General features: G+C 56.7%; 58 protein-coding genes (1 of these 58 running past the window's edge). 39 read left to right on the top strand and 19 right to left on the bottom strand.

The window, feature by feature from the left end:
• Positions 1 to 40, bottom strand: partial view of a DUF1127 domain-containing protein gene (locus CMO10_RS11080; protein ID WP_044829706.1) — the start only. Its footprint begins 170 nt before the window's first position; only the first 40 of its 210 coding nucleotides appear in the window; it begins with the start codon at positions 38 to 40; its stop codon lies beyond the left edge, outside the window.
• A gap of 156 nt (positions 41 to 196) precedes the next feature.
• On the opposite strand from CMO10_RS11080, the gene gcvA reads away from it, so the two are divergent.
• The 7 genes from gcvA to CMO10_RS11045 all read left to right on the top strand — a co-directional run bounded on the left by gcvA (position 197) and on the right by CMO10_RS11045 (position 8715).
• Complete coding sequence (gene gcvA / locus CMO10_RS11075; protein ID WP_297021930.1) at positions 197 to 1132, top strand: transcriptional regulator GcvA; 936 nt, start codon at positions 197 to 199, stop codon at positions 1130 to 1132.
• Between the two features lie 174 nt (positions 1133 to 1306).
• On the top strand, positions 1307 to 3259 hold the full coding sequence (locus tag CMO10_RS11070) for an extracellular solute-binding protein (protein ID WP_297021927.1): 1953 nt from the start codon (positions 1307 to 1309) through the stop codon (positions 3257 to 3259).
• Between the two features lie 3 nt (positions 3260 to 3262).
• A complete protein-coding gene (locus CMO10_RS11065) occupies positions 3263 to 4390 on the top strand; it encodes a microcin C ABC transporter permease YejB (RefSeq protein WP_297021926.1) in 1128 nt (375 codons plus the stop codon).
• Between the two features lie 2 nt (positions 4391 to 4392).
• A complete protein-coding gene (locus CMO10_RS11060; RefSeq protein WP_297021924.1) occupies positions 4393 to 5424 on the top strand; it encodes an ABC transporter permease in 1032 nt (343 codons plus the stop codon).
• A gap of 9 nt (positions 5425 to 5433) precedes the next feature.
• Positions 5434 to 7068 (top strand): ABC transporter ATP-binding protein, encoded by a 1635-nt coding sequence (locus CMO10_RS11055; protein ID WP_297021922.1) that lies wholly within the window; start codon positions 5434 to 5436, stop codon positions 7066 to 7068.
• 162 nt (positions 7069 to 7230) lie between these two features.
• Positions 7231 to 7842, top strand: a complete 612-nt coding sequence (locus CMO10_RS11050; RefSeq protein WP_297021920.1) for a hypothetical protein — start codon at positions 7231 to 7233, stop codon at positions 7840 to 7842.
• Positions 7843 to 8007: 165 nt separating this feature from the next.
• Entirely contained in the window at positions 8008 to 8715 is a 708-nt protein-coding gene (locus CMO10_RS11045; protein WP_297021918.1) for a LysE family translocator, read from the top strand.
• Between the two features lie 272 nt (positions 8716 to 8987).
• On the opposite strand, the gene CMO10_RS11040 is transcribed toward CMO10_RS11045, so the two are convergent.
• The gene (locus CMO10_RS11040) at positions 8988 to 9335 is read right to left on the bottom strand and encodes a MarR family transcriptional regulator (protein ID WP_044829699.1); all 348 of its coding nucleotides are present in this window, start codon (positions 9333 to 9335) and stop codon (positions 8988 to 8990) included.
• Positions 9336 to 9425: 90 nt separating this feature from the next.
• A complete protein-coding gene (locus tag CMO10_RS11035) occupies positions 9426 to 10838 on the bottom strand; it encodes a leucyl aminopeptidase family protein (RefSeq protein WP_297021914.1) in 1413 nt (470 codons plus the stop codon).
• A gap of 248 nt (positions 10839 to 11086) precedes the next feature.
• Between CMO10_RS11035 and CMO10_RS11030 the strand changes: the two genes are divergently transcribed.
• The 3 genes from CMO10_RS11030 to CMO10_RS11020 all read left to right on the top strand — a co-directional run bounded on the left by CMO10_RS11030 (position 11087) and on the right by CMO10_RS11020 (position 12739).
• Positions 11087 to 11746, top strand: a complete 660-nt coding sequence (locus tag CMO10_RS11030; RefSeq protein WP_297021911.1) for a glutathione S-transferase family protein — start codon at positions 11087 to 11089, stop codon at positions 11744 to 11746.
• Positions 11747 to 11749: 3 nt separating this feature from the next.
• A complete protein-coding gene (locus CMO10_RS11025) occupies positions 11750 to 12385 on the top strand; it encodes a uracil-DNA glycosylase family protein (protein WP_297021908.1) in 636 nt (211 codons plus the stop codon).
• A gap of 66 nt (positions 12386 to 12451) precedes the next feature.
• Positions 12452 to 12739, top strand: a complete 288-nt coding sequence (locus CMO10_RS11020) for a 4a-hydroxytetrahydrobiopterin dehydratase (protein ID WP_297021905.1) — start codon at positions 12452 to 12454, stop codon at positions 12737 to 12739.
• Between the two features lie 84 nt (positions 12740 to 12823).
• On the opposite strand, the gene CMO10_RS11015 is transcribed toward CMO10_RS11020, so the two are convergent.
• The 4 genes from CMO10_RS11015 to CMO10_RS11000 all read right to left on the bottom strand — a co-directional run bounded on the left by CMO10_RS11015 (position 12824) and on the right by CMO10_RS11000 (position 16475).
• Positions 12824 to 13585, bottom strand: coding sequence for an SDR family NAD(P)-dependent oxidoreductase (locus CMO10_RS11015; RefSeq protein ID WP_297021903.1), 762 nt, complete (start codon positions 13583 to 13585; stop codon positions 12824 to 12826).
• Between the two features lie 112 nt (positions 13586 to 13697).
• Positions 13698 to 14582: a DMT family transporter gene (locus CMO10_RS11010; RefSeq protein WP_297021900.1), complete on the bottom strand. Its 885-nt coding sequence runs from the start codon at positions 14580 to 14582 to the stop codon at positions 13698 to 13700.
• Positions 14579 to 15535, bottom strand: a complete 957-nt coding sequence (locus CMO10_RS11005) for a DMT family transporter (protein ID WP_297021898.1) — start codon at positions 15533 to 15535, stop codon at positions 14579 to 14581. Before CMO10_RS11005 ends, CMO10_RS11010 begins: the two co-directional genes overlap by 4 nt.
• Positions 15528 to 16475, bottom strand: a complete 948-nt coding sequence (locus CMO10_RS11000) for a DMT family transporter (RefSeq protein ID WP_297021895.1) — start codon at positions 16473 to 16475, stop codon at positions 15528 to 15530. The genes CMO10_RS11005 and CMO10_RS11000 overlap by 8 nt, the downstream gene beginning before the upstream one ends.
• A 203-nt stretch (positions 16476 to 16678) precedes the next feature.
• Between CMO10_RS11000 and CMO10_RS10995 the strand changes: the two genes are divergently transcribed.
• From CMO10_RS10995 to CMO10_RS10975, 5 genes are all read left to right on the top strand, one after another.
• The gene (locus tag CMO10_RS10995) at positions 16679 to 17140 is read left to right on the top strand and encodes an Lrp/AsnC family transcriptional regulator (RefSeq protein WP_167721330.1); all 462 of its coding nucleotides are present in this window, start codon (positions 16679 to 16681) and stop codon (positions 17138 to 17140) included.
• Positions 17141 to 17293: 153 nt separating this feature from the next.
• Entirely contained in the window at positions 17294 to 19261 is a 1968-nt protein-coding gene (locus CMO10_RS10990; protein WP_297021887.1) for a potassium/proton antiporter, read from the top strand.
• Positions 19262 to 19386: 125 nt separating this feature from the next.
• Positions 19387 to 20340, top strand: coding sequence for a DMT family transporter (locus CMO10_RS10985; RefSeq protein WP_297021884.1), 954 nt, complete (start codon positions 19387 to 19389; stop codon positions 20338 to 20340).
• A gap of 42 nt (positions 20341 to 20382) precedes the next feature.
• The gene (locus CMO10_RS10980; RefSeq protein WP_297021881.1) at positions 20383 to 20883 is read left to right on the top strand and encodes a DinB family protein; all 501 of its coding nucleotides are present in this window, start codon (positions 20383 to 20385) and stop codon (positions 20881 to 20883) included.
• The gene (locus CMO10_RS10975) at positions 20880 to 21539 is read left to right on the top strand and encodes a LysE family translocator (RefSeq protein WP_297021879.1); all 660 of its coding nucleotides are present in this window, start codon (positions 20880 to 20882) and stop codon (positions 21537 to 21539) included. Before CMO10_RS10980 ends, CMO10_RS10975 begins: the two co-directional genes overlap by 4 nt.
• Before the next feature lie 62 nt (positions 21540 to 21601).
• Here the strand turns inward: CMO10_RS10975 and CMO10_RS10970 are convergent, their stop codons facing one another.
• The 5 genes from CMO10_RS10970 to CMO10_RS10950 form a co-directional block, all read right to left on the bottom strand.
• Positions 21602 to 22462 (bottom strand): cation:proton antiporter, encoded by an 861-nt coding sequence (locus tag CMO10_RS10970; RefSeq protein ID WP_297021989.1) that lies wholly within the window; start codon positions 22460 to 22462, stop codon positions 21602 to 21604.
• 27 nt (positions 22463 to 22489) lie between these two features.
• Positions 22490 to 22819, bottom strand: coding sequence for a hypothetical protein (locus CMO10_RS10965; RefSeq protein ID WP_297021877.1), 330 nt, complete (start codon positions 22817 to 22819; stop codon positions 22490 to 22492).
• 84 nt (positions 22820 to 22903) lie between these two features.
• A complete protein-coding gene (gene hisN / locus CMO10_RS10960; RefSeq protein ID WP_297021874.1) occupies positions 22904 to 23689 on the bottom strand; it encodes a histidinol-phosphatase in 786 nt (261 codons plus the stop codon).
• 69 nt (positions 23690 to 23758) lie between these two features.
• Positions 23759 to 24541: a histidinol-phosphatase gene (gene hisN / locus CMO10_RS10955; RefSeq protein WP_297021872.1), complete on the bottom strand. Its 783-nt coding sequence runs from the start codon at positions 24539 to 24541 to the stop codon at positions 23759 to 23761.
• Positions 24542 to 24725: 184 nt separating this feature from the next.
• Complete coding sequence (locus CMO10_RS10950; protein ID WP_297021870.1) at positions 24726 to 25409, bottom strand: c-type cytochrome; 684 nt, start codon at positions 25407 to 25409, stop codon at positions 24726 to 24728.
• A 352-nt stretch (positions 25410 to 25761) separates the two neighbouring features.
• Here CMO10_RS10950 and CMO10_RS10945 point away from each other — a divergent pair, with 352 nt between their 5' ends.
• Both CMO10_RS10945 and CMO10_RS10940 read left to right on the top strand, forming a co-directional pair.
• Positions 25762 to 26502 carry a 3-deoxy-manno-octulosonate cytidylyltransferase gene (locus tag CMO10_RS10945; RefSeq protein WP_297021864.1) on the top strand — a complete coding sequence of 247 codons (741 nt, stop codon included), beginning with the start codon at positions 25762 to 25764 and terminating at the stop codon, positions 26500 to 26502.
• A gap of 69 nt (positions 26503 to 26571) precedes the next feature.
• The gene (locus CMO10_RS10940) at positions 26572 to 27432 is read left to right on the top strand and encodes a prephenate dehydratase (protein ID WP_297021861.1); all 861 of its coding nucleotides are present in this window, start codon (positions 26572 to 26574) and stop codon (positions 27430 to 27432) included.
• A 73-nt stretch (positions 27433 to 27505) separates the two neighbouring features.
• Here CMO10_RS10940 and CMO10_RS10935 read toward each other — a convergent pair whose 3' ends face one another.
• From CMO10_RS10935 to CMO10_RS10925, 3 genes are all read right to left on the bottom strand, one after another.
• The gene (locus CMO10_RS10935) at positions 27506 to 28648 is read right to left on the bottom strand and encodes a methyl-accepting chemotaxis protein (protein WP_297021856.1); all 1143 of its coding nucleotides are present in this window, start codon (positions 28646 to 28648) and stop codon (positions 27506 to 27508) included.
• Between the two features lie 285 nt (positions 28649 to 28933).
• Positions 28934 to 29959, bottom strand: a complete 1026-nt coding sequence (locus CMO10_RS10930; RefSeq protein ID WP_114090866.1) for an IS110 family RNA-guided transposase — start codon at positions 29957 to 29959, stop codon at positions 28934 to 28936.
• 35 nt (positions 29960 to 29994) lie between these two features.
• The gene (locus CMO10_RS10925) at positions 29995 to 30552 is read right to left on the bottom strand and encodes a cache domain-containing protein (protein ID WP_297021848.1); all 558 of its coding nucleotides are present in this window, start codon (positions 30550 to 30552) and stop codon (positions 29995 to 29997) included.
• Between the two features lie 381 nt (positions 30553 to 30933).
• On the opposite strand from CMO10_RS10925, the gene CMO10_RS10920 reads away from it, so the two are divergent.
• From CMO10_RS10920 to CMO10_RS10880, 9 genes are all read left to right on the top strand, one after another.
• Entirely contained in the window at positions 30934 to 32715 is a 1782-nt protein-coding gene (locus CMO10_RS10920; protein ID WP_297021846.1) for a DEAD/DEAH box helicase, read from the top strand.
• 292 nt (positions 32716 to 33007) lie between these two features.
• Positions 33008 to 33841, top strand: coding sequence for a substrate-binding periplasmic protein (locus CMO10_RS10915; protein ID WP_297021844.1), 834 nt, complete (start codon positions 33008 to 33010; stop codon positions 33839 to 33841).
• A 729-nt stretch (positions 33842 to 34570) separates the two neighbouring features.
• Positions 34571 to 35035, top strand: a complete 465-nt coding sequence (locus CMO10_RS10910) for a PaaI family thioesterase (protein ID WP_297021842.1) — start codon at positions 34571 to 34573, stop codon at positions 35033 to 35035.
• 125 nt (positions 35036 to 35160) lie between these two features.
• Positions 35161 to 36333, top strand: a complete 1173-nt coding sequence (locus tag CMO10_RS10905; protein ID WP_297021839.1) for an isovaleryl-CoA dehydrogenase — start codon at positions 35161 to 35163, stop codon at positions 36331 to 36333.
• Positions 36334 to 36408: 75 nt separating this feature from the next.
• Entirely contained in the window at positions 36409 to 37596 is a 1188-nt protein-coding gene (locus tag CMO10_RS10900; protein WP_297021837.1) for an acetyl-CoA C-acyltransferase, read from the top strand.
• 171 nt (positions 37597 to 37767) lie between these two features.
• Positions 37768 to 38742 carry a sodium-dependent bicarbonate transport family permease gene (locus CMO10_RS10895; protein WP_297021835.1) on the top strand — a complete coding sequence of 325 codons (975 nt, stop codon included), beginning with the start codon at positions 37768 to 37770 and terminating at the stop codon, positions 38740 to 38742.
• A 4-nt stretch (positions 38743 to 38746) separates the two neighbouring features.
• Positions 38747 to 39058 carry a P-II family nitrogen regulator gene (locus CMO10_RS10890; protein WP_044829673.1) on the top strand — a complete coding sequence of 104 codons (312 nt, stop codon included), beginning with the start codon at positions 38747 to 38749 and terminating at the stop codon, positions 39056 to 39058.
• Positions 39059 to 39199: 141 nt separating this feature from the next.
• Positions 39200 to 39820: a carbonic anhydrase gene (locus CMO10_RS10885; RefSeq protein ID WP_297021832.1), complete on the top strand. Its 621-nt coding sequence runs from the start codon at positions 39200 to 39202 to the stop codon at positions 39818 to 39820.
• Between the two features lie 78 nt (positions 39821 to 39898).
• Positions 39899 to 41032, top strand: a complete 1134-nt coding sequence (locus CMO10_RS10880) for an acyl-CoA dehydrogenase (protein ID WP_297021827.1) — start codon at positions 39899 to 39901, stop codon at positions 41030 to 41032.
• Here CMO10_RS10880 and CMO10_RS10875 read toward each other — a convergent pair.
• The 4 genes from CMO10_RS10875 to pspF form a co-directional block, all read right to left on the bottom strand.
• Positions 41029 to 42195: a 2-methylaconitate cis-trans isomerase PrpF family protein gene (locus CMO10_RS10875; protein WP_297021824.1), complete on the bottom strand. Its 1167-nt coding sequence runs from the start codon at positions 42193 to 42195 to the stop codon at positions 41029 to 41031. The genes CMO10_RS10880 and CMO10_RS10875 overlap by 4 nt on opposite strands.
• Positions 42110 to 42670: a hypothetical protein gene (locus tag CMO10_RS10870; protein WP_297021823.1), complete on the bottom strand. Its 561-nt coding sequence runs from the start codon at positions 42668 to 42670 to the stop codon at positions 42110 to 42112. The genes CMO10_RS10875 and CMO10_RS10870 overlap by 86 nt, the downstream gene beginning before the upstream one ends.
• A 118-nt stretch (positions 42671 to 42788) precedes the next feature.
• A complete protein-coding gene (locus tag CMO10_RS10865) occupies positions 42789 to 43559 on the bottom strand; it encodes an outer membrane protein (protein ID WP_297021822.1) in 771 nt (256 codons plus the stop codon).
• A gap of 121 nt (positions 43560 to 43680) precedes the next feature.
• Entirely contained in the window at positions 43681 to 44694 is a 1014-nt protein-coding gene (gene pspF / locus CMO10_RS10860; protein ID WP_297021821.1) for a phage shock protein operon transcriptional activator, read from the bottom strand.
• Between the two features lie 169 nt (positions 44695 to 44863).
• On the opposite strand from pspF, the gene pspA reads away from it, so the two are divergent.
• From pspA to CMO10_RS10795, 13 genes are all read left to right on the top strand, one after another.
• Entirely contained in the window at positions 44864 to 45541 is a 678-nt protein-coding gene (gene pspA / locus CMO10_RS10855) for a phage shock protein PspA (RefSeq protein ID WP_297021820.1), read from the top strand.
• 48 nt (positions 45542 to 45589) lie between these two features.
• Positions 45590 to 45847 carry an envelope stress response membrane protein PspB gene (gene pspB / locus CMO10_RS10850; protein ID WP_235285114.1) on the top strand — a complete coding sequence of 86 codons (258 nt, stop codon included), beginning with the start codon at positions 45590 to 45592 and terminating at the stop codon, positions 45845 to 45847.
• On the top strand, positions 45844 to 46416 hold the full coding sequence (locus tag CMO10_RS10845) for a hypothetical protein (RefSeq protein WP_297021818.1): 573 nt from the start codon (positions 45844 to 45846) through the stop codon (positions 46414 to 46416). The genes pspB and CMO10_RS10845 overlap by 4 nt, the downstream gene beginning before the upstream one ends.
• A gap of 274 nt (positions 46417 to 46690) precedes the next feature.
• On the top strand, positions 46691 to 48067 hold the full coding sequence (locus CMO10_RS10840; RefSeq protein WP_297021816.1) for an ATP-binding protein: 1377 nt from the start codon (positions 46691 to 46693) through the stop codon (positions 48065 to 48067).
• A 114-nt stretch (positions 48068 to 48181) separates the two neighbouring features.
• Positions 48182 to 48751: an EndoU domain-containing protein gene (locus CMO10_RS10835; protein ID WP_297021814.1), complete on the top strand. Its 570-nt coding sequence runs from the start codon at positions 48182 to 48184 to the stop codon at positions 48749 to 48751.
• Positions 48752 to 48772: 21 nt separating this feature from the next.
• The gene (locus CMO10_RS10830; protein WP_297021812.1) at positions 48773 to 49105 is read left to right on the top strand and encodes a hypothetical protein; all 333 of its coding nucleotides are present in this window, start codon (positions 48773 to 48775) and stop codon (positions 49103 to 49105) included.
• A gap of 59 nt (positions 49106 to 49164) precedes the next feature.
• On the top strand, positions 49165 to 50316 hold the full coding sequence (locus tag CMO10_RS10825; RefSeq protein WP_297021810.1) for a serine hydrolase domain-containing protein: 1152 nt from the start codon (positions 49165 to 49167) through the stop codon (positions 50314 to 50316).
• Positions 50317 to 50461: 145 nt separating this feature from the next.
• The gene (locus CMO10_RS10820) at positions 50462 to 50920 is read left to right on the top strand and encodes a MarR family winged helix-turn-helix transcriptional regulator (protein ID WP_297021807.1); all 459 of its coding nucleotides are present in this window, start codon (positions 50462 to 50464) and stop codon (positions 50918 to 50920) included.
• A gap of 15 nt (positions 50921 to 50935) precedes the next feature.
• Complete coding sequence (locus tag CMO10_RS10815) at positions 50936 to 53029, top strand: FUSC family protein (protein WP_297021804.1); 2094 nt, start codon at positions 50936 to 50938, stop codon at positions 53027 to 53029.
• Complete coding sequence (locus CMO10_RS10810; RefSeq protein WP_297021801.1) at positions 53026 to 53229, top strand: DUF1656 domain-containing protein; 204 nt, start codon at positions 53026 to 53028, stop codon at positions 53227 to 53229. The genes CMO10_RS10815 and CMO10_RS10810 overlap by 4 nt, the downstream gene beginning before the upstream one ends.
• Before the next feature lie 8 nt (positions 53230 to 53237).
• A complete protein-coding gene (locus tag CMO10_RS10805; RefSeq protein WP_297021798.1) occupies positions 53238 to 54152 on the top strand; it encodes an efflux RND transporter periplasmic adaptor subunit in 915 nt (304 codons plus the stop codon).
• A gap of 137 nt (positions 54153 to 54289) precedes the next feature.
• On the top strand, positions 54290 to 55168 hold the full coding sequence (locus tag CMO10_RS10800; protein ID WP_297021795.1) for an HpcH/HpaI aldolase/citrate lyase family protein: 879 nt from the start codon (positions 54290 to 54292) through the stop codon (positions 55166 to 55168).
• A 129-nt stretch (positions 55169 to 55297) separates the two neighbouring features.
• Positions 55298 to 56347 carry a MaoC family dehydratase gene (locus tag CMO10_RS10795; RefSeq protein WP_297021792.1) on the top strand — a complete coding sequence of 350 codons (1050 nt, stop codon included), beginning with the start codon at positions 55298 to 55300 and terminating at the stop codon, positions 56345 to 56347.
• Positions 56348 to 56765 lie beyond the last annotated feature (418 nt).

The raw sequence follows: 56765 nt of genomic DNA, 5'->3' as shown, positions 1-56765 counted from the left end.
TGGCGGTGAATGCGCCAACTTCTTTGGTGATAGCAACCATTGCTCTAATCCTTTTAAAACTAGGCCTGCTCTCAACAATTCAGCGGCCCTGCATCGATAATCTCTGTGTTAAACTCAGGGTTACCGGAAAAAATGCTTGCGCTCAAACCACCTTTTGTCATCATTGCATGACTAAAACTCATGCAAAGTGTCTGTCATGAAACGCCGTCCATTGCCGCTAAATGCGCTTCGGGCCTTTGAAGTAGCCGGAAGACTCGAAAGTTTCACCAAAGCGTCACATGAGCTTAACGTGACCCAAGGGGCTGTCAGTCGACAGGTGCAGCATCTCGAAGAGGTGCTCGGTCGTCAGCTGTTTGAGCGCCACCACAGAAGCCTGCGGTTGACCCGTGCGGGTCAGAACCTGTTGGAATCCCTGACACCCGCCTTTGATGCCATCGAAGATGCGGTGGCCAAGGTCGAGGATCGTGCAGATGACACCTTGCTGTCTGTGTCCGCCCCGCTGACATTTTCCATGCGCTGGATCGTGCCACGGCTTGGCCGCTTTCAGATGGAATATCCCGATTTTCAGGTCCAGCTGGGCACCTATAACGATGATCTGGCCTCGGTCGATTTTAACGAGGTCGATATCGCCATCCGCTTTGCCGATCACGCGAACGAACAGCTCGTCCATGAATTCCTGACCGGGGAACGCCTGCTGCCGGTGTGTCACCCAAGCCTTGCCAAGCAACTCAAAACCCCCGAAGACCTCGCGGGTGTTACGCTTCTGCATTGCTCGGCCCAACGTGAAGACTGGCGCATCTGGCTTGAAGGTACGGGCATTCAGGGCGTCGATGGCACCAAGGGGCCGGTATTTGCCACCCTCGATATGGCGATGGAGGCCGCGGCAAGCGGCTTTGGCGTGGTGATTTCCGATCCGGCGATGATCGGGGAATATGTTGTGACTAACCGTTTGACGGTGCCGTTTGATCTGCCGGTCGACAGTCCCTATGCCTATTCGCTGGTCTATCCGCGCGGCCGTCTGGAGCGCCGAAAGGTCAAGGCATTTCGCGATTGGTTGATGGCCGAGATCAAGCTTGAAACCTCCCGGCGAAAACTGAACCAAAAAGACTCGTCCTACGGCAAAGTCACGTGATGGTGCCTTGAAATTGAACGATTTAGTAGTGACTATCAGATACTTCTAGTGTGGTGATATTCACAGGGGCATCATCGCAGGCCCAACTGCTTGCGGACCACCGATTGCACCGCACAGATTAAGTCCACATAATGAAGCAGTGATCAGCTTGCATCAGGGGAAGACGACAATCACATGATTTCGTATGCAGCCAGCATGAAAATGCCGGGCAGGGAACGTCTGGCCATGACCATGACATCCATCCTGTTTGCCGGTGCACTCACCCTGTCTACGGCCATGGTGCCGATAAATCCCGCGAACGCGCAAGGCGGCGAAACACCGGTGATTAACCCGGCACCGACTGTCCCGGTGGATGAGGCCGATCTCGCCCCGCTGACCACCCGATCCCATGGCATTTCGCTTTATGGCGATCTGAAATACGGCCCGGACTTCCATCATTTTGATTACGTGAACCCCGATGCGCCCAAGGGCGGCAGGCTGGTGCAATCCTCGATCGTTGCCTTTGATACGCTCAACCCCTTCACGCTCAAGGGCAACCCGGCCTCGGGCCTAGGCCTGATCTATGACAGCCTGATGGTTGCCAGCGCCGATGAACCCTATGCGATGTATGGTCTGATTGCGCATTCGATCGAAGTCCCCGAAGACCGGTCCTTTGCCATCTTCCATCTCGATCCGCGTGCGCGTTTCCAGGATGGCAGCGAAATCACCGCCGACGACGTCGTGTTTTCCTATGAAATCCTGATCAACAAGGGCAGCCCGGTCTATCGCCAGGTCTTCTCGCAGGTCGAAGGTGCTGAAGTCATCGACGAACTCACCGTCAAATTCACCTTCAAGCCAGGCAATAACCGCGAAACCCCGATGACCGTGGCCGGCATTTCGATCATGCCCAAGAAGTTCTGGGAAGGTAAGGACTTCTCCAAAACCACCTTTGAAATCCCGGTCGGCAGTGGCGCGTATCGCATTGCCAGTATCGAGGCCGGCCGAAGCATTACCTATGAACGGGTCAAGGATTACTGGGCCGAAGACTTCCCGGTCAATCGCGGGCAGAACAACTTCGATACCGTCCATTACGACACCTATCTGGATATGGAGGTCCAGCGTCAGGCGTTCCTCGCGGGCGAATACATGATCCGGTCTGAACATTCATCGCGTGACTGGAACACCGCCTATGACACCCCGGCGGTTCAGCGTGGTGACATTCAAAAGGAATTCATGCCCGATCATTTGCCAAGTGGCATGCAGGCCTATGTCCTGAATGTGCGCAATCCGCTGTTTGCGGACCGGCGCGTGCGCCGTGCCTTGCAATATGGTCTTGATTTCCAATGGCTGAACCGCGCGATGTTCTATGGTGCCTACAGCCGCACCGACAGCTTCTTTGCCAACTCCGAACTGGCCGCAACCGGTGTGCCGACCGGCGCTGAACTGGCTTTGCTGGAACCCTATCGCGATCAGTTGCCTGAACGGCTGTTTACCGAACCCTACAAACTTCCGAACTTCGATGCCCCCAACGGGCGGCGCGATGCCTTGCGTGAATCGATGACGCTTCTGAACGAGGCGGGCTGGGAAGTGCGCGACAAGATTCTGGTCAATAAGGAAACCGGTCAGCCCTTCCGATTTGAGCTGATCATTCGCCAACCCGGTCTGGAAAAGATCGCGCTGGTGGTCAAATCCCGGCTCAAGCAGCTTGGCATTGATATGGACATTCGCCTGATCGATACCGGTCAGTGGGTCAACCGTATTCAGGCCTTCGATTTCGAAGTCACCACCTTCTGGTGGACGCAATCGCTGACCCCGGGCAATGAACAGCGCGTGTTCTGGAGCTCGGAAGCCGCCGATCAACCCGGTTCGCGCAACTTTGCCGGCATCAAGAATCCGGTGGTTGATGCCATGATCGAAAATGTCGCATCTGCCGACAGCTGGGAAGAACTGGTCGCATCCACCCGTGCACTTGATCGTGTGCTGCTGTGGGGCGATTACGTTATTCCGCAATGGTATCTCGGTGGGGATCGCATGGTCTGGTGGAACATCTTTGGCCGCCCGGACACGGTTCCGCTCAAGGGCATGTCGATCATGCGCTGGTGGATGGATCCGGACAAGGCCGCCAAACTGCAGATGGGGGGCAACTAGGCCATGCTGAATTATATCCTTCGGCGTTTGCTTCTGATCCCGGTCACGCTGTTTGGCATCATGTTGCTGAACTTTGTGATCATTCAATTCGCCCCGGGCGGCCCGGTCGAACAAGTCATTGCCCAGCTTCAGGGCACAGATGTTTCCGCGACCGCGCGTGTCACCAATCAGGGGGCTGAAAGCGGATCGGGCGGTGGGGGCGGTTCTGCCGCATCTTCTGCCTCGGGCAATAACTTCTCATCGACATCGAACTATCGCGGGGCGCAGGGGCTTGATCCCGAAGTCATCAAACAGCTCGAAGTGCAGTTCGGCTTTGATAAGCCGGCACACGAACGCTTCTGGATGATGATGAAGAACTATCTGACGTTCGATTTCGGCCAAAGCTACTTCCAGGATCGCGACGTGGTCGATCTGGTGCTTGATAAAATGCCGGTCTCGATCTCGCTGGGGATATGGTCGACGCTGATCATTTACATCATCTCGATCCCGCTAGGCATTACCAAGGCGGTGCGTGATGGCTCGAACTTCGATATCTGGTCGTCTGCTGCTATCATTGTCGGCTTTGCCATTCCGGGCTTCCTGTTTGCCGTCATGCTGATCGTGCTGTTTGCCGGCGGGGCTTATCTCGATTGGTTCCCGTTACGCGGGCTGACATCATCCAACTGGGAACAGCTATCGCTTTGGGGCAAGATTGTTGATTATTTCTGGCATCTTGCCCTGCCGATCATAGCGCTTACGATTTCGGGTTTTGCGACCCTTACCATGCTGACCAAGAACTCGTTTTTGGATGAGATCAACAAGCAGTATGTCGTGACCGCACGCGCCAAGGGGCTGAGTGAAAAGCGTGTGCTTTATGGCCATGTTTTCCGCAACGCCATGCTTCTGATCATTGCCGGTTTCCCCAGTGCCTTGGTCGGTATGCTCTTTACCGGGTCGGTTCTGATCGAGGTGATCTTCTCACTCGATGGTCTTGGCCTGCTTGGCTTTAACGCGGTGATGACGCGTGATTATCCGGTGATGTTTGCCACCCTTTATTTCTTCACGCTGTTTGGTCTGATCATGAACCTGATCAGTGACCTCAGTTATCACTTTGTTGATCCGCGGATCGACTTTGAAGGGCGGGGGAATTGATCATGTTTAATGCTGTTCTCTCTCCGCTTAACCGTCGGCGTCTGTCAAACTTCAAGGCCAACAAGCGCGGCTATTGGTCGCTTGTGATCTTTGCCATCCTGTTTGTCATTTGTCTGGTGGCCGAACTGGTCGCCAATGACAAACCGATCTTCGTCAAATATGGCGATGACTGGTATATCCCGATCCTGTCCGACCATCCCGAAACGGCCTATGGCGGCGATTTTGACGTCGAGACCGATTTCTATGATCCCTATATTCAGGACAAGATTGCCGAAAACGGTTTTGCCATCTGGCCCGTCATTCCGTTTTCCTATGACACCATCGATTTCGAAATGCGCGAACCACAACCAGCCCCGCCCTCCATGCGCCATTTGCTGGGCACCGATGAATTGGGCCGCGATGTTCTTGCGCGCCTGATCTATGGCTTCCGGATTTCGATCCTGTTTGGTCTGGCACTGACCGCGGTCAGTTCCGTGATCGGTATTGCCGCCGGGGCCGTGCAGGGCTATTTCGGCGGTTGGGTCGATCTGGGCTTCCAGCGTGTGATCGAAATCTGGTCGGGTTTGCCGCAACTCTTCATCCTGATCATTCTCGCAAGCCTGTTTGCGCCGGGTTTCTGGACGCTTTTATTCATCCTTGTTCTGTTTAGCTGGATGAGTTTGACCGGTCTTGTCCGTGCCGAATTCCTGCGTGCGCGTAACTTTGAATATGTCCGGGCTGCGCGTGCACTTGGCATGACCGATTACCGGATCATGTATCGCCATGTTCTGCCCAATGCGATGGTCGCAACCATCACCTTCCTGCCGTTTGTGCTGAATGGATCGATTGTCGCCCTCACCTCGCTCGACTTCCTGTCGCTTGGCATGCCGCCCGGCTCGCCGTCGCTTGGTGAATTGCTCTCGCAGGGCAAGAATAACCTGCAGGCTCCCTGGCTTGGTCTGACGGCCTTCTTTGCCATTGCGGTGATGCTCAGCCTTCTGATCTTTATCGGCGAGGCGGTGCGCGATGCGTTCGATCCGCGCAAGACGTTTTAGGAGACGGAAATGACATGCTCGACAGAAATTCAACCGCTCCTGACGATCAAGGACCTCTCGGTCAAATTCGCCGATGTAACGGCGGTCAAGGACGTGTCCTTTAGCCTTAAGCGCGGCCAGACGATGGCGCTTGTCGGTGAAAGTGGCTCCGGCAAATCGGTCACGGCCCTTTCGATCCTGCAATTGCTGCCCTATCCGCGCGCAAGCCACCCGTCGGGCTCCATCGTCTTTGACGGGCAGGAAATGGTCGGTGCCAAGGAACGCCCGCTGCGCAAGATCCGTGGCAACCGGATCTCGATGATCTTTCAGGAACCGATGACGTCGCTGAACCCGCTGCACAATATCGAAAAGCAGATCGGCGAGGTGCTGTTGCTCCACAAGGGCCTTCGTGGGTCCAAGGCACGGGCGCGCATTCTGGAACTACTGGAACTCGTTGGCATTCCCGATCCGGCCTCCCGGCTCAAGGCCCTGCCGCATGAGCTTTCCGGCGGCCAGCGCCAGCGTGTGATGATCGCCATGGCGCTTGCCAACGAACCGGAATTGCTGATTGCCGACGAGCCGACAACGGCCCTTGATGTCACCATTCAGGCGCAGATCCTCGAACTGCTCAAGGACCTGCAGGACAAGCTCGGCATGGCGCTTCTGCTGATCACCCATGATCTGCAGATCGTTCAGAAAATGGCGCAGACCGTCTGTGTGATGAAGGATGGCGAGATAGTCGAAGCTGGCGAAGCCCACGCGCTCTTTGACGCGCCCAAGCACGCCTACACCAAAAAGCTGCTCTCGGCCGTACCCAGTGGCGAAGCACCTGCCTTGCCCGAAAACGCAAGCGATCTGCTTGAAACCAGCAACATCCATGTGCAGTTCCCGATTGGTCGCAAGGGCATCCTTGGCCGCCCTGATCATTACCTCAATGCGGTGGATCAGATTTCGCTGACGCTCAAGCAGGGTGAAACCCTTGGCATTGTCGGGGAAAGTGGGTCGGGCAAGACCACACTTGCCATGGCGATTCTGCGGCTTTTGAAATCAAGCGGCGATATCCGCTTTGCCGGGCAGGATATCCGTAGCTTTGCCGGGGCGGATTTGCGCAAGCTCCGCCGCGACATGCAGGTCGTGTTCCAAGATCCGTTCGGATCCCTCAGCCCGCGTATGTCGATTGCCCAGATCGTCGGCGAGGGTCTTGAAATCCACGAACCAACGCTTTCCAAGACCGAACGCGAGTCCCGCATTGCCGAGGCCCTGTCGGAGGTCGACCTGCCGCAAAATGCCATGGACCGCTATCCGCACGAATTCTCCGGCGGGCAGCGTCAACGCATTTCCATTGCCCGCGCATTGGTCCTGAAACCACGCTTTATCGTACTGGATGAACCGACCTCTGCCCTTGATATGTCGGTACAGGCGCAGATCGTCGAATTGCTGCGTGATTTGCAGGCGCGCCATAAAATGGCATACTTGTTCATCAGTCATGATTTGCGCGTTGTGCGTGCAGTGTCTCATCGCGTCATGGTCATGCAGGGTGGCAAGCTGGTCGAAAGCGGCGCGGCGGCTGATGTGTTTGACAACCCGACGCAGCCCTACACCAAGGCCCTGCTGGCAGCGGCCCTTGATCTTCGGGCGGCGGGAACGGAATTTGTTGCCAGCTAGGTCGGAAGTCTGATGCCTGATCGGTTGCAACCCGTCTGAAAAGGCAATAAAAACAGGACTGTAAAGTCAGGTTTAAGGGTAAATATGTTGTCACGTGCGATCCAAAATCGAACCGGACATCGACTTTTCGGCCATCTGCTGATCACGGCACTGGTGCTTGCCATGTTTGCATTGGTAACCCCGGCCGCCCGGGCCAGCGATCCGCCCGCAGATGACGCCAACACCGAAGAACCCGAAGAACCGGCCGTTCCCGAAATTCCCGAAACAGTTGTTGTACCTGATCCGGTCTCCTTGACCATCGTCTTGCGCAAAAGCGGTGCTATTCGCCAGATTGTCTTTAACATCTGGCTTGAAGGAACCTCGCGCCAGGCGGCCGGGCTGATCGAACAACGCCTGCCCAAGGTCATCAACGCCTTCCTGGTCGATCTGCAGCGCCTGATGTATCGCGATACCGAACAGCGCTATGAAACCCGCGAACCGGGCAAGCGCAGCTTTAAATATGTCGGTCCCGATCTTCTGCCGCCCCCGCCACCCAAGACCGAGGAAGAGCTGGCCGCTGAAGCCGAAGCCGCCGCCGAGGCCGAGGAAAAAGGCGAGGAACTCGTCAAGGAACCACCCTTCAGCCCGTTCCAGCCGGCCGGCAATCGCTATTTCGCCGCCCTTCAGAACAAGCTGCTGCGCACCGGACAGAATGTCCTTCCGCCCGACACCCTGCGCTCGGTCCAGATCCGCATGTTCTATGACTTCTGGCCGGGCGACGCCAAACCGCGCTAAAGGCGGGTGCGCTCACCAACCTTCCTAGCTCGCAAGCATCGCTTGTCTTCGCGCCACCTCCACGGCCTGCGCAGTTCACGCATGGCCCATTGCCAAACCGGCACTTGTCAACTTGTCGGGCTGTGTGTGATATCCGGGGCTGTCGTCACCGGAGTTGCCCCGACCATGTCCTTTGAAATCTGGCTCAGTTTTACCCTGCTGGTCTTTTTGCTCGTCCTGACACCCGGACCCAGCATCCTGATTGGCATGTCGCATGCGCTCCGTTATGGTGCGCGGCCGACCCTGATGACCGCCCTTGGCGATGTCACGGCCAACATGATCCAGATGCTGATTGCGGCTCTTGGTGTCGGGGCGATCCTGGCAACATCAGAAACCGCCTTTGGCGTTGTCAAATGGTGTGGCGTTGCCTTTCTGTTAGCACTCGGTTTGATGTCCTTTTTCCGCAAGCCCACGGAAATCAAGATCAAAACCGGATACGAAACGAATAATCAGGCGGGTTTTGAGTCGGCAAATCCCCTGCGTCTGTTTCGCGAAGGCTTTCTGGTTGCGGCTGGTAACCCCAAGGCGATTGCCTTTTTCGGAGCACTGTTTCCGCAATTCGTCGATCCCGGTCAGCCGCTCGCAATGCAGCTGGTGATCCTTGGCGCGACCTTCGTGTTTCTTGATTACAGTTTCGTAATGATTTACGCGATGGGGGCGGCGCGGGTCATGCCCTGGCTGGTTAGACGGGGTGGCACGAACGTTATCGCGCGGCTGTCTGGTGGCGTTTTGATCGTCGCAGCAGGTCTTTTGGCCCTGATCGAGATGCCCGAAACCATGGCGGGCCCTCATCCGACCCCGGAAGCCCCTGTAAGCCAATACTCGGCCAAATAACGCCCATAGACCAACTATGGGTCGCCGGGGTGTTGCCTAACACATTGATCACAAAAGAAGAAAGCACGCGCTACCCGTAGCCTTTGGTAGGCGCATTACAGACCAACCGGTCTGTATATAGCGATTTTTCGCCATATCAGATGTCATGCATTTAAGATGGGGAAGATTTGCTGTCCTAAACGGCCGATTTCACAAGGCTGGGCCTTGGATAGGGGCGTTTTTCGCTGTTCTGATCCGCACTCGGATGTCAGCAGATTTGTTTTACAGCCGGATCAATCGGTCTCAAGACCGGCGGCGACGATGATGTCACCGAATTCACGCAGGAAGACCGAGCCTTTAACCGTACGCTGAACCAGCACCGAACGGCGGTCTTCTTCATCGACCTTGCGTTTGACCATGCCAAGCGAGCTCAGACGATCTAGGGCACGGGTAATGGCAGGCTTGGAAATATTCAGCGCTTCGGAAAGGCCACGCACGGTATGCGGGGCCGGGGTCAGGTAAACGCTCAGTAACAAGGCCATCTGTCGGGCCGACAGGTCGGGGGAATCCCGACGCACACTTTCAACAATCGCGATACGCCAAAGGTCAAGCGCCTGAGACGGTTTGATCTCGATCGACATGTTTGTGCCCAACAATTTATTTGTTACGAATACGTAATCTCTACCTGACCCCTGCCTTGATGTCAAAGGTGTAATTGCCAAAAAAACAATTTACGGTTTGGTTGGGTTCCCGTAACGATCCTTGATCAGCTTGAAGGCGGCCCGGATGCCCTGTGCTTCGCCACCTGTCGGGCGACCCGGACGGTCGGACGGGTTCCAGGCCATCAGATCGATATGCGCCCAGCTTTTTGCCCCCTCGGCAAAGCGATCAAGGAACAGGGCAGCAATGATCGCACCACCAAACGGGCTGCCGGAAATATTGTTCATGTCGGCTGCCTTGCTATCAAGCTGGCTGCGGTAATCATCCCAAAGCGGCAAACGCCACAGCGGATCATTTTCAGCCAAGCCGGTTTCCATCAAGCCATTGGCCAGATCATCGTCATTGGAAAACAGGGCCGGCAAACCCAAACCAAGTGCGACGCGCGCCGCCCCGGTCAGGGTCGCGAAATCAAGCAGCATTTCCGGGTCTTCCGAGGCCGCCTCGGTCAGGGCATCTGAAAGCACAATGCGTCCTTCGGCATCGGTATTGCCAACCTCGACCGTGATGCCCTTGCGGGTTTGCAAAATGTCACTCGGGCGATAGGCACGACCCGACACCATGTTTTCAACTGCCGGGATCAAAACGCGCAACCGCACCGGTAGATTGGCCGCCATGATCATGCGCGCAAGGCCAAGAACCTGTGCCGAACCACCCATGTCCTTTTTCATCAAAAGCATGTTGCTGGATGGCTTAAGGTCATAGCCCCCGGTGTCAAAACACACACCCTTGCCGACCAGCGTGATCTTCGGTGCGCTTTCATCACCCCATTTAAGGTCAATCAGGCGCGGCTCGCGATCGCTGCCATGGCCAACCGTGTGAATGGCCGGGTAATTTTGCGTGAGCAGGTCCTGACCAACAATCGCGCTCACGTTTGCGCCAAATTCGGCACCGAGCGCCTTGGCGGCTTCTTCAAGCTCGGCCGGACCCATGTCATTGGCCGGCACATTGATCAGATCGCGCGCAAGGCCAATACCGCGTGCAATATTCTCGGCCCGTTTGGTGGCGTCAGTGTCGTGCAGGGCAAATTTGGCACGCTTGTCCTTTTTGCCGTCATCCTTGCGATAACGATCAAACTGATACCCACCAAGATAAAGACCAAGGGCGGCCTTCTCATAAAGATCATCGTCGTTCGCCAGATCATCGGAAAGGGCATAGGTCCCGGCCGGAAGCGATTTCGGCAAACCGGCAAAATCCCAGATCGCCTTGGCATCATTTGCGTACCCGATCAGGACCGAGCCTACCGATCCATCTCCACCGGGAAGGGAAAGTTGCGTTCCGCGCTTACCCTCAAATCCGTTCGCAGTGATCCATGACTTGGTCGTCTCAGATTGCGTGGCAAGCCAGCTTTCAAAGCCGCTTTCAAGGATCGGGGTGATGGGGGTCGGATTGGAAGAAGGATCGCGTGCGATGATGTGCTCGTACAATTTAAGACTTCCCTGCTGGTGACGGGTGGTAATCTACTGAAAGGGCCGCGGCCAAAGCTTGCGACCCATCAGGATGCGTTTACAAGATATGTTGCCTGATCTTACGGCTGCCACCCCCTAAGGGCAATCGGCGAAACAATCGCGTTTCATAGGGGCGTTTGTCTGCTTGAACCCACTGGCCAAAGACCAGATAGTATTCGTCCTGCTCATTATCTGCGCCATCCGTAAAACGCTCCAAGGGGCTCGCCATGCAATCCGTACCTGTTCTTTATATCGGCAATAAAAACTATTCCTCCTGGTCGCTGCGCGCCTGGCTTGGCCTGCGGGTTGCCGGCGTGGAATTTGAGGAAAAGCTCGTTCCGCTCCGCACAGAAGAATGGGCGGCCAAGGCCCCGGTCTTCTCACCAAGTGCCAAGGTCCCGGCCTTTTTTGACGGCAGCAAAACCATCTGGGAAGCACTTGGCATCCTCGAATACATTGCCGATAGCCAGCCCGATACCATGCTCTGGCCGCTTGATATCGATGTGCGTGCCATAGCCCGTTCTGTGGCGCTTGAAATGCATGGCGGCTTTGGGTCTTTGCGAAGCTCCATGCCGATGAATTGCCGCAAAAGCCTGCCGGGTCTTGGCCGCAATCCGGGTGTCGATAAGGACATCAACCGCATCACTGAAATCTTCAAGATGTGCCGCACGGGGTACGGGCAGGGCGGTGATTTCCTGTTTGGTCATTTCTCGATTGCCGATGCCATGTATGCCCCGGTGGTCTCGCGGTTCAAAACCTATGGCGTGACGCTCGATCCGATTGGCAATGCCTATATGGAAACCATGCTTGCCCTGCCGGAAATGCAGGAATGGTTCAAGGCCGCCGCAGAAGAAGAATGGGTGATCGCGGAAGAAGAGGTCAAATAACCCATGCCGGGGCTAAGCGGTAAACTGCCCGAAATTGATCCGATGGGCGGCGATGCTGCCCTTGATCGGCTTCTGGCAGAGGTCCGGGCGTGCCGTATCTGTGCCGGCGACCTGCCCCTTGGTCCGCGGCCGGTTGTGCGCATGGCAAAATCGGCGCGCATTCTGGTCATCGGGCAGGCACCCGGCACGCGTGTGCATGAAACCGGCCTGCCATGGAATGATGCGTCGGGGGATCGGCTGCGGGACTGGCTGGGGCTGTCAATTGATGATTTTTACAATCCGGCCAAGCTCGCCATCATGCCGATGGGCTTTTGCTATCCCGGCCGCTTTGATCGTGGGGGCGATCTGCCACCCCGCCCGGAATGCGCACCAACATGGCATGATGCGCTCCGCCAACATCTGCCCGATATCGGCCTGACGCTTCTGATCGGGCAATATGCGCAAGCGCGCTATCTCGGTAAGCGCCGCGCCAAAACCATGACCGAAACCGTGCATCGGTTTGAGGCGTTTCTGGGTGACGACATCCTGCCGATGCCCCATCCAAGCTGGCGCAATACCGCCTGGATGAAAAAGAACCCGTGGTTTGAAAGTGACCTTTTGCCCGTGCTGCAAGACCGTGTGCAGGGCTTGCTCGGTTAAGCCGATTTGGGCCGTGCCGGATCATATGTTTCAATGAGACAAGACTTCGCGAAAAGGAGGCACCCCATGGCCAAACTCGACACATCCACCATCGAAACCGCGCTTGCTGATTTGCCCGGCTGGACGCTTGCCGAAGATGGCCTGTCCATCGCGCGCAGCTATAAATTCCGCGATTTCAACGCGGCCTTTGGCTTCATGAGCCGGGTCGCCCTGATGGCTGAAAAAATGGATCACCATCCCGAATGGTTCAATGTCTACAACAAGGTCGACGTCACCCTGACCACGCATAGCGACGGTGGTGTCACGCAAAAGGACATTGATCTCGCAACCTTCTGCAACATGGCTGTCGGGTAAAACGCTTGCAATAAAATACGCCCTGCCGCTGGGGGTCGGCAGGGCGCGTTGGCTGCGGTGATAAAGAAGCGAAATCGTGTGGGACTATTTCGGTTCCAGCCGGACCGCGCCATCAATGCGAATGGTCTCGCCATTGATCATTTCATTTTCACAGATATGCATCGCCAGACGGCCATATTCATACGGATCGCCCAGGCGTTTCGGGAATGGCGTATTGGCCGCCAGGCTTTCCTGAACTTCATCCGGCAGGCCCATCAACATCGGTGTGCCAAACAGACCCGGCGCGATGGACACCACCCGAACCCCGTGGCGCGCCAATTCACGCGCCGCCGGCAGGGTAAGCGACGCCACCCCGCCCTTGGACGCGGCATAGGCCGCCTGTCCGATCTGGCCTTCGAAGGCTGCGATGGATGCCGTGTTGACAATCACCCCGCGTTCGCCGGACCCGGATGGGGTGTTCTGGCTCATCGCGGTGGCGGCAACCCGCATCATGTTGAATGTGCCAATCAGATTGACCGTGATCACCTTCGAAAACGCCGCAAGATCGGCCGGGCCTTCGCGCCCGACAATGCGTTCTCCATGAACAATCCCGGCACAGTTCACAAGGATCGATGGAATGCCAAGTTCCTTGACGACTTCGGAAATCGCGTGCTCGACACTTTCGGCATTGGAAACATCCACGCCATAGCCAATCCCGCCAAGTTTGGCCGCGGTCGCCTTGGCGCCGTCCTCATTCAGATCAAAGGCCGCAATCTTTGCCCCGGCATTTGCCAGTGTCTCTGCCGTTGCCGCACCCAAGCCGGACGCAGCCCCGGTAACAATGGCAATCGAACACTTGATTTGCATGGCGTGAAGCCTCCAGATGCGTGTATTTCTGATTAATTTGGTATTTGTATACCAAATTATATCTTTTACCGGCAAGGGCTATTCTGGGATGGGTCCGAACTGTGGCTTGGCGCTAGGTTTTCTGTCTGGAAAGCTTGCGCTCACGAAGGGCGACATAGATCGCCGCCCCGATAATCATCGCCCCGCCGGGCAGGATCCAGATATCGGGCACTTCGCCAAACAGGATCAGGGCAAGCACGGCAATGATCGGCAAACGCAAATAGGAAAACCCGACAAAGAAACTGTAATCGGCCAGTTGCAGGGCTTTGACATTACAAACCTGCATTACATTCATCATAAGGGCCGCAACCGCCATCAGACCCAGCGCCTCAAGGCTGGGCGTTTGCCAGACAAACAAGGCCGGGATCAGCGACACCGGTGTCGTGATGATCATCAGATAAAACAAAAGCGATGTGGTGCTCTCGGTTGCCACCAGTTGTTTCGTGATCATCCCGGCGGATGCCATGCAGATCGCCGCTGCAATCGGAAGGATGCTGGCCGCCTGCATGGTATCCGTTCCGGGCTGAATAATCAGCGCCACACCGACAAACCCGATCACAATCGCAAGCCAGCGGTGAATGCGCACCTGTTCGCGCAGGATGACGGCGGCAAGGATGGTGCCAAATAGGGGCACGGTGAAGTTAAGCGTCGTGGCCTCTGCCAGAGGCAAATACAAAACCGCCATGAACCACAAACACATCTCTGCCGCCGACAAAACCCCGCGCAATCCAAACAGCGGCAGGCGCTTGGTCGCAAGGCTGCCAATCCCGCGCCTCATCACAAGCGGGATCATCAGGATCAGGCCAAAGGCAAAGCGTAAAAACACCGCCTGATAGGGGTGCAATTCGGCCGTGGCATAGCGGATCGTCAGGGTAAAGCAGGCTGCCAGGATCGCTGCGGCCAAGGCAAAGAAACTGGCTTTGATGGTTGCAGGTTGATTGGCAAACCAGATTTTCATTTGCGATCTTCATCGCGCGCTGGCGGCGGATCAAGATCGCTTGCCGTCGCCGACAGGCCGCGCTTCAGGCGGTTGGCTTCGCGGTTCAGTTTCGCCTCGCGCCGGGCGATATAAAGTGCGGACCCGACAATCAGGCACGCACCGGGCAAAAGCCAGATTTCGGGGATTTCGCCAAACATCACAAGCGCAATTGCCGACACAAACGGCAGGCGCAGGTAATTGAACCCGACGACAAAGCTGTAATCATAAACCCGAAACGCGTTGGTATTGCCGATCTGGGTCAGGTTGGCCATGAACGCCCCCGCCACCATCAACAAGATCGCCTCAAGGCTCGGCGTCTGCCAGACAAACAAGGCGGGGATCAGGGTCATCGGGGTTGTCAGCACCATCATGTAAAGAATGATGGTCGTCGGATTTTCTGTCCGCGACAGCGACTTGATCGTCATGCCGGCACTCGCCATGCAGACGGCAGCCGCAATCGGAAACAGGCTTGCCAGCTGCACGGTCTCGCTGCCCGGCCGGATAATGACCAACCCCCCGCAGAACCCGACCAGAAGGGCGGCGATCCGGTATTTGCGGATTGTCTCACCCAAAAAGATCGCGGCCAGAATGGTGCCAAACAACGGCACGGTAAAGTTAAGCGCGGTCGCCTCGGCCAGCGGCATATAGGCAATGGCCGAAAACCAGAAACTCATCGCCCCCATCGACAGAACCGCACGCAGACAAAACATCGGAAAACGCTTGGTCTTGAGCGGCACCAGACCGGCACGAAGTGCCAGCGGTGCGATGAATAAAAGCCCAAAGAAATTGCGGAAAAACACCGCCTGAAGCGGATGGATATGCTCGGTCGCAAGGCGGACAAACACCGAAAAGACCGCGGCACTGAACGATGCCATCAACCCGAACGCCGTTGCCTGCAAATAAGGCGGCAAGGAATTGAACCAGTTACGCATCGGGTTTGTCCCCCGCTGGGGCGTCGCGATCGATCTTGGTAACCGGAATGGCCTGCGGGTCGGCCGGGGCCGTCGTCGGCAGGCGGGTTTGTGTCTTCGCACGCTTCGCCAGAACCGCCTCGCGCCGCGCGATATAAAGGGCCGATCCAATGATCAATGTCGCTCCCGCCCAGGTCCAGAAATCAACCACCTCGCCAAACATGATATAGGCAAGGGCTGCCACAAACGGCAGGCGCAGGAAATCAAAGATCATGACATAGGACTGATCGGCCGTGCGATAGGCCCGAACCAGCAATTGCTGCCCGGCCGTGCCAGCAACCGCAATCACCAGCAGGATGAACATCTGCCACATGGTCGGCCCCTGCCAATACATAAGCGCCGGGACCAATGACAAAGGCGTCATGATCAGGCCCATCCATGTGACGATGGCATTGGCACTTTCGGTCCGTGACAGCATCTTCACCGTCGTCATCGCACACGCCATGAAAACTGTCGCGCCAAGGGCCAGGATCGCACCTGTCTCAAACTCTTGCCCAAATGGCCGGATAACAATCATCGCCCCGACAAAACCGATTGCAATTGCACTCCAGCGCCGCGCACGCACGGTTTCGCGCACAACAATGGCGGCAAGAACCGTGGTCAGGATCGGCAGGGTGAAGTTGATCGCAATCACCTGTGCCGCTGGCGACAGCGACAGGGCGGTAAAGATGCATGACATCGCCCCGAAACCAAGCACCCCGCGCAGGAAATGCAGCTTGAACCGCTCGGTCTTTAAGCCGCTCCGCCCGTGACGCACCATCCAGGGCACCATCGGCAACAAACCGAACAGGTTACGGAAAAACGATGCTTCGAACGGGTGAAGGTCGGCGGTGACATAGCGGATGAAAACGGCCATTACCGCAAAACACATTGCAGCACTGATCATCAACAGGGCGCCCATCAGGGCTGCATTGTCAGAAGTAGCGCGAGGTAAAATCATTACATGTAAAGGTTTACGCAGCTATCCGGAAAAAATCCAGTACCCGTGAGTTGAGATGCCAAGCTGATTGCGCATGGCTGCCCCGGCAAATTTGGCGAAGAGTTCGCGTGAAGCCGTTTTTCGTGTAAGATCAACGCCATCAAATCCATTCAGGGGGAAGATTAATGGATGCAATTGATCGCAAACTGATCGACATCCTGCAGGAAGACGCGTCGCTGTCCTATTCGGTTTTGGGAACCAAGGTCGGGCTGTCGGTCTCTGCGGTGAATGATCGTGTGCGCAAACTGCGCGAACAGGGGATTATTCAGGCTTATCGTATTTCGGTCGACCCGCAGGCCATTGGCCGCGCGCTGACTGCGTTGGTCTGGCTGCGCACCGATCCGGCCAAGGGGAACAAGAAACTGGTCAAATCCCTGATCAAGGCTGACGAGGTACTTGAATGCCATCACATGACCGGGCGCTTTGATTTTCTCGTCAAACTGCGTCTGCGCGATACCGCCCATCTGGAGTCCTTCATTTCCGACACGATCAAGGAAATGCCCGGCGTGGTCGAAGTTCTGCCGGAAATTGCCTTGTCGACGTCAAAGGAAACGCTTTTTGTTCCGGCCCAGGCCGAAACGGACTGACCAATTTACGCTGCCCGGAAATATTTTAATCAACAGCCGGGTGATGGCATTGTCGGTCATCATTTCCTAAGTATCTGAGTGCTATTGCTTTGTGAGTTGCCAACGAACAGCCTGATCCGCCCATTCTGACACCGTCAAACAGGAGCCCCCGAAATGATTGAATCGATGAATCTGGTCATCCTGATTGCATCGATTCTGGTGGTTGTTGCCGTTTTCACCAGTCTGGTCAGTTTCCGGGTCGGCGCACCCTTGCTGTTGGTGTTCCTGTTTGTTGGTCTTGGCGCGGGCGAAGATGGCATTGGCGGCATCATGTTCGACAATGCGCCGCTGGCCTATTTTATCGGCTCCATCGCACTCGCCCTGATCCTGTTTGACAGTGGCTTTGAAACCCAGTTCCGAACATTAAAAATCGCCGCTGGCCCATCACTGGTGCTGGCAACCTTCGGGGTTTTGATCACGACGGGCGTTATTGGCGGTGTGACTTGGCTGGTGCTCGATGTGCCCTGGCTGGTCGCACTTCTGTTTGGCGCCATTGTCAGTTCAACCGATGCGGCGGCGGTGTTTTTCCTGCTGCGCGTTGGCGGGATCAATCTGCGTGATCGCACGCGCAGTACGCTTGAAGTTGAGTCGGGCTCAAACGACCCGATGGCGGTTTTTCTGACCATCTCGCTGGTCGAGCTCATCATCCTTGGCGGTGGCGACAATATCGCGCTTGAACTCCTGCAACGCTTTGTTTTGCAGATCGGCTTGGGCGGAGTGTTCGGGCTTGCTGGCGGTTATGCGCTGGTCTGGATGATCAACCGGGTCAAACTGGAACCGGGTCTGGTGCCGATCATTACCATGGCATTGGCACTCAGCCTGTTTGGCGCGACCAGCATCCTTGGTGGCAGTGGCTTTATGGCGGTCTATGTCGCGGGCCTTTATGCCGGCAACAGCAAGATGCAAATGAGCGTCGGCGTCCGCCGTTTCCAGCATGTCACCACCTGGCTGGCCCAGATCGCGATGTTTGTCACGTTGGGTCTCCTTGCGACCCCGTCCGAATTTGGCGCGGTGATTATTCCGGGCGTGATTCTTGCCCTCGTTCTGGTCTTTATCGCCCGTCCGGTCGCGGTCTGGCTGTGCCTGATGTTCTTTAACTTCTCGCGCAATGATACGGCCTTTATTTCATGGGTCGGTTTGCGCGGGGCGGTGTCGATCCTGCTTGCCATAGTGCCGATGGTCGAAGGCGTGCCTGAAGGGCAGCTCTTGTTTAACACCGCCTTCATTGTCGTCATCACATCGCTTCTGTTGCAGGGCTGGACGATCCGCAAGGTCGCCAATTGGTTGGGGATCATCGTCCCGGCCAAGCATGGCCCGGTCGACCGTATTGATCTTGAACTGCCGGGCAACGCCAATCAGGAAATCGTTGTTTATCGCGTGCACGAAGCCAGTGCCGTTGCCACCGGCCATCGTATTCCGCGTTGGGCACGGCCCAGCCTGATCCTGCGTGATGGCGCCTCACTGCGCCCGCATTCTGCGGGCCACATTCAGGCCGGTGATCAGGTCTATATCATCACCCCGCCGCGCCATGTCGAACTGCTCGACCAACTCTTTGCCGGCCCTGCCGAAGGTGCGAATGACATCGAACTGTTTGGCGATTTCAGCTTCCCGGCCGACACACGCATTGCCGATATCGCCCGCCTTTATGGCTTCGCGCTCGAAGATGATGACGCCGAGCTGACCGTTGGCGAAATCATGGATCGCGATCTGCCCGGCGATCTCGAACTTGGTGATCGCATGCCCTATGGCACGGTCGAACTGATCGTCCGCCGCACTGATGATGAGCACGGCTTGCTTGAGGTCGGCCTCGCGGTCGAGCAGCAAAAAGCCAAACCCAAACGCCGCATCCCGATCTTCCAGTCCCGCAGCGAGTTGCTTGAAATCTGGAAGGACTGGCAGAAACGCAAGCGGGCGGAAAAGAACGTGGCACTCCGCGATCCGAAATCGTCGCCAGCCAAGCAGATCGACGAAGAGGCCACCAAGGCCCCGGGCGATCAGATCGAAGACGCCACAGAAGACAGCGCATCCGAACCTGATCAGGCAGAGACAGACGCTTCGGAAATCCCGGATAAAAAGGCCTGATCCTTCACGCATTAAATTGCCGGTCCATGGATTAGCTTTGCTAATGACAGGATCAAAAAAGCTGGTTTGGTGGCGGACTGGAACTGCCCTAAATTGCGACTTCAAAGTTTTTGGAGTTCCGGGCCATGTTCGGTCTTTATGCCGCCGTCGTTTTGATCTGGGGATCGACCTGGATCGCCATTCAGTATCAGCTTTCCGTCGCCCCCGAAGTGGCCGTTGCCTATCGCTTTGCCTTGGCAACGCTGATTTTGATGGCTTGGTGTGTGGTGCGTCGGTTGCCGATGCGCTTTAACGTGCGCGATCATTTCTTCATGGCGGTTCTGGGTGTCTGTCTGTTTTCGCTGAACTATGTGCTGATTTATGTCGCCAGTGTTCACCTGACCTCGGGGCTTCTGGCGGTGGTGTTTTCGACCATCGTCATCATGAATATGATTAATGGCGCGATCTTTTTCCGCCGCCGTCCCGAAACCCGCACCCTGATCGGGGCCAGCATCGGTCTTGCCGGGATTGCCATGGTCTTTGCCAATGATCTTGCCAGCTTTGATCTGGCAGCGGGCGGCAGCATCGGTCTTCTGGTGTCACTGGCCGGTAGCTACATTGCATCGCTTGGCAATATGGCGTCTGCCCGCAACCATGCACGTGGTGTCCCGGTCATGCAGGCCAATGCCTTTGGCATGCTCTATGGCACATTGTTGCTGTTTGGCTATATCGCGCTTGCCGGTATTCCTGTGACCTTTGATACCAGCGTTAGCTTCCTGGCTGCGTGGGTTTATCTTGCGCTGTTCGGGTCGGTTCTGGGCTTCGGGTTTTATCTGACCCTTCTCGGCAAAATCGGACCGGATCGTGCGGCTTACAGCTCCGTGATGTTTCCGATTGTCGCGTTGTTGCTATCAACCTGGTTTGAGGATTTCCACTGGACGGGCAATATCGTCTTCGGTGTTGCGCTGACATTGGTCGGCAACGTGGTTATTCTGACCAAACGGGTTCCCAAACCGGCAAGTCAGGTGCTTGAGCACGTTACCCCGACCCCGGCTCAAAACCCCGCCACCTGCACACCGGCCCCCGGTGTGAAATCCTGATCCCGAGCCGAAACGCGCGATCGCAGAAGACGGAGAGAAAAGATGAATGGTGCGGCCTATTTCGAACGCATGGCGCAGTATAATATCTGGGCCAACACGCACGCCTATGATGCCTGCGCCAAACTGCCGGTGGCGGAACTCGACGCCCCGCGCCGCGCCTTCTTCCCCTCCATCATGCGAACGCTCAACCATCTTGTCGTGGCAGATCGCCTGTGGATGGGCCGTTTGCTTGGCAGTCCGGTGACCATGCCGCTCGACACGGTCCTGTATGAAGATTTCGATGAACTGCGTACCGCCCGCGAAGCCGAAGATCAGGCGATTTTGGAATTCACCCGCAACCTGACCGATGCCGAAGTCACATCCGATCTAAGCTACCAGTCGGTCACCGCTGGCGCCTATACCATGCCGCGCGATCTGATTTTGGGGCACATGTTTAACCATCAGACCCATCATCGCGGGCAGCTGTCCAACATGCTGATCGAAGCAGGTTCCGGCCCGCTTGAAATCGATCTGATTTATTTCGGCCGGGAGTTGCTCGCGTGATCGAGCTGCTTGTCGCCTACACGCCGTTTCTGATTGCCGCCCTTCTGCTCAACATCTCGCCCGGGCCGGACATGGCCTATATTGTCGGGCAAACAGCGGTGCATGGGCGCAAGATCGGTTTGTTCTCCTCGATTGGCGTGATTTCCGGTGCCTTTGTTCATGTCCTTGCGGCAACCTTTGGGCTGTCGGCCATTCTGGCAACCTCGGCGTTGGCCTTTGCCGTCGTCAAATGGATCGGGGTGGCCTATTTGGTCTGGCTGGGCATTGGCGCGCTGCGCAGTAGTTTTACTAAGTCCGAAACAGATGAAGCATCTGACGCGCCCGCCGCACCGATTTCAACCAAACCGATGACCGCCTTTGGTGCCTGGCGTCAGGGGGTGATGATTGATGTGCTCAATCCCAAGGTCGCGATTTTCTTCATGGCCTTCCTGCCGCAATTCATTGATCCGGCACGTGGCAATGGCGCGGTTCAGTTTTTGCTTCTGGGTCTGATGGTGCTTCTGATCGCCTTTGTGGTCGAAGGCATGCTGGTTTTGGCGGTGGCCTCGGCAGCAAGCCGGATCAAGGGTAGCCGCAAACTCGGCGCGTGGTTGCATCGTGCACTCGGCACCATGTTCATCGCCCTTGGCGTGCGCCTGGCCATTACCCAGCAATAAGCCAAATCGACCAAGTATAGGGCAGGGGCGCGTTTAACGCCGCCCCATCCGAGATGAGCCTCTCAGGATTTCCGCCCAAGATAGCGCACCAGCGCCCGGGACGCCGGGGCAGCCGAAATGCCGTGGGCGACGATACTTATGCAAATGATCATCGTGCCCGCGGCAAACAGCGGTCGGAACTCGCCCGGGTCAATCATGGTCGCCATGATCAGCATGTAAATCACCGAGGCAATGCCGCGCGGCCCGAACCAGCCGATATAAAGCTTCTCGCCCAGGCTATAGGGGCTACCAATCATGCAGATCCACACACAAAGCGGGCGCAGCACTGCAAGGCTTGCAATCGAAAACACCAGCATCGACCCGGTCCAGGCATCATAAAGTGCTGGCACGACAATCAGGCCAAAGACAAAGAAGGTCAGCATGGTCAGAAGCTCTGACTCGGCCTCGCCAAAGCTTTCAATCGCATCCTTGACCGCATCGCTTGAGATATTAAGTGCAAGCCCGCCGGCAAAGGCGGCAACAAAGCCATTACCGCCCAGTTCCTCGGCCAGAAGGAAGATGAAAAGGGCCGCCAGAACGCCCAGCAACCTTTCAAACCGCGCGACCATGGTGCGGTGCCGGACGGCGTGATTAACCACCTGACCAATGACATAGCCACAGACAACCCCGATGACAGCACCCACCGAAATCTCAAGCACAGCTTCCGCGATCCAGCCCTGACGCCCGTCACTGAGAAGATTGGCCTCAAGCAACACCGCCGTTGTGAAAACCGGCAGAACCAGCCCGTCATTAAGCCCGCTTTCAATATTGATGCCCTGTCGCACCGGATCAGGCACACCCTTGTTTTCCAGCACCGGTCGGCCAAGGGCAGCGTCGGTTGGACTGACGATAAGCGCGAGGATCAGGGCGGGAACGAGGCCGATCGTGGGATCAAGCCCGACGATAAACGCCTAGGTCACCCCGATGGTCAGGGGCAAGCCCACCAGCAAAAGCCGGATCGCCACATTACGCGCCGCACTTTCACGGCGGTAATCAAGCACCGCAGCATCCAGAAACAGAATGATCGCCAGCGTCATCTCGGCAAAGCCGGTGGCAAAATGAACGCTGCCCGAAAGCGCATTCATCGGCGCGCCCTGCCAAATGCCAAGTGGTACGGCCACCAGCATCCCGGTCAGAACCATCATCATCGGCGAGGAAATATTGCGGCGTTGCAGGCGGCGCGATTGCAGCCCGTAGACCAGCCCGGAGCCGAGAAAAAGAATGATCACCCATTCAAACATGGCACTGCCCAACCTGTTGCCCTGATAAGGCCAAGTGTGCCGGAAAGGTGCCAGATCGCCAAATGGTTAAGCGCTCATGCCGTCTTACGCGACGGCCTTTTGCAAAACCGCCAGCCCTTCGGCATGGGCATGCTTATCGCCACTGGCAATCACCAGATCACCACTATTGATGGTCAGGTTCTTGCCGTCCCAATCGGTGATCACGCCACCGGCCCCCTCGATCACCGGCACCGCGGCACAGAAATCATAGGGCTGAAGGTTTGACTCGACCAACACATCGCCAAACCCCATGGCAATCAGGCCGTATCCGTATGAGTCGATGCCGTAAATCGGCTGCTTGGCTGCACCAAAGATCGCCTCATATCCGGCGATTGCCTTTTCTTCGACGAAAAGATCCGGCCCGGTGGTAAAAATGGTGGCATCTTTCAGGTGCGCGCATTCGCGTGCACTGACCGGTTGGCCATTTAGCGTCGTTGGCTGTCCTTCAACCCCGATCCAGCGTTCATCCAAAATCGCCTGATCAATCACGCCCAGCACCGGCTTGCCATTGCGGCACAGCGCAATCAGGGTGTTGAAACTGGGCTTGCCGGTAATGAACGACTTGGTGCCGTCAATCGGATCAAGAATCCAGACATATTCGGCATCAAGGTTTTCCGGCCCGTATTCCTCGCCCAGAATGCCGTGATCAGGCAGTTCCGCATTGATCAGGTCGCGCATGGTGCGCTCGATCGCCCGGTCGGCATCGGTGACAAGGCTGGCATCGCCCTTTTCATCGATCTCAAGTGGCCTGCGGTAATAGCTTTGCAGCACAGGGCGCGCCGCATCGGCAAGCTTGTGGGCCATGGCAAGAAACGGGTGGCTGTTGGTCATCGGATTTCCTGTGTCGGGCAAGGTCTTGGTCGCGGGGCAGGGGTTATATGGCGAAGATTGGCGCGAAAATCACGCCATCGCCGCCTTGATGGTCGCCAGAACATCCTGATGACAACGTGCATCGCCACTGGCGACAACATCCCCGGCACTGTCGATACCAAGCGGCTTGCCCGCCCAGTCGGTCATCACCCCACCGGCACCCTCAACCACCGGCACCAGTGCGCAGAAATCATAAGCCTGAAGCCCGATCTCAACCACCGTATCGGCCAGACCAAGGGCGGTCAGGCCATAGGCATAGGCATCAACACCATACATCGGCACCCGGCAGCCTTTCGAAACCGCGTCATAGGCCTTCTTGGCATCACCCTTGAACAGCTCCGGTGCGGTGGTAAAGAAGGTCGCACTTTTAAGCTCTTCGCATTCGCGCGCGCTGATTTCAGTGCCATTCATCGTGCTGGCCTGGCCCATCACACCGACCCAGCGTTCATCGGTAATCGCCTGATCGATAATGCCCAGAACCGGGGTGCCCTTGTGGCAAAGCGCAATCAATGTCGCAAAGCTCGGCTTGCCGGAAATGAACGACTTGGTGCCGTCAATCGGATCAAGCACCCAGACATATTCCGCATCGACATTTTCCCGGCCATGTTCCTCGCCCAGAATACCGTGATCGGGAAGCTCGGCATTGAGGATATCGCGCATGGTGCGTTCGACTTCACGGTCGGCAATCGTGACCGGGCTGTCATCGGCCTTCACATCAACCGCGACCGGGGTGCGGTAATATTTGCGCACGACCGGGCGTGCGGCATCGGCCAGCTTGTGGGCGATTTCCAAAAACGGATCGAGATTTTCCATAAAGGCATTCCTGCAGGCGGTTGAAGTCAGGCGGGATATGGCCGGTACTATTTCCGCTTTGCGCCCAGAACGCAAGGATGCCCTTTGTACCGGCCCTGATCAAACCCCCAAACGCAAACAGGGGACAGTTTCCTGTCCCCTGCGAAATCGGTGCTGACCTGAAATATCGGGTCAGGCGAAAGCTTTACTGTGCGGTGGCTGAGTCAACAGCGTCGCCGGCTTCCTCAACCGCGCCTTCAACGGCGGCGGCTGCATCATCAACGGCTTCTTCGACAGCTTCGGCTGCTTCGTCAACCGCCTCGGCGGCTTCAACTGCTGCCGGATCCGGAAGCGCGACCGGGTTGTCAGACTTGGTGTTCAACCAGGCAATAACCGCGGCACGGTCTTCGGCCTTTTTCAGACCGCCAAAGCTCATCTTGGTGCCATCGATGTAATCGCGCGGCTTGTAAAGGAACTCGTTCAGCTCCGCAAAGCCCCAGTTGCCACCGTGGCTCGCCATACCGTCAGAGTAGGAGAAGTCACCCTTGTGGGCAAAGGCCGCACCGACGATGCCATAAAGGTTCGGGCCGGTTTTGTTCGGACCGCCTTTTTCGACGTCATGGCAGGATGCGCATTTTTTGAAGACTTTCTCGCCTTCACCCATGTCGGCAGATGCCAGCATGGCAAGAATCGGTTCCGGGCCTGCCGGTTCTGCCGGAGCGGCGGTCGGGGCACTGGCACCCGCCATCACATCTTCGGAGAACGGATATACCGGTGCTTCCAGTTCCTCGGGACTGACCAGTGCGCTGCCGACCTTGCCGACAACCACTACCAGAAGCACAGCACAAATAACGCCGGCGACGATCTTGTTGATTTCCATCGTGTTCATGACGGGACCCCGTTACAGCCTAATCACTCTCAGGTTTTATCTTTATGTTCTACCCATGCGTCCCCGGCAATCCTCGATCAAGAGAAACACACGTGTAACCGCAGGCAAAACTGGTCGGTGGGAAACTATACGTTTCAGCGATTTGCATCAACCTTTCTTAAACACCAAGGCGAATATCCATGCTTTAGAACTTTCGTCTAGTGCCCTTCGAAAAACGATTCCGCCTTTCGCCTCCCCACCAAAACCGGCTAATGTCGCGCCGATTCATACCTGTGTTCTGCCATCGCTTGTTCTCGTCACGCTTTGCGCAAGATCAAAAAACGGGTGATTTGTGCCTTACTGGAGCGAAGAAATGTCGACCCCGCGCAATCCTGTTGTTGTAATTCCTGCCCGAATGGCCTCCACGCGTTTGCCCAATAAACCGCTGGCCGATATCTGTGGTGAACCAATGATCGTTCAGGTTTGGAAACGCGCGACGGAAGCGGGAATCGGCCCGGTTCTGGTTGCCTGCGCCGAACAGGAAATCGCCGATGCCATCACCGCTGCTGGTGGTATCGCCGTTCTGACTGACCCGGATCTGCCCAGCGGATCGGACCGCGTCCATCAGGCGCTCGAGACTTTCGATCCCGAAGGCAAGTTTGATGCCGTCGTCAATGTGCAGGGCGATCTGCCAACCATTGATGCCGCCGATATCCGCGCGGTGTTTGAACCGCTTGCCGATCCGGCAGTGGATATCGCCACCCTGGCCGCTGAAATTAAACGCGACGAAGAACGCACCAACCCCAACGTGGTCAAGGCGGTTGCGGCCTTTGGCACCGGCCGTGTTGCGCGCGCCCTTTATTTCACGCGCGCGACCGCACCGCATGGCGACGGGCCGCTTTATCATCACATCGGTCTTTACACCTATCGCCGTGCGGCCCTTGATCGTTTCGTTTCCCTGCCGCCCGCCGAACTCGAACAACGCGAAAAGCTCGAACAGCTGCGCGCACTTGAAAACGGCATGGTGATCGCGGTGGCCCTGGTCGATGGTGTGCCGCTTGGCGTCGATACCCAGGAAGACCTTGAACGCGCGCGCCAGGTGCTGGGTGCATAGTTGCGGTTCGACGCTTCAAGTGCTTTAAGTTCATGACCAATCTACATTGACCATTCAGGAAACAGCCAGATGACTGCGCAACAAAGGATCGCTTTTCAGGGAATGCACGGTGCCTATTCAGATCAGGCAGCCCGTCGCGCCTTTCCGGGTGCAACGACAGTACCGTACAGGACCTTTGAAGGCGCTTTTGGCGCACTTGAAGAAGGCGACGTCGATCTGGCGGTGATCCCGATTGATAACACGCTGGCCGGTCGCGTCGCGGACGTGCACCACATCCTGCCTGAATCCGGTGTGCATATTATCGGTGAAACCTTCCTGCGCATTAACCACGCGCTGGTCGCCGTTCCCGGCACCAAGATCGAGGAAATCAAGGAAATCCACAGCCACGTCCACGCACTCGGCCAATGCCGTAAGCTGCGCAAGGAACTGGGTGTGAATGCCGTGGTCGGCCCCGATACCGCCGGCTGTGCCAAGGAAGTTGCTGATCGTGGCGATAAATCGATTGCCGCCATTGCGCCGGTGCTGGCCGCCGAGATTTATGGCCTTGATGTGCTCCGCACCGAAGTCGAGGATGCGGCGCATAACACCACGCGCTTCATCATTCTGGCACGCGAACCGCTTGATATTGCCAATGACGGCACGCCGGTCGTGACAAGCTTCGTCTTCCGTGTGCGCAACGTTGCCGCCGCTCTTTACAAGGCGCTCGGCGGTTTTGCCACCAACGGGATCAACATGACCAAACTTGAAAGCTACATGGTCGAAGGTCAGTTCACCGCGACCCAGTTCTTCGCCGAAGTCGAAGCCCATCCCGAACAGCTCGGCCTGCGCCACGCGCTCGAAGAACTGCAATTCTTCTCGCACGAGGTCCGCATCCTCGGCGTCTATCCGGCCCATCCCTTCCGCAAGGATAACCATCCCCCGGCGGAATAGACCCGCAGCAAAAGCAAGAATCAAAAAGGGCCGGACAAATGAATGTCCGGCCCTTTTTTAGTAGGTTGAAACCTTACGCCCCGGCCTGCTTCAGCAAGTCGGTCGAGAAACGATGAATGATCTGGGTCAGCTCGCTCGAACGGCTTGAAAGTTCGGCCGATGCTGATTTCAGTTCATCTGCTTCCTGTGTCGTGCTCTGGGCGTTGTTCATGGTGTCTTCAACACTGTTGGAGATCTCCTTGACCCCGTCCGCACTGCGGTTGGCGTTGCCCGAGATTTCCTGTGTTGCCGCACCCTGTTCTTCAATCGCCGCTGCAATCGCAGTCGAAGCCCCTCGAACCTGTTCGATGGTTTCCGAAACCCGCGAAATGCCGGTTACGGCACGTTCGGTGCCATCGACAATGTCATTGATCTGGGCTGCGATCTCGTCAGTTGCCTTTGCCGTCTGGGTGGCAAGGTTTTTCACCTCGTTGGCCACCACGGCAAAGCCTTTGCCAGCTTCACCGGCACGGGCCGCCTCGATGGTCGCGTTCAGTGCCAAAAGATTGGTCTGAGCAGCAATGTCGTTGATCAGGCCGATGATTTCCTTGATCTTGTCGACCGTGGCGGACAAGCCGGCAACATCATTCGATGCGCTCTGGCTTTCATCGGTTGCCCGTTCGACCGTGTTCGACATCTGGGAAATCTGAACATTGATTTCCGTGATCGAGGATGACAGTTCCTCGGTCGCGGCCGCAACCGCATCAACGCTGTGCGATACTTCGTTGGCGGCTGACGCGGCATGCTGGCTTTGGCCCAGAATGCCATCGGCATTGCGCGCCATGCTGATCGCAAGATCATTACTGCGCTGAACCGATTGATCCAGGGCACCGGCAATGCCGCCGACTTCGGATTCAAGCTTGGACGCGATTTCGCGGATATTCGCACGGCGTTCTTCTTCGGATTTTGCCTTGAGGCCCGCTGCATCATTTTCAAGCTGCTGGGCCTGTGCCGATTTGTCACGCAGCGCCAGAACACCTTCGCCCATATCGCCGATTTCAATAAATCGGGAATCGGTTTCGACGGGTTCGTTGTAATCGCCCTCGGCAATTGCACGGATGCTGTCATTCAGGCCAACAATACCGCGCGTAATCCGTGTGCCGACGATCCAGGACAGGATGCCTGCAATCACGATGGCGATGGCGGAAATGATCACGATATGGGTGATGACCGACATGAATTCGGACTGAACATCATCATGTATGGACGGCCCACTGAAAGCAAGGAAAAATAGAACTGTTGTAACCTGGTCAGGTGCTTCCATGTATCCGGCCTGTTGGTGACGATAAATCGTCTGGCCCTGATGAAGTCCGCGGATGTCGGTTCCGATCAAATAAACGCGGTCAAGTGGCCGCTTGGAAAGTGCTGGAGTGTCCGATATCCCGGTAGTGACCGGTTCACATCAATATCTGCTCACCTTGCTAACCTGTTGTAATCCCTTGGGATCTAAAAACGGTGTGTTCTATGCCGCAATCGTTGTTGCCCGATATATTTCCTTTTTGGTCATTAAAGCCCAAGCGATACGCGCGGCTTTGTTGGCCATGGCGATGGTTACAAGCCTTGTCGGCTTACGTTCCAGTAACCGTTTCGCCCAATCAGCCTGCCGTGATGATTGTCGGCGCACAACGTTCAGCATGCTGGTAGCACCTATGACAAGCAGCTTTCGAATATACCGGTTGCCCTGTTTCGATATCCGGCCCAATCGTTCCTTACCGCCACTGGAATTTTGTCGCGGTACCAGACCGAGCCATGCAGCAAACTCCCTACCGGATTTGAAGAACGAAGGATCAGGCACTGTGGCTGCGATCGCACTGGCAGTCAGAACGCCGACACCAGGTATGGAGGCCAATCGCTGGCTAACCTCATTTTCCTTGTGGGCTGCCTTGATTGCCCGGTCTATGTCATCGATAGCAGCTTCATTGGCCTGGAGCATGGCAACCAGTGGCCGTAGTGATGCGCGAGCCAATGCCGGCAGGCTTTCATCCTCGTCTTCCATGATGACATCAACAATACGGTCCAGTCGTTCTCGGCCCTGGGCGGCAATCAGCCCCATTTCGGCCATGTGGGAACGCAGTGCGTTGACCAACATGTTTTGCTGGCGCATCAGAAGCTCGCGGGCCTTGTGCTGCATCAGGGCGGCCTGCTGGTCTTCCGATTTGACCGGCACAAAGCGCATGCTCGGTCGACCGACAGCCTCACAGATCGCTTCGGCATCAGCTGCGTCGTTCTTGCCGCGACGAACATACGGTTTCACATAGGATGGCGGGATGATCCGGACATCGTGCCCGCGCGCTTCGAGCTCCCGGGCCCAGTAATGGGCAGTGCCACAGGCTTCAAGGCCGATCAGACAGGGAGGGAGATCCGAGAAGAATGAAAACATTTGCTGACGACGCAACTGGCGACGAACTGTCACGTTCCCTTTGTCGTCGACACCGTGAATCTGGAAGACATTCTTGGCCAAATCCAGGCCGAGCGTGCTAACTTTCATCTGTGGATGGCTCCTTATAGTGTTTGCCCAACTGATCAACGCACTATGGCACATTGATGCCGGTTTGTGAGGGCCGTCCACACCATCATGTATACGCCAGCCCCAAGCGCCCAGTTCCATTCCTTGATCGGGCGGACATAGGCCGCTTTCTCGATCAGTTTGTCCCCTTCGCCTGGCTTCTTGGTTTCATAGGTAATAATGTCACCACCGGCTTTGGCCGCATTGACGATCATGTTGCGCACCCGGCTGTCAGGATTACATTTTCCGACATCTTCGGGGCTCAACGGATCAAGCACCATGCAGTGATTGTAATCGGTCGCGTAAATATAGTTCTCACCGTCAAAACGATAATCGTTGAGCAGTGCAAGGGCGGCTGCCTTGGCATCGGCCTCGCTCATCTCGCCGCTTTTGGCTTTGGCGATATAGCTGTTGACGATGGACACGGCACCTTCGGTCAGATGCGAAATCTGTTCGAACTTTCCGTTACGCAGACTGGTTTGATAGTTCAAGGACACTGTCGCGATGATTGCAAGCAACACAACCAGACAGATAGCAGGGATTGAAAAAATCCCCGTTACAACGCGAAACCGCATGGAATTCCCCTTCTAAAATGCAGTTCTCCACTCCGTACACGCGATACTGGTCCTAAAGGGTTAATTTAAAAAGAAACTTTCGTCGTGTGCATGGGCGGAAGGCGTTTTTGCATGGCTGATGGGCGCGGGGATTGATTGACTTATTGTGCGCCGCCCTGTATCACCCGGCTCATTCCTTCGCTTGCAAAGACAGAATGAGCTGTCAGGAACTGTATGAAAAGGCGAGGGCGGGTACGACGTGATGACGTCGATGCCTCACATCATTTGCCTCTCATGCGGGTCCGACGCTGGCTCTTTGCCAAGCACCGGTCTTGACTGCGTTTGGGCAGGCACCACAGGCGTGAACATGGCGCCGACCGGATAAACGAAGGACTTTCCTTTATGACGAATTTTAATGGGCTCAACCTGATCGAGCCCCTGTTGCGCAATGTTGAAGCTGCCGGTTTTACCGCGCCGACCGAAATTCAGGCTGCGACGATCCCCGCACTTCTCGAAGGCAAGGACCTGATGGGTATTTCCCATACGGGTGGCGGCAAAACTGCTGCTTTCTGCCTGCCGTTGCTGCAGCGTCTTGCTGAAAACCCGATGCGCCCGAAACCGGGTCAGCCGCGTGCCGTCATTCTGGCACCGACCCGCGAACTGGCGACCCAGATCGGCCAGTGCCTGCGTGATTTCAAAAAAGGCATCCGCCTGTTTTCTTCTGTTGTCTTTGGTGGCTCCCCGATGGGCCCGCAGATTCAGGAACTGCGCCGTGGCGTTGATATCCTGGTTGCGACCCCGGGTCGTCTGCTCGATCACATGTCGCGCAACACGGTTCGTTTCGACGATGTCGAAGTCTTCATCCTTGATGAAGCCGACCGCATGCTCGACATGGGCTTCTCCGAAGACGTGCTGACCGTGGCGGAACTGCTGCCGAACAATCATCAGACCGTGATGTTCTCGGCAACCATGCCGGCCGAAGTCAAACACCTGACCGACCGTCTTCTCAAAGACCCGGTCAAGGTTGAAACCGCACCGCAGGCCAGCGTGACCGAACGCGTCACCCAGCGTGGCATGTTTGTCAAACGTCACGACAAGACCAAGCTTCTGGTTCAGTTGCTCAACCGTGATGAAGTCGAACGCGTTCTGGTCTTCACCAAGACCAAGGCAGATGCCGACGAACTGTCGTTCCAGCTGCGCGATGAAGACATCGACAGCGATGCCATTCATGGCGACAAACAGCAGCGCATCCGTCAGAAAATCCTGCGCAACTTCCGCAATGGCCGTTTCCCGGTCCTGATTGCAACCGACGTTGCTGCACGTGGTATCGACGTCCCGGGCATCACGCACGTCATCAACTATGACCTGCCGCAGGACCCGGAAAGCTATGTCCACCGTATCGGTCGTACCGGTCGTGGCAGTGCCGAAGGTATCGCGATTTCGTTCTGTGAACCGCGCGACATTCGTCTGCTGCGCAACATTGAACGCATCATCAAGCAGGATGTCGAGATCGACGAAGATCACGAATTCCATGCAGCTCCGCCGCCCCGTTCATTCGGTGCCGGTGGTGGCGGTGGTCGCGGTCGTGGTGGCCGTGACGGTGGTCGTGGCTTCGGCGGCGGCGGTCGCGGTGGTTTTGGCGGCCGTGATGGTGGCCGGGGCCGTGGTGGTTTCGGTGGCGGTCGTGATGGCGCCCGTGGTGACAATCGTGACGGTGGTCGCGGTCGTGGCTTCGGCGGCGGTCGTGATGGTGGCCGCGATGGCGGTTTCCAGGGTGATCGCGCAGCCCGTGGCTTCGGTGGTCGTGAAGAAGGTCGTGATGGTGGCCGTGATGGCGGTCGTCGTGACTTCAATGATCGTCCGCGTCGTGACGGCGGTGATTTCCGCAATGATCGCAAGCCGCGCTTTGACAATGATGACCGTGCACCGCGCGGTGATCGCGAAGAGCGCAATGGTGGCGGTCGTGGTGGTAACTTCCGCCCCCGTGGTGAAGGCCGTGGCGAAGGTGGCAACCGTGACGAACGTCGCTTCTCGGACAAACCGCGTGGTGATCGCGGCGGCAACTTCCGTGCCCGTGGCGACAACCGTGACGGTGGACGCGATGGCGGCCGTCGTGACTTCAATGATCGTCCGCGCCGCGACAACCGCGGTGGCAATCAGGGCATGAAACGCCGTTCGGCGTAATTCTGCCCCGCTTGTTTGCGGGAAATAAGTGGGTGGCTTCGCCGGGGAACGATGTGAATTTTGTTCATGTCGGTGCGTAGCAACCCGCTTCACAAAGAAATACATACAGGGGGACTGGCTGGAAACGGCCGGTCCCTCGCCATTTTGGCGTGTATTTCCCGGGCTGAATTTTACATAAACCGGTTTAGACCTATTCCTAAGTGTGGAATTCGTCTAGATTTACTACACCTAAGCGTAAGGTATCTGTTCTGTCCGCATCCCGGGTTGGGGTAAGGGCAGGGGAAGAGTGGCAATGATGAACATCAGAAGTGCATTTTTGGCAGTGCTTTTGACGACTGTGATCGGTTCCGGCGCTGTGCGTGCGCAATCGGGCGACACCGGATCTGTGTCTGACGCCGATGGTCAGCGTGATTGTTCAAAGCTGATCGCGTCTGGCAATCCCGATTATCCGCCGTATCTGTGGGTGTCGAAGGATGGGCAGACCCTGCATGGCGCGGCAGCGGAATTCATCAAAACCGTTGGCGCGCGGGCCGGTGTCGAGATCGAGGTTATTAATTCCGGCAGCTGGGGCCGTGTGCAGCAGCATATGCGCGAAGGCACGATTGATCTGATTGCCGGCGCCTTTCTGACCGTGCCGCGTCTATCCTATATGGATTATTTCCATCCGGCCTTTCAGGGTACCCGTACCCTGATCTGGACGCGCGACAATCTTGATCTGCGCTATAGCACATGGTCCGATCTTGTCGGCATCGAAGGCCTGACCGTGATCAATAACAGTTTCGGGCAGGCGTTTGATGACTATGCCCGTCAAAACCTGACCATCCGCGAAGTGCCAAGTCTTGAGCAAGGCCTGCAAATGCTCTCGCTCGACCGTGCCGAATACCTGATCTACGAAGAATTCCCCGGCAAGGCCGTGATTGCGCATGAAAACATCACCAATCTGCGCAGCTACGACACCCCGGTCAGCAGCGAAGACCTCTATATCACCATGTCCCATCAGTCGGAATGCAACACCGGCGAACTGCGCGGCCGCCTCTCGGAAGCCGTGTTCGAACTGGTCTCGCAAGGTCTCATGACCCAAATGCTCGAAGCCAGCATCCAGGAATGGGGCGAAACCACCAACTAGGGCACACCAACCCGGCTGCCGCCAAACCGGCTGGCAGCCGGTTGCCCACCGGCCAAGATCGCCCGAACTCCACACGCGACCCGTACCCGACCCGCACCCCATCGCAAACCGCATCACCCCCGTTGTCGCCGTAGTCTGCGGCACCAAGCCCCCGCCGCGCGGTGCGCCGGGCCCGTGCCGAACACCCGATCCCCAGTTAGCGCACCTCACGCGCACCCCGCCTTCCATGCGGTCCTCTCGCCTGCCCGCTTCAACCACGGCCACGCCTCCGTCACGCGCGCTTCCCGCAGCGGTACCAATCCAACAGCTGGCATCCTTGCCCGCCGCGCATCCATGTCGGCAGCCACGGGCGTTGCATCGCCGACGAGCAATCCGCTCCAATCCCAAACCCAGGCTCGAACTCAATCCCCGATCCCAACGACAGCGCCAGGGTCAAGGCCGCGCCAGGACAGGGCCAAGGCCAGACCAGGACAAGGCAGGGCTATTGGGATGGCCGCAACCATGTGCCAGAAGCACCTGCCACCTGCCACCTGCCACCTCCCGCCTCCCGTACCTACACCGATACTGGCCAATGCAGCGCCATACCGCGCCTCAATCGGCGATTTCAAATAAATTGGTATAGCTATGCGGATTTGATTTGACGTTAACGTTAACGTTAACTACAACAGAGTCGCGTCATATCCCGGTGCGCCCTTTATGGCTGCGTCGGCTTCACCACAGGATCGCGACATGGCTTCGTTTGAACCGCAAAACCCCGATTACGCTGCCGAAGTGCGCAAGCGTTTTGCCCAGCAGCCCTACAATCTGTCGATCGGGGCCGAAGTCACCGATGTGCAGCCGGGCCGGGTTGAGGTGGTTGTGCCGTCGCGCGCCGATCTTATTCAGCATAACGGCTATTTCCATGGTGGTCTGATCGCTGGGCTTGCCGATATTGCTGGTGGTTTTGCCGGCTGGAGCCTGGTTGAGGCCAATCAGGGGATGCTGACAATTGAATACAAACTCAACATCGTTGCCCCCGGTCTGGGGGATCGCTTGACCGCGGTTGGCGAGGTTGTTTCACGGGGGCGGTCGATCATCGTCACCCGCATCGATGTCTTTGGTATGAGGAATGATGAACCGGTTCTGTGCGCGACATCGCTTCAGACGCTGAAGGTCATGAAGCTGCCGCCGGAATTATTGGATGACGTTGCATAATCGCAGCGATTATTCATTTTTATCAAAAATCAGACCGCCAGTAGATCACCGCTAGACCACCCGCGTGAAACACGCGTGAAACAGTTAGAAAACACCGAGAAAACATCTAGGGCAGGAACACCATCATGGCATTTTTCGACTTTCCCGGATTGAAATTCGATCTTGGCGAAACCGCAGAAGCGATCCGCGAAACCGTCTCGTCCTTTGCCGAGGCCGAAATCGCCCCGCGCGCGGCCGAGATTGATGAAACCAACCAGTTCCCCAATGATCTGTGGCGCAAGTTCGGTGATCTTGGATTGCTGGGCATGACGGTGTCCGAAGAAGACGGTGGCACCGGTCTTGGTTACCTTGAGCATGTCATTGCCATGGAAGAAATCAGCCGTGCTTCGGCCTCGGTGGCGTTGTCTTACGGCGCGCATTCCAACCTGTGCGTCAATCAGCTCAAACGCAACGCCACAGCCGAACAGAAGGCGAAATACCTGCCCAAGCTGATGAGCGGCGAGCATATCGGGGCCCTTGCCATGAGCGAGCCGGGCGCAGGTTCGGACGTTGTGTCGATGAAGCTCAAGGCCGAGAAAAAGGGTGATCGCTATATCCTGAACGGCAACAAGATGTGGATCACCAACGGCCCGGATGCCGATACACTGGTGGTCTATGCCAAAACCGACCCCAATGCCGGCGCCAAGGGCATTACCGCCTTTATCATTGAAAAGACTTTCAAAGGTTTCTCGACCGCGCAAAAACTCGACAAGCTGGGCATGCGCGGATCCAACACCTGCGAGCTGGTATTTCAGGATTGCGAAGTGCCCGAGGAAAACATTCTTGGCCAGCTTAATGGCGGTGTGCGCGTTCTGATGAGCGGACTTGATTACGAACGCGCGGTTCTGGCGGCTGGCCCGACGGGCATCATGCGCGCCTGCATGGATGTGGTTGTGCCTTATATCCATGAGCGCAAGCAGTTCGGCAAGGCGATTGGCGAGTTCCAGCTGATGCAGGGCAAGATCGCCGATATGTACACCACCATGAATGCCTGCCGCGCCTATGTTTATGAAGTTGCCAAGGCGTGCGATCGTGATGAAACATCGCGCAAGGATGCGGCGGGTGTGATCCTTTATGCTGCGGAAAAAGCAACCTGGATGGCACTGGAAGCCATTCAGACGCTGGGCGGCAATGGCTATATCAATGAATATCCGACCGGCCGCCTGCTGCGTGATGCCAAGCTGTATGAAATCGGTGCGGGCACCAGCGAAATCCGCCGTATGCTGATTGGCCGTGAACTGTTTGGCGAAACTGCCTGAGTTCTAACCGGCTAAACCGAAACCCAAAACCCTCGTCCCACGAAAACAAACGGACTCTGACCCATGACTCTGACCATGAGCACTTCTGATCCGATCGTCATTGTTTCCTGCGCACGCACCCCGATGGGTGGCCTGCAGGGTGATTTTGCCACTGTGACCGCATCCGAACTGGGCGGGGTTGCCATCAAGGCAGCGCTTGAACGCGGTGGTGTAGCTGCTGATGACATTGATGAAGTCATCATGGGCAATGTCCTGCCCGCCGGTCAGGGGCAGGCACCCGCCCGCCAGGCCGCCTGGAATGCCGGTATTCCGCGTGCTGCTGGGGCGACCACGATCAACAAGATGTGCGGATCGGGCATGAAGGCCGTGATGTTTGCCCATGATACGCTGGTTGCCGGTGGGGCGGATGTCATGGTGGTTGGTGGCATGGAAAGCATGACCAATGCGCCGTTCCTGCTGCCAAAAATGCGGTCGGGCCACAAATACGGCCATGACATGGTCTATGACCATATGGCGCTGGATGGTCTGGAAGATGCCTATGACAAGGGCCGCTCCATGGGCACCTTTGCCGAGGCAACAGCCGAAAAGTACGGCTTTAGCCGCGAAGCGCAGGATGACTATGCCATCACCTCGCTGACCCGTGCGCAGGAGGCCGCGAAGGCCGGTCATTTCAGTGATGAAATCGCCCCGGTGACCTACGCCACCCGCAAGGGGGAGGTCACGATTGATGCCGACGAACAGCCACCCAAAGCCAAACCGGAAAAAATCCCGACCCTGCGCCCGGCCTTTGCCAAGGATGGCACGGTGACAGCTGCCCATTCCGCATCAATTTCCGATGGCGCCGCCGCCCTTGTCATGATGCGTGCGTCTGAAGCCAAAAAGCGCGGGCTTAAGCCATTGGCGAAAATCACCGGTCAGGCAACCCATGCGCAGGAACCCTGCTGGTTCACGACGGCCCCGATTGACTCGATCAAGAAGGTGTTGGCCAAGGCTGGCTGGACCAAGGACGATGTCGATCTTTGGGAAATCAACGAAGCCTTTGCTGTCGTCGCGATGGCCGCAATCCGCGATCTTGAGCTTGATCACGGCAAGGTCAATGTCCATGGCGGTGCCTGTGCGCTGGGCCATCCGATTGGCGCGACCGGTGCGCGTTTGCTGGTCACCCTGATCCATGCGCTTAAAACCCATGGCGGGACCAAGGGTGTGGCATCGCTTTGCATTGGCGGGGGTGAAGCAACCGCCGTTGCGATCGAACTTTTGTAAGCTTGCGTATGAGCCTGTAAGGTCCTGTGAACCAGTTTACGCCCCGCCGTTTGGCGCGCGGGGCTTTCTGGTGACAGAAAACCGTGATCCTGCTATCGGAACCACGGTTTTAGCGTGGGTGCAAAGCCATCTGCGCGACCGACATCGGGGTATCATAGTCAAGGGACAGCCATGCAAGATGTGTTGAGCCTGGCGGCGCAAAATCTTCTGTCGCCCATCGTTCTATTCTTTGTTCTGGGGGTGGGTGCCGCCCTTGCGCGATCGGATCTGACGATCCCTGAGGCCGTCGCCAAGGGGATCTCGCTGTATCTGCTGTTTGCCATCGGTTTCAAGGGCGGGGTTGCCGTTTCCAATAACGGCATCGACCTGACATTGGGCATGAGCTTGGCGGCGGGTTTGATCCTGTCCTTTGTTCTGCCCTTCATTGCCTTTGCCCTGCTGCGCTGGATTTCGCAACTGAGCCGCACGGACGCAGCTGCGGTTGCGGGGCATTACGGTTCCATCTCGATTGTTACCTTTGTCGCGGCGACCTCGGTCCTGCAAAGCTCGGGCATTGCGGCAGAGGGCTATATGGTCGCGGTTGCGGCCGCGATGGAAGCACCGGCCATATTCTCGGCCCTGTTGCTGGTCTCATCGGGTGGCAAGGGCCGGCTGGATGGCGCGCTGATCCGTGAAATCCTGCTCAATGGCTCAATCGTTTTGCTGGTCGGCAGTTTCTTTATCGGCTGGATCACAGGTGCGGAGGGCATGGCCAAAATCGAAGCCCTGATTGTTTCGCCCTTCCAGGGGGTTCTGTGCCTGTTCCTGCTTGATATGGGGCTGGTTGCCGGGCGTGGCCTTAAGCAGGGGCGTGCGGTGTTGCGCCCGGGGCCGCTGGCCTTTGGGGTGCTGATGCCAGTGATCGGATCGTGCCTTGGTCTTGCCTTTGCGCTGATCATTGGATTGTCACTGGGGGGCGCGGTGTTGCTAATGGTGCTGGCGGCATCGGCAAGTTACATCGCGGTGCCAGCCGCGATGCGTGTTGCCCTGCCGGAAGCCAATCCGTCGGTCTATCTTACGTTGTCACTTGGCGTGACGTTCCCCTTCAACCTGACGCTTGGCATTCCGCTTTATCTTGCGATGGCCAGCGCCGTTCACGGAGGTTAATCCCATGGAAAAGCATGATGCCAAACGGGTTGCGATCATTATCGAAGCCATCATGGAAAGCCGCCTGCGTCAGGCGCTTGAAGGGGCGGGTGTGACCGGCTTTTCGGTTTTGCCAGTCCTTGGCGGTTCGGGACGGTCAGGCAATTGGAGCCGCGATGACACCATATCGCGCGGCGGCGGGATGGTTCAGGTCATCTGCATTATCCGGCCCGAGAAACTGGACCGGATGTTGGAAGCTGCATTCGAGGTGGTGGACCGCCATATCGGCGTTGTCACAATTAGCGATTGTCAGGTACTGCGTGCGGACCGCTTCTAGAAACGTCAGGGTTTTGTTGGGACCAAAACAAAGGAGATCGCACGTTTAGAACGATTCAAAAGGTGTGAATGAGGGCTATCAACTTGGGCAATTTGGTCCTATTTTGTCGACAGCGTCATACAGAATAGGGGACTTCGCGAGATGTCAAAGCCAACCGTTGATCGGATGCTTGCCGGGTTCAAGAGCTTCAAGGCGATGTATTATGATCAGCGCCCGGAGCGCGTCGAAGATCTGGTCAATATGGGCCAGCGACCGGAAGTTCTTCTGATTGCCTGTTCTGATTCCCGCGTTGATCCGGCCATTCTCACCAATGCCGAACCGGGCGAGATGTTTGTCATTCGCAACGTGGCAAACCTTGTTCCGCCCTATGAGCCCGATGAAAACTATCACGGGACGTCTTCGGCAATCGAATTTGCGGTGCGCGATCTCAAGGTCAAGGACATCGTCATTCTCGGCCATTCGGCTTGTGGCGGCATGCAGGCCCTGGTCGAACATGGCGAAACCGGCAAGGTGCCGGATCGTGACTTTATCGGCGAGTGGGTGAGCATTGCGAAATGCTGTCTCGAACATGGCCCGGATGCCGACAAGGTATCGCGCCATTCGATCCGTAACTCGCTGCAAAACCTGATGAGCTTCCCGTTCGTCAAGGAACGGGTTGAAGCCGGTGACCTCAAGCTGCATGGCTGGTGGTACGGCATGAAAGAAGGGATCCTGTGGCGCTTTGATGCCGAGCAGGACAAATTTGTTCAGGGCGAAGAATAAGCCCGGTCTGATCAAACCTGTTTTCTGATCGCATGGCCGGACATCGCCCGCAGAACGCACAGTGGGAGGATGACCGTCATGCGGTTGGAAGAACATCAGATTATGGTGCGCGATACCGCGCGTGAGTTTGCCGAAAACGAACTCAAACCCAATGCCGCAAAATGGGACATCCACCACACCTTCCCGGCAGAAGCCATCGCCGGGCTGGGTGAGCTTGGCTTTCTCGGCATGCTGGTGCCTGACGAGTATGGCGGGGCGGGCATGGATCATGTCGCCTATGCCCTGGCACTCGAAGAAATTGCCGCGGGTGACGGCGCAACCTCGACCATCATGTCGGTGCATAACTCTGTCGGCTGCATGCCGATCCTGAAATTCGGGACAGAGGCACAGAAACAGGAATTTCTCGTGCCCATGGCGCGCGGTGAAAAGATCGGGGCCTTTTGCCTGACCGAACCGCAGGCCGGATCGGATGCCAGTGCGCTGCGCACCCGCGCGGTCCGCGATGGTGACCACTGGATCCTGAACGGTGCGAAGCAATTCATCACATCGGGGTCCGAGGGCGACGTTGCGATCGTCTTTGCCGTGACCGATCCGGAAGCGGGCAAGCGCGGTATTTCCGCCTTTATCGTGCCGACCGATACGCCGGGTTATGTCGTTTCCCGGGTTGAGGAAAAGCTTGGTCAGAATGCCTCTGACACCTGCCAGATCACCTTTGTTGAATGCCGGGTGCCAGCTGAAAATATGCTGGGTGAAGAAGGGCAGGGCTACAAGATCGCGCTGGCCAATCTTGAAGGCGGGCGCATCGGCATTGCCGCCCAGTCGGTCGGCATGGCGCGTGCCGCGTTCGAGGCTGCCAAGGATTACGCCAACGAGCGCGAAACCTTTGGCAAAAAGATCATTGATCATCAGGCGGTGGCGTTCCGTTTGGCCGATATGGCGACCAAGATTGATGCGGCACGGTTGCTTGTTCATCGAGCCGCTGCCTTGCGCGATGATCACAAACCCTGCCTGACCGAGGCCTGCATGGCCAAGATGTTTGCATCCGAAATTGCCGAGGAAGTCTGCTCTGCCGCGATCCAGATCCACGGCGGCTATGGCTATCTCAAGGACTTCCCGGTCGAGCGCATCTATCGCGATGTCCGGGTTTGCCAGATTTATGAAGGCACATCTGATATCCAGCGCATGGTAATTGCGCGGGCGCTGGCGGATTAACCCTCCGCATCGTCCGAAATGCGGTGGCGGGGCACCATGACCTCGCCCTGCATCAAACGCCGCGCGGTGCGAAACACCGTGACGGCGTTAACAGAGAAATCGTCGACCGTGCTGCCGCTGATATCGGCATCCAGGGCCAGTGTGCCGGACGGATGCGCGATGGTAAGCGGCTGACTGGCATCATTATTGGCACGCGCCAACTCATGGGCGACGGAGCCCGGCAGTTTCATGATGGCGGCCAGACACATCCCACCCGTGATCGGACTGGATGCGTGGGCCTGTCCGGTCGAAATCATCCGAAGCACGATATTGGTGGCCGGGCTGTCCTGATCAGTCGGGGCGGAAACGATGGCGATTTGCGGCAGGTTGCGCATTGTGGTCTGGGCCTCCACAAGGCTGCAAATCCCCATGCGAACGGCAGCGGCAATGCGGATGGTTTCGATCTTGTCCAAAAGACCCGGCGTTTCGGTGATCTCGGCCGGGCTTTCGCGCCCGGTCAGGTCAAGGCTTTGCGCATGGATGCAGGCAATCGGGTTGCTGACATCGACCAGCGAGACCTCAATGGCACCAAAGCCATCGGTCTCGAGAACCTCACGCGCCTTGCCGGTCGGAAGCGTCTTGCCGGTGCTTGATCCGCCCGGTGCCAGGAAGGAAAGCGCAATCGGGGCGGCCGTGCCGGCCACACCATCCAGGGCAAAATCGCCGTCGAGTTTCGGCAAGCCGTTTTGCAGGGCAAATCTGGCGACGATGATCTTGCCGGTATTGGTGTTGTGGATGCGCACCGTTGCCTGATCGTCTGATGTTTCAACCAACCCTTCCTCAACTGCATACGGCCCGACGGCAGAGGAGATATTGCCGCAATTGCCCTTGTAACTGATCACCGGGGCATCCACCGAAACCTGCCCGAAGGTGTAATCGATATCGGCATCTTCGTGGTTTGATTTGGCAATGATGGCGATTTTCGAGGTCGAAGACGTCCCGGCCCCCATGCCATCAAGCTGGCGCTTGTTCGGATCAGGACTGCCCATGGCGCTCAGGATCATGGAATCGCGCGCCGGACCCGCAGGCGGCAAATCCTCAGCCCGGAAAAACAGTGCCCGACTGGTGCCGCCGCGCATGAAAACGGCGCGGAGTGGGATTTGCGGCGAATGGGTCGTGTTCATTTTGGGGTGCTCCGAAGGGCGGGGTTTGGGGTGGCGCTGCAAAGCGATCAAGAAAGCGTTCGGCACGCGGTAAGGCATCGTGCAGAAATTGTTTTGGTTCGCGCAGCCATAGCCCGTCGATTTGCCGTGATTTTTCTTCGGAAATCAATACGTCGCGCGGGATTGGTTTAATCTCTGCATCCCAGTTTGCCCAACGTTGGCGTGCGCGGCTAAAACAGTGATCGATGAATGTCTGGCGATGGCTATAGCCGTGATAGTCGAAAATCCAGTCATCCCAGGCAATGATAATATGATTGCCAGTAAAGCCCTTATTCGGGTGAAACCATAAAGGCGTCATGTCATCGGTGCCGTAACGCATGAGAAACGCGTGGGCAAGGATATGGCAGGCACCGCAGGCAAAGAACACGCGATCTGGCAAGTTCCAGCGCATCACCGGGTCACTTTTTTGGTAGTTCGGTGTTCTTGGCTGGTACATCGCGTGTAATCCTGAATCCGTGGACATGCCAAAACAAAACACCCCGAACCGCGAGAATATCGTGGTCCGGGGTGTCTGCATAGATCAGGTGATTTCAGGATGTCGCCGTTTGGCTTGATCAGAACTGATATTGCAGGCCGAGCATGACTTCGTGCGCATGCAGATCGTAGCGTAACTCCCGCAGTTGTCTGCCGTTTGGGAGGCCACTTCTTGAAAAATGTTTGCTGGCGCGCGCTTCACCCATATTGATATAGCGGTAGGAAAAATCGATCTTCCAATGATCGGTTAGTGCGTAGTTCAAGCCAGCGCCGACCTGCCATGCGACATCATCATGTTGCGCCCCATCAATCACAGTTGTGAGGCCCGTAATATGTGCGGATTTCGTGCTGTTATGCGCCCAGCCAATGCCTGCTTGGATGTAGGGGGAAAAGGCGCCGGTGTTCATACCAAAAGCGGCAAAGGGATCGACATACCCGGCCAACATCGTCGTGACATTGGATGTGTTGTGGCGACCCGAGTCAAGCAGGCGTGTTGAACCAGCGCCGTTGTCGAAGGTGACAGAGTCCATATTTGCCATGTTATCGCGATATGAAATTGTCAGATCGGTTCGAAGGTAGCTGTTGAGCTTCAATCCGGCACCGACCTGATATCGCGTACCTGCATGTGGGTCGGTGTCCCATGTATCACGTATGGCGCTATCAACCGAATCAGCATCATCATCAATCGTGCTGGAATAGCCCAGATCAGCCCGCAGGTATGGCGTAAGCAGCCATTCTTCGGCGGACGCTGTTGATTGCAGTCCGGCAAGTCCGAGTGCGGCGAGCATGCCAGTCTGTGCTGATTTGCGGACAAAATGGCATAATTTGGAGGCGAAAAGGGCCGATGGCATGGCGGTGTAACCTACAGGAAATATTGAGTTTTATAGCTCAGCTAAACCTATAAGTGTGTTGCGCCGCAATAAGAAAATCATTGATTGTCAGATAGTGTCAGATTCTGACAGATTTCAGAATTCAACGGTGCTGCGAAAGGCCGTGCTTTTCAATCAGGCGGCGAAACTGGTGGTAGTTCAGGTGAAGGGATTTGGCGGCTTCGGTCTGGTTGTTGGCGTTTTGGCGCAGGGCCTGTTGCAGCAATTTGATTTCGAAATTGGCGACTTGGGATTTGAAGTCGATGTTGCCGTCCGGGGCGCTGTCGGGTTCGGGCGTTTCAATCACGCCGGGTTGGCTGGTTGTGCTGTTTTCGGTTTCTGACCAGATGTCCTCAAACGGATCAAGGGTGATGTGGGCGAGCGGGGTTTCGTCGTCTTCAGTGAGGTAAATGCTGCGTTCGACCGCGTTGCGCAGTTCGCGGATATTGCCGGGCCAGGGGTGGCGGAGCAGTTGTTCGGCGGCATGTCTTGAGAAACCGGGAAAAACGCTGCGGCCCAGACGTTTGGTCATCTCAAGCGCGAACTGTTCGGCGAGCAAAAGGATATCATCAGACCTTTGGCGGAGCGGCGGTACGGCGATGACGTCAAAGGCAAGGCGATCGAGCAAATCGGCGCGGAACTTGTTGGTTTTGGCCAGTTCGCGGAGATTTTCATTTGTCACACCAATGACGCGGGTGTCGACTTCGATGACCTCGGAGCCGCCAACACGTTCAATCTCGCCATACTCAACCACACGCAGAAGCTTTTCCTGCACCACCGGGCTGGCGGTGGCGATTTCATCAAGAATGATGGTGCCGCCATGCGCACGTTCGAACCGCCCGACATGGCGTTTGGTTGCCCCGGTAAATGCGCCAGCCTCGTGGCCGAACAGTTCGGTATCAAGCAGGCTTTCCGTCAGGGCGGCGCAATTGACCTTGACCAGCGGGCCGCCCCAGCGGCGCGACAGATAGTGCAGGCGGGCAGCAATCAGTTCCTTGCCCGAGCCGCGTTCACCAATCACCAGACAGGGGCGTTCAATCGGCGCCAGACGTGAAACATGTTCAAGGGCGGCCAGAAAAACGGGGTCTTCGCCCAATATCGGTTGCAAGCTATCCATTTCGCGAAAAACGTTATCGAAAAACGACAATATTGTCGCGATAAAAGTTACTTAAAAAGTCTGATGATTTGTTAAGTCATTGATTTTGGGTGTTTTCAAAACTGGCACGGTTCTTGAGATAGAGAGATCAGAATTTGTACGTCCCCCGAATGAATAAGGAGATCAGACAATGGGCGTGTTTTCGCGTTTGTCCGATATCGTAAATGCCAACATCAACTCGCTGCTGGATCGTGCCGAAGATCCGGAGAAAATGGTGCGGTTGATGATCCAGGAAATGGAAGACACCCTGGTTGAGGTCCGGTCTGCTGCCGTCAAGGCGATTGCCGATAAGAAAGAAGTCGAGCGCAAGCTGCGTAAGCTTCATGACGGTCAGGTCGAATGGGATACCAAGGCAGAGTTTGCCGTTTCCAAGGGCCGTGATGATCTGGCCAAGGGGGCGCTGATGGCGCGCCGTCGTCTGGCCGATCAGAGCCTTGTGCTTGAGCGCGAGCTTGAAGTGATCGAGGAAACCCTTGGCAAGTATGACGAGGACCTCAACAAGCTTCAGAACAAGCTGAATGAAGCCAAGGCCAAACAGCGTACGGTTGAAATCCGCATGCAGACGGCTGAAAAGCGTGTCAAAATGAAAGAAAAGCTGCATTCCGGTCAGATCGATGAAGCACTTCTGCGCTATGAGCAGATGGAACGCCGGATTGACGAGCTTGAAGCCAACGCGGACTCCTGGGAGCTTGGCCGTGGCCAGAGCCTCGAAGAGCAGTTTGAAGACCTTGAGGCGGAGCTCGGGATCGAGGATGATCTCAAGGAACTCAAAGCGCGTGTGAAAAAAGACACGAAGAAAGACAAATAAGTAACGGGCTTATGTGTTTTGAGGCACAGGTCTGTTTGAAAGAACGAGATGTCGAATATGTGGGCGATTGCCGTACCCTTGATCGTTTTAATCGCCGTGGTGGGCCCGGTATGGGTGGTGTTTCACTACATCACGGTCTGGAAGCGCATGAAGGCAGAGCAACGCACACAAAGCCCGGAACAGACCGCCCGCGAAAAGGAAATCGTGGCGGATCTGAAACAGCGGGCCAAGCGACTCGAAACCCGTGTTGAAACACTTGAACGCCTGTTAGATGCCGAGGTTGCCGAATGGAGGAACAGGATATGACTGCTCAGCAAGCTACTGCCGGAGACGGTTTTGGGCGCAGTCACAAAAGACGCGCGCGCTGTGGATGTGGCTCGGGCGATAACGCCGACGGATCGAAACGCCATGGCGTAATCGGGCGCACCACGCGCGGCATTTCAGAAGCCTTTGGCATTCCGCGCAAAGGGGTGCTGATCGCCTTCATCCTGGTTCTGATCTTCAGCTTCCCGGTTGGCGTGATGCTGTTTGGTCTGGCATGGGCCTATGTCCATCATCCGGACTGGTTCGATGGCCTGCGCGGCAAGGTGCGTGGGGCTGGCCAAAGCACATCCGCCGGACGTGCGGCACGTCAGAACAACAGCAAGCCGGATGCCGGGGACGAACGCCCGACGGTTGGCGTTGATTATGAAGAAAGCTGGATGGAAGAGCTGCGCGAGCAGTTTGACGATCTGGAACGGCGCACCGGCTCAATGGAAGGTTTCGTCGCATCGGGCGAGTATCACACCGCATCGGAATTCAAAAAGATGCAGGACGAAGACGCCGCCAAAAATGCCGATGATGCCGACAAGAAGTCGGACGCGCCGAAGGCGTAGGCCTTTGGCAGGCATAGATTGACGAGATTGACGACGGTTTCAGCTTTCCCCAATCCCCCCTCGCGTTAGCACGGGTCTTGACCCGACGGGCCGTCGTCAAACATCAAACCGGACTTCTTAGGAAGTCCGGTTTTTCTTTTTGTTTGCAGTTCTTTGCGGCAAAATTCCCAAATAGCGTTTATCACTATACCTAATTTAAAGGTTTTCCCGGCAAAGTCGGGAAAATTGCCCATATAGTGCGCTATAGGGCAGGCAGCGTTTTGGGGAACATCATATGGCGACCATGATCGAGCATCCCGGGGAACAGGATTTTCTGCATCGTTTGATGCTTGATAACCCGTGGTGGGACGGTGTCACCGATGATCAGGTGCAGGGTCTGCCGCAGCGTGCCTTTTTCAAGCGGTTCTGGGGTGCGATTGAAAAGAATGACGGCCAGAAGACGCTGGTTCTGACCGGGCCGCGGGGTGTCGGCAAGACCGTGATGATGCGCCAGGCCGTGGCCGAGCTTTTGAACAATGACACGCCGCGTCGTCATGTTTGTTATGTGTCGCTTGAACATCCGCTGTTTCTGGAAATTGATTTGCCGCGTTTGCCGAAATTGCTGCGTTCCATGCGCGGGATCTCGGCCGATCATCCGCTTTGGCTGTTTATCGACGAGGTATCCTATCAGCGCGATTGGGAGGCGAGCCTTGTAAAGCTTTTGGCGGCCGATCCGATGTTGCGCGTGGTCGCGGTCAGTGCGCTGGCCCCGGCGGGTGACAATGCGGAATATATCCAGAGCCTGTTTTTACCGCCCTTCAGCTTTGCCGAATATCTTGAGCAAAAGGGTATTGCGCCAAGTGACGTTTTGCCTGAAACCCCCAATGTCGGGCGCTATACCGCCGATGTGCCCGATGGTTTGGTGGAGCTCAACGACCTGTTTGAGGATTACATCAACGAAGGCGGTTTTCATGCCGCCAATGGCGAGGCCGGGGCCATTCATCGGTCGCTGCATTCCGATTTGCCGGGCCTGCATGGCATTTCAAGCCCCTCGGACCTGCATCGGTTGTTTTCGCTTCTGGCCTATAACACGGGTTCGGAGTTTTCGATCGAGACGCTGGCGCGCGAGCTTGATATCGCCAAGAACACGCTGCGTCGGTACCTTGAATATCTTGAAAGTGCCTGGCTGGTGCGCCGGCTTGAACGTGTTGATCAGGATGCCAAACCTTTCCAGCGCGCGGTGGCGTTCAAGGTGCATCTGATCCATCCGGGGCTTCGCACCGGCTTGATCGGCGGGCGGGCATCTGATAGTGCCACCATCACGCGGCTTGCCGAAACCGCGATCCAGACGCAGTTTCTGACCTCATCCGTTGGCATGGAAAGCCTCTATTACGCCCGTTGGGGGCAATATGAGGTGCCGTTTGTGTTTCTTGATCGCCGGTCCGGCACACCTTTGTTCGCCTATCACTGCCTGTGGCGTGATGAGGCGATCCGCAAGCCCAAGGAAATCCGCGCCCTGGTGAATTTCCGGGGCAGTCATGCCTTGCCACTTGGGGCCTTTGTTCTGACCAAGGCGCAATGGCACGGCGGCAAGCTTGGCGGGGTGCCGATGCGCTTTGAGCCGGCCAGTGTGCTGGCGCTTCGGATCGGGCTTGAATTTTCGCAGCTTTGAATGCGCCGTAAATCGCCTTCACATGAATTGGAACGCTGCGTCTGATCTTGGCAGTATGGCCGTGCTGTTCGGTGCGGTCAGGAACTGCATCGGACAAAGTAAAGGAGTTCGTTCATGACGAAACTTTCCAAGCTTTTCCATGTCGCGGCCTTCGGGGCTTTGGCGTTTTGCGCCCTTGGTCTTGTTGGCATTTCGCAGGCATCCGCACAGGTTGCGTGCCCGGCAAACCCGCATTGGACGGCAACGGTTCCGCCGATTAACGCCGATCACGTTTTCTGCGGCGAAGTGCGGGCCAATGGCACGGCGGCCGGGTTCCATTCGCGCCCGGGTGGCGTGAACCCGGCGACGGTCGCCAATTTCGTGATTAATCAGCCCGCGAATGCCAATGGCGTGTATGGCGGGAACGTCACGTTGGTAAACCCGAACGGGGCAAACCCGACGAAGTTTTCGACGATGTTCCCTGATAGCTGCACCGAGGCAGCGGTCGTTCAGTCGATCCTGTATGCGCATGCAAATCAGGTAGCGTGCCCGGCGGGCGCGCCCGGATGGGCATCGTGTGGCCTGAACCGGCCGGACCCGGCAGCGGGCGGTCATTGTGTCGGCGATGATGCCACAACGCGGTTCTATATCGCGTTTGGAACACTCGGGAACGGCAATATCAACACCGCCTTCCCGCTGCGGTAATCTTTTGATGTGAGGTCAAACATGGCAGGCGGTGATTTTATTGAGCCGAATTGGCCTGGCAGAATTGTCGGGGATGATGGGCATGATCGGATTGCCGCCTGTCTTGTCCTTGATTTTCAGCGGGCCCCGGTCTGGTGCGAACAGGCCCTTTCCGAAATCGACGATGTGATTTCCGGCCGGCAACAGGCTTGGGATATGGGCATGAATGCCTACATGGTTAAGGTGCGACCGGCCAAGACCGAGATCCTGCCGGTCTATGAAGAGACCGGCGAGCCGAGCATTACTGTCAAGACCGGTGACTTGCGCGATGCCCTTGATTGGTGGCGCAAACAGATCAAGCAAAGCCCGGATTAACCGGGCGGAAAGCAATTTGCCCGAAGGTGGGCAAGGTTGGGCAACATGAGTAGAGCGATTTGAACGCAGCATTCTGGCGTATTCCCGCGCGTGCGATGGTGGTGATGGCGGTGGCAATGACGTTTGCCATGTCAGCAAACCATTTCGCATTGGCGCAAAGCGGAAGTGCCAAGGAAGCACCGTCTGATCCGCTGGAAAAATTCCTGTCGCAATATGTCGAGCATGCCGGTCTGCCGGGCGGGGTGGTGGCGATTGGCTATGGCGAGGGCAATGTGCGCTATGCCGCCACGGGCTATGCCAGTGTCCGGCCCGAGACAGGAATGACGCGGGATCGACAGTTTTATATCGGGTCGCTGACCAAGATGATGACGGCTGTGGTTACCTTGCAGCTGGCATCGGAAAAGCGGATTGATCTGGCCGATCCGATTGGCACATACCTGCCCAAGGAATTTCGCGACCGCATTGCCAATGCCGATCGCGCCACCATTCGTGATTTGCTGCGCAACAGTTCGGGCATTCCCGATTATCTGGATGGCGAGTTCTTTTTCGAGCTGGTCGGGCGCGACCCGCAGCATGGTTGGCGCAATGTCGAGTTGCTGCCACTGATTGCCGATCGGGAAGCCTATTTTGCCCCGGGCACGAATTATGCGGCCTCCAACAGCAATTTCATCCTGCTCGGCGTGATGATCGAGGCGGTCGAGGGCGCGCATATCAGTGCCGTGTTTGGTCGCCGGATTTTTGCCCCGGCCGAGATGAGCAACACATCCTTTGGCAGTTTTCCAAGGCCGGCATCGCTGGCGCGCGGTTTTGATGATGCCAATGGCGACGGGCAGCTCGAAGACGTCACGGATTATGACGTGGGCGATCAACTGGCCGATGGCGGGGTGATTTCGACCGCCGAGGATATGGTGAAATTTGCCCGTGCGCTGTTTGTGAATGGAGTTCTGCTTGGTCCGAATGCGCTTGAGCGCGCAACGACCGATACGGCCTTTGCCGGCGACGGGTCCTATGGCTATGGGCTGATGATCGGCGCAAGTGACTGGGGCCCGGTTTGGGGCCATGACGGGATCTATTTTGGCTATTCGGCCGAGTTTTCCTGGTTCCCGGAACAGGACACAGTGGTGGTGTTTCTTGCCAATGGGCGGGCACTCAATGAGGTGCCATCGGTGACCAGCATGCTAATGACCGGTTTGTTCGGCACGCCGGAATAGGGCGTATATTTCTGTTTTTATTCTGATTTTCCATGATCCCTATGCAGATATGCATACGGGAGTGCTTCATCTATGCACAGACGTCATAACTGATAGGATTATAATAGTTAGAATTCTATCTAATTTTTCTGTTATGGTTCGTGCCATGGAAAACATTGATCAAAACACCCCTTATCTAACCCTTGGCAGTGCCCTGATGCGCGTCGCCCGTTGCTGGCAGCGCGAGGTCAATCGCACCCTTCAGGCGCATGGACTTTCGCAGACCATGGCGATGCCGTTGATTGTTCTGCATCGTAATGGTGGTGCGGTTCGTCAGGGCATGATTGCCGAGGAAATCGGTGTTGAAGGCCCGTCACTGGTCCGCGTTATTGATCAGCTTGAACGCGACGGATTTGTGTCGCGTGTTTCTGATCCGCGGGATCGTCGGGCCAAGATGGTCGCCCTGACCGATGCGGGCCGCGCGAAAGCCAGCGAGATTGAAGTCCTGCTCGGCGATCTACGCGGCGAGCTGACCGCCAATGTTTCCGAGGAAAATCTTCATATCACCCTTGATGTCATGCGCGAACTGCTGAACCGGCTGGATATGCGCGAAACGTCGCAATAAGCCGGAGGTCAGCAGATGTTGCAAAATATTCTCGCCCTTCGGCCGAAAGCCGGAGACTGGATCTTTTCGATCAAGACATTCGGGGCATCGATGTTGGCGCTTTATATTGCGCTGGCCTTTGATCTTGATCGCCCGGTCTGGTCGATGGCGACGGTTTATATCGTGGCCCATCCGTTTTCCGGTGTTCTGGCATCCAAGGCAGTTTATCGCGTGCTGGGCACCTTGCTTGGTGCGGTGGTCGCGATCATTCTGGTGCCCAATCTGGTCAATGCGCCGGTCGTGCTGAGTGCTGTTCTGGCCGTCTGGGTTGGCGTTTGCCTGTTCTTCGCACGGCTTGATCGTACACCGCGCAGTTATGTTCTGATGCTGGCGGGGTACACTGTGGCCCTGATCGGCTTTCCGAGTGTGACCGATCCGCTGTCGGTCTTTCCGACCGCGATTGCGCGTTGTCAGGAAATCACGGTGGGTATTCTCTGTGCCACACTGGTCGGGCATATCATTTTGCCGCGCCATATCGGCCCGGTGATCGCATCACAAATCAACGGCTGGATGGCGGATGTCGCCAAGCTGGTCACGGAAAGCTTTGATGCGGGCATGGATGCCGATCAGCTGGACCGTGACCGGGCGCGCATTGCCGCCGACCTTGGTGAGTTGCACGGCATGGCCTTGCATCTGGGCTATGAGAAGTCGCGCTTTTCCGGGCGGACACGCGAATTGCAGGCGCTGCAAAGTGCGATGGCGTCCCTGTTGCCGGTTTGTTATGCGGTCCATGACCGTTTGACGGCGCTTGCGGCAGAGGGTGTTACCTTGCCGCCCGAACTGCGCGCACTTTGTGATGACATCATCGATCACGTCAATCGCGACGCCCATGACCCGGACCTGACATGCAGCCTGCATGACCGTGTGACCGCGTTTCGCGATCAGATCGACCAGTCATCTGACTGGGGTGGGCTTTTGATGGTTAATCTGTGTGATCGGCTGCACCGGTTGCTTGATTTCCATCATGATTGCCGGGTTCTGTGGGATGGCATTCGTGCGGGTTCCGCACCCAGTGACGTTTTGAACCGCTGGCAGGCAACCGCCGGGTCGGAAGCCATGGACCGTGATGCCAATGGCGCGGTGCGCAGTGGTATTGCCGCAGCAGTCGCGATCAGTGCGGTGTGTGCCTTCTGGATTATTTCCGGATGGCCCGCAGGCGGCACGGCGGCGATGATGGCAGCGGTTGGCAGTTCGATCATGTCGTTTCTTGATAACCCGGTGCCAGCACTCAAGGGCTTTATCCGTTACACCACGATGGCTGTTGGGGCGGTTGTTTTCTACAACCTGACGATCCTGCCGGGTATCGATGGTTTCCCGTTGCTTGCCCTGTCATTTGCGCCTTATTGCATCTTGCTGGGTGTGTTGATGACCTCGCAGGCGACGTATGGCTTTGGTCTGGCGATGGTGGTCAACCTTGTCATGATCCTCAACCTTGATACGACCTATAGCAGCGATATCGAGACCATTCTGGGCGGCGGTGTTGCATCGCTAGCGGGCTTTGGTGCGGCGATAATTGCAACCGCCTTTATCCGGGTGGTGCCAGCAGATCGATCGATCATGCGTCTGGTTCGGGCCAACTGGCGGGATATTGCCGCGATTGCGCGTGGATCCTTTGCCCATGGGCGTCTGATCCTTGTGCGCCGGTTGCTGGATCGCCAGGGACTTATCCTGCCGCGTTTGGCCATGGCGCCGCAGCATCGCGATACATTGATCCGGGTCATGCCCGAAGCAACGATTGCGTCCTGCCTTTATGATTTGCGCAATGCGACGCTGTTTACCAGCAAGCCGGTTGCCAATCGCATCAAGGTCCTTTTGCGGTCCATCGCGCGGCATTTCGAGGCCCGCCTGATTGATCCGGACCGCTTGCCTGATCCGTGGATCGTCGAGGAGGTCGACAACCTTTTGCGGTTGGTGGTGGCCGACCCCGAGGGTTCTGATCGCGAACGGCTTCTGGTGCCATTGGTCGCGCTTCGCCGCAATCTTTCCAAAACAGGCGCACCGCGCCTGCAGACACAAACGGGTGGCGGCATCTTGCCGGCCCAGCCGACGATCATGGGAGAAACAGCATGATCAATCCGACATTTAACATTTACGGCCTGTATGTCCCGACCTTTCTGGTTCTGGCAATTGCTGCATGGGGGTGCCTGAAGGTTACCCATCTTGGTCTGGCGCGGATCGGTTTTTACAAAATGACCGTCCATCCGGCGCTGACCGACCTTGCGCTTTATGTGCTGATCCTGACCGGGCTTTCGGCTGTCTTTCTGAAATAGGTGATGTGATGAAAAATATCGTTTTGAAAAGCCTGCGCATCGGATTCACAAGCTTGCTTGTGCTGATTGCCTGTGTGGGCGGATGGCATCTTTATGATTACTACATGAACGAGCCCTGGACGCGCGATGGCCGGGTCAGTGCCGATGTGATTTCCATTGCGCCTGATATTGGCGGGTTGGTGTCCGAGGTTCTGGTTGGCGACAACCAGCCGGTCAAGGCGGGTGACGTGCTGTTTACCATTGATCGGGCGCGCTATCAGGTGGCGGTCGATCAGGCACGCGCCAAGCTTGAAAACGCGATTGCCGCGCGCGATCAGGCCAAACGCGAAGTCACCCGCTATAGCGGGCTTGATAGCGACGTTGTCACCGATCAGAAAAAGGAACAGGTCAAAACCGATCTTGCGACCGCGCAGGCCGATGTGGATCTGGCGCGTGCCGATCTGGCACTGGCCGAACTGGATCTGTCGCGGACCAGTGTGGTGGCGCCGGTCGATGGGGTTGTGACCAACTTTTCGCTGCGTCGGGGCGCCTATGTCGGGGCGGGCAGTGCCATTGCCGCCCTTGTTGACAGCAGCTCGTTCTATGTTGCGGGGTATTTCGAAGAAAACAAACTGCCGCGCATTGCGATCGGTGATCGCGTGCAGGTGATGCTGATGGGCGAAAGCCGCCCGCTTTATGGTCATGTTGTCAGCATTGCAAGCGGCATTCAGGATAGCGAGCGTTCCGGCAGTTCAGCGGGCCTTGCCCAGGTCAAACCGACCTTCAGCTGGGTTAGGTTGGCACAGCGCGTTCCGGTCCGGGTCGAACTTGAACATGTGCCCGACGATGTCCGCCTTGTTGCCGGACGCAGTGCAATTGTCACGGTCGAGGATGAAAATGCCAGCAGCGGTTTTGCCGGACTGAGCCCGAAGCTGCTATTTTAGGCGATATTGAAGATGGTGCGGCGGCTATGATCATGCCGCACCGCAAAAATTGGGTTGCAGGGGAAAACAAGTTTGGGTAATTTTCGTAAAAATAAAATATAAATATTGTACGAATATTATCAAACGGGAGATTCCTGATGGCTGCTGCCCCACGTCCGCGCCGCTCTGTTTTGTATATGCCGGGTTCCAATGCGCGTGCCCTTGAAAAGGGCCGTACGCTTCCGGCAGATGGGCTTATTCTGGATCTTGAGGATGCGGTGGCACCCGATGCCAAGGATAACGCACGCAACCAGATTGTGAGCGCTTTGGCCGAAGGCGGTTATGGCAAGCGTGAAATCCAGATCAGAACCAATGGCCTGAATACCCCGTGGGGATATGCCGATATCGTGGCGGCGTCCAAAACATCGGCCGATGCCATCCTGCTGCCCAAGGTCGAAAGTGCCGATACCGTGCGTCAGGTCGCCAATATCATGGAGGCCGAAGGCGCGCATGCAGGCATGACCATCTGGTGCATGATGGAAACCCCGCTTGCGATGCTTAATGCCAAGGAAATTGCCGGTGCCCATCCCCGTCTTGGCGGGTTTGTCATGGGGACATCGGACCTTGCCAAGGATCTGAACTGTGCCCATACGCCGGACCGCCTGCCGATGGTGACCAGTCTTGGTCTTTGCCTGTTGGCGGCACGGGCCTATGGGCTTGCGATCCTTGATGGTGTGCATCTTGATCTGTCTGATGATGCCGGGTTTGAGGCGTCCTGCAAGCAGGGGTGCGAGTTCGGCTTTGATGGCAAGACGCTTATTCATCCCAAAACCATTGCGGCGGCGAATGCGGCCTTTGCCCCGGCAGAGGCCGAGATCGACTGGGCGCGCAAGATCATTGCCGCCCATGAAGAAGCCAGTGCTGAGGGCAAGGGCGTTGTCGTGGTTGATGGCAAGCTGATTGAAAATCTCCATGTGGTGTCGGCCAAGAAACTGGTCGCGATGGCAGATTTGATCGCGGAAATGGACGGGGCCTAAGCGCCCGACCACCATCAGACAAAACGGTGCGCGCGCCAAGAACAGCAACAAACCGGCTGCATCACAGACAGCCAAAACAGCGCGCATCGGTAATTCTTGGATCATCCGGCCTTTCAGGGAGGCAATCGAATGTCAAAGACCAATCAGGGCAATTATTTTGAGGATTTCCAGATCGGACAGGAAATCCGCCATGCCACCCCACGCACGATCACGACCGGCGATGTAGCACTTTATACCGGGCTTTATGGCCCGCGCTTTGCCGTGCAGTCGTCTGACGAGTTTGCCCAAAGCATTGGCTATAAGGCAGCCCCGGTGGATGATTTGCTGGCGTTTCACATGGTGTTTGGCAAGACGGTGCCTGATGTGTCGCTAAATGCGGTGGCCAATCTGGGTTATGCCGGCGGTGTGTTTGGCGTGCCGGTTTATCCCGGCGATACGGTCAGTTCGGTATCCACCGTGACCGGGATCAAGGAAAACTCCAACGGCAAGACCGGTGTGGTTTATGTCAATTCCGTCGGGCGCAATCAGCGCGGCGAGATGGTGCTTGATTACAATCGCTGGGTCATGGTGCGTAAACGCGATGAAAGCGCGCCGGCACCTGAAACGGTCCTTCCGGAATTGCCCGGTGTTGTGGCACCCGAAGCGTTCCAGATCCCGGTCGGGCTGGATGTATCGGCCTATTCAACCCAGCTGGCGGGATCGCCGCATTGCTGGGATGACTATTATGTCGGCGAAAAGATTGATCATGTTGATGGCATGACCCTTGAAGAAGCCGAACATCAGATTGCAACCAGGCTTTATCAAAACACCGCCAAGGTCCATTTCGATCAGGTCGCGGCCAATGGCGGGCGGTTTGGCAAGCGGCTTATTTATGGCGGGCATATCATTTCGCTTTGCCGGGCGCTGTCATTTAACGGGCTTGGCAATGCGTTTCGGATTGCCGCGATCAATGCAGGCACCCATGCCAATCCGGCCTTTGCCGGGGATACGATCTTTGCCTGGTCAGAGGTTCTGGGCAAATTTGAAGTGCCCGGTCGGCGTGATCTGGGCGCACTGCGTCTTCGTCTTGTTGCAGTGCGCGATCGGCAGGCCAGTGACTTCCCGCTTAAAGGTGCGGATGGCAAATATCATTCCGATGTGTTGCTTGATTTTGATTATACGGTGTTGATTCCGCGCTGAATCGCCAGAAAACGGCGGGCGGATTAACGGATCGTTCGGGGAATGCGGGCTATTTTCCGCCCGCGCGGTCGCCTGATCTTGATCGGTGGCATGCGCATTCATAAGTGTTAGCAACAAATAAGACCCGATCCGCAGGCAGTTTCCTTGCGTAAGAAGGTCTAATTGTGCGATTGCTAAAAGCACGTTACGCCGTATGTGAAGGGCCCGTGTCTTTCGCAGCACCCATCCCGCAGGGTGTTTACGGTGTCTGAGAGGTCAACCTACGTAGTTTAACGGAGGCAGTTGGGGCAATTTGTCACTGAAATCTTTGGTTTACAAAGGGGTTCAGATTGACTCAAACCCGCTGCATGGGTAAATAAAACCTGCTTTCCCGCCAGCTACTTTGAGAAGAGGCAATTCCGCTATGAGCAAAGCCAAT

Source organism: Thalassospira sp. (assembly GCF_002709775.1).
GTDB lineage: Bacteria > Pseudomonadota > Alphaproteobacteria > Rhodospirillales > Thalassospiraceae > Thalassospira.
This window is presented reverse-complemented; position numbering and strand designations above follow the sequence as displayed.

Bases quoted from the DNA above. Each gene is read 5' to 3' on its own strand.
- gcvA (WP_297021930.1), top strand. From the start codon at position 197: ATGAAACGCCGTCCATTGCCGCTAAATGCGCTTCGGGCCTTTGAAGTA.
- CMO10_RS11070 (WP_297021927.1), top strand. From the start codon at position 1,307: ATGATTTCGTATGCAGCCAGCATGAAAATGCCGGGCAGGGAACGTCTG.
- CMO10_RS11065 (WP_297021926.1), top strand. From the start codon at position 3,263: ATGCTGAATTATATCCTTCGGCGTTTGCTTCTGATCCCGGTCACGCTG.
- CMO10_RS11060 (WP_297021924.1), top strand. From the start codon at position 4,393: ATGTTTAATGCTGTTCTCTCTCCGCTTAACCGTCGGCGTCTGTCAAAC.
- CMO10_RS11055 (WP_297021922.1), top strand. From the start codon at position 5,434: ATGACATGCTCGACAGAAATTCAACCGCTCCTGACGATCAAGGACCTC.
- CMO10_RS11050 (WP_297021920.1), top strand. From the start codon at position 7,231: ATGTTTGCATTGGTAACCCCGGCCGCCCGGGCCAGCGATCCGCCCGCA.
- CMO10_RS11045 (WP_297021918.1), top strand. From the start codon at position 8,008: ATGTCCTTTGAAATCTGGCTCAGTTTTACCCTGCTGGTCTTTTTGCTC.
- CMO10_RS11040 (WP_044829699.1), bottom strand. From the start codon at position 9,335: ATGTCGATCGAGATCAAACCGTCTCAGGCGCTTGACCTTTGGCGTATC.
- CMO10_RS11030 (WP_297021911.1), top strand. From the start codon at position 11,087: ATGCAATCCGTACCTGTTCTTTATATCGGCAATAAAAACTATTCCTCC.
- CMO10_RS11025 (WP_297021908.1), top strand. From the start codon at position 11,750: ATGCCGGGGCTAAGCGGTAAACTGCCCGAAATTGATCCGATGGGCGGC.
- CMO10_RS11020 (WP_297021905.1), top strand. From the start codon at position 12,452: ATGGCCAAACTCGACACATCCACCATCGAAACCGCGCTTGCTGATTTG.
- CMO10_RS11015 (WP_297021903.1), bottom strand. From the start codon at position 13,585: ATGCAAATCAAGTGTTCGATTGCCATTGTTACCGGGGCTGCGTCCGGC.
- CMO10_RS11010 (WP_297021900.1), bottom strand. From the start codon at position 14,582: ATGAAAATCTGGTTTGCCAATCAACCTGCAACCATCAAAGCCAGTTTC.
- CMO10_RS11005 (WP_297021898.1), bottom strand. From the start codon at position 15,535: ATGCGTAACTGGTTCAATTCCTTGCCGCCTTATTTGCAGGCAACGGCG.
- CMO10_RS11000 (WP_297021895.1), bottom strand. From the start codon at position 16,475: ATGGGCGCCCTGTTGATGATCAGTGCTGCAATGTGTTTTGCGGTAATG.
- CMO10_RS10995 (WP_167721330.1), top strand. From the start codon at position 16,679: ATGGATGCAATTGATCGCAAACTGATCGACATCCTGCAGGAAGACGCG.
- CMO10_RS10990 (WP_297021887.1), top strand. From the start codon at position 17,294: ATGATTGAATCGATGAATCTGGTCATCCTGATTGCATCGATTCTGGTG.
- CMO10_RS10985 (WP_297021884.1), top strand. From the start codon at position 19,387: ATGTTCGGTCTTTATGCCGCCGTCGTTTTGATCTGGGGATCGACCTGG.
- CMO10_RS10980 (WP_297021881.1), top strand. From the start codon at position 20,383: ATGAATGGTGCGGCCTATTTCGAACGCATGGCGCAGTATAATATCTGG.
- CMO10_RS10965 (WP_297021877.1), bottom strand. From the start codon at position 22,819: ATGTTTGAATGGGTGATCATTCTTTTTCTCGGCTCCGGGCTGGTCTAC.
- hisN (WP_297021874.1), bottom strand. From the start codon at position 23,689: ATGACCAACAGCCACCCGTTTCTTGCCATGGCCCACAAGCTTGCCGAT.
- hisN (WP_297021872.1), bottom strand. From the start codon at position 24,541: ATGGAAAATCTCGATCCGTTTTTGGAAATCGCCCACAAGCTGGCCGAT.
- CMO10_RS10950 (WP_297021870.1), bottom strand. From the start codon at position 25,409: ATGAACACGATGGAAATCAACAAGATCGTCGCCGGCGTTATTTGTGCT.
- CMO10_RS10945 (WP_297021864.1), top strand. From the start codon at position 25,762: ATGTCGACCCCGCGCAATCCTGTTGTTGTAATTCCTGCCCGAATGGCC.
- CMO10_RS10940 (WP_297021861.1), top strand. From the start codon at position 26,572: ATGACTGCGCAACAAAGGATCGCTTTTCAGGGAATGCACGGTGCCTAT.
- CMO10_RS10935 (WP_297021856.1), bottom strand. From the start codon at position 28,648: ATGTCGGTCATCACCCATATCGTGATCATTTCCGCCATCGCCATCGTG.
- CMO10_RS10930 (WP_114090866.1), bottom strand. From the start codon at position 29,959: ATGAAAGTTAGCACGCTCGGCCTGGATTTGGCCAAGAATGTCTTCCAG.
- CMO10_RS10925 (WP_297021848.1), bottom strand. From the start codon at position 30,552: ATGCGGTTTCGCGTTGTAACGGGGATTTTTTCAATCCCTGCTATCTGT.
- CMO10_RS10920 (WP_297021846.1), top strand. From the start codon at position 30,934: ATGACGAATTTTAATGGGCTCAACCTGATCGAGCCCCTGTTGCGCAAT.
- CMO10_RS10915 (WP_297021844.1), top strand. From the start codon at position 33,008: ATGATGAACATCAGAAGTGCATTTTTGGCAGTGCTTTTGACGACTGTG.
- CMO10_RS10910 (WP_297021842.1), top strand. From the start codon at position 34,571: ATGGCTTCGTTTGAACCGCAAAACCCCGATTACGCTGCCGAAGTGCGC.
- CMO10_RS10905 (WP_297021839.1), top strand. From the start codon at position 35,161: ATGGCATTTTTCGACTTTCCCGGATTGAAATTCGATCTTGGCGAAACC.
- CMO10_RS10900 (WP_297021837.1), top strand. From the start codon at position 36,409: ATGAGCACTTCTGATCCGATCGTCATTGTTTCCTGCGCACGCACCCCG.
- CMO10_RS10895 (WP_297021835.1), top strand. From the start codon at position 37,768: ATGCAAGATGTGTTGAGCCTGGCGGCGCAAAATCTTCTGTCGCCCATC.
- CMO10_RS10890 (WP_044829673.1), top strand. From the start codon at position 38,747: ATGGAAAAGCATGATGCCAAACGGGTTGCGATCATTATCGAAGCCATC.
- CMO10_RS10885 (WP_297021832.1), top strand. From the start codon at position 39,200: ATGTCAAAGCCAACCGTTGATCGGATGCTTGCCGGGTTCAAGAGCTTC.
- CMO10_RS10880 (WP_297021827.1), top strand. From the start codon at position 39,899: ATGCGGTTGGAAGAACATCAGATTATGGTGCGCGATACCGCGCGTGAG.
- CMO10_RS10875 (WP_297021824.1), bottom strand. From the start codon at position 42,195: ATGAACACGACCCATTCGCCGCAAATCCCACTCCGCGCCGTTTTCATG.
- CMO10_RS10870 (WP_297021823.1), bottom strand. From the start codon at position 42,670: ATGTACCAGCCAAGAACACCGAACTACCAAAAAAGTGACCCGGTGATG.
- CMO10_RS10865 (WP_297021822.1), bottom strand. From the start codon at position 43,559: ATGCCATCGGCCCTTTTCGCCTCCAAATTATGCCATTTTGTCCGCAAA.
- pspF (WP_297021821.1), bottom strand. From the start codon at position 44,694: ATGGATAGCTTGCAACCGATATTGGGCGAAGACCCCGTTTTTCTGGCC.
- pspA (WP_297021820.1), top strand. From the start codon at position 44,864: ATGGGCGTGTTTTCGCGTTTGTCCGATATCGTAAATGCCAACATCAAC.
- pspB (WP_235285114.1), top strand. From the start codon at position 45,590: ATGTCGAATATGTGGGCGATTGCCGTACCCTTGATCGTTTTAATCGCC.
- CMO10_RS10845 (WP_297021818.1), top strand. From the start codon at position 45,844: ATGACTGCTCAGCAAGCTACTGCCGGAGACGGTTTTGGGCGCAGTCAC.
- CMO10_RS10840 (WP_297021816.1), top strand. From the start codon at position 46,691: ATGGCGACCATGATCGAGCATCCCGGGGAACAGGATTTTCTGCATCGT.
- CMO10_RS10835 (WP_297021814.1), top strand. From the start codon at position 48,182: ATGACGAAACTTTCCAAGCTTTTCCATGTCGCGGCCTTCGGGGCTTTG.
- CMO10_RS10830 (WP_297021812.1), top strand. From the start codon at position 48,773: ATGGCAGGCGGTGATTTTATTGAGCCGAATTGGCCTGGCAGAATTGTC.
- CMO10_RS10820 (WP_297021807.1), top strand. From the start codon at position 50,462: ATGGAAAACATTGATCAAAACACCCCTTATCTAACCCTTGGCAGTGCC.
- CMO10_RS10815 (WP_297021804.1), top strand. From the start codon at position 50,936: ATGTTGCAAAATATTCTCGCCCTTCGGCCGAAAGCCGGAGACTGGATC.
- CMO10_RS10810 (WP_297021801.1), top strand. From the start codon at position 53,026: ATGATCAATCCGACATTTAACATTTACGGCCTGTATGTCCCGACCTTT.
- CMO10_RS10805 (WP_297021798.1), top strand. From the start codon at position 53,238: ATGAAAAATATCGTTTTGAAAAGCCTGCGCATCGGATTCACAAGCTTG.
- CMO10_RS10800 (WP_297021795.1), top strand. From the start codon at position 54,290: ATGGCTGCTGCCCCACGTCCGCGCCGCTCTGTTTTGTATATGCCGGGT.
- CMO10_RS10795 (WP_297021792.1), top strand. From the start codon at position 55,298: ATGTCAAAGACCAATCAGGGCAATTATTTTGAGGATTTCCAGATCGGA.